General features: G+C 66.8%; 51 protein-coding genes and 1 tRNA gene (1 of these 52 running past the window's edge). 31 read left to right on the forward strand and 21 right to left on the reverse strand.

All coding sequences use genetic code 11. The features are described from left to right. From flhF to H5407_RS14960, 11 genes are all read right to left on the reverse strand, one after another. Window positions 1-1,283, reverse strand: partial view of a flagellar biosynthesis protein FlhF gene (flhF, locus tag H5407_RS14910; RefSeq protein ID WP_183105254.1) — the 5' portion only. Its footprint begins 355 nt before the window's first position; only the first 1,283 of its 1,638 coding nucleotides appear in the window; its start codon is at window positions 1,281-1,283; its stop codon lies off the left edge, out of view. A 46-nt stretch (window positions 1,284-1,329) separates the two neighbouring features. Beyond that, window positions 1,330-3,420: a flagellar biosynthesis protein FlhA gene (gene flhA, locus H5407_RS14915; RefSeq protein ID WP_183105255.1), complete on the reverse strand. Its 2,091-nt coding sequence runs from the start codon at window positions 3,418-3,420 to the stop codon at window positions 1,330-1,332. Then, on the reverse strand, window positions 3,417-4,595 hold the full coding sequence (gene flhB / locus H5407_RS14920) for a flagellar biosynthesis protein FlhB (RefSeq protein ID WP_183105256.1): 1,179 nt from the start codon (window positions 4,593-4,595) through the stop codon (window positions 3,417-3,419). The genes flhA and flhB overlap by 4 nt, the downstream gene beginning before the upstream one ends. Before the next feature lie 215 nt (window positions 4,596-4,810). Next, on the reverse strand, window positions 4,811-5,446 hold the full coding sequence (locus tag H5407_RS14925; RefSeq protein ID WP_183105257.1) for a protein phosphatase CheZ: 636 nt from the start codon (window positions 5,444-5,446) through the stop codon (window positions 4,811-4,813). Window positions 5,447-5,457: 11 nt separating this feature from the next. Next, complete coding sequence (cheY, locus tag H5407_RS14930) at window positions 5,458-5,850, reverse strand: chemotaxis response regulator CheY (protein WP_183105258.1); 393 nt, start codon at window positions 5,848-5,850, stop codon at window positions 5,458-5,460. Window positions 5,851-5,954: 104 nt separating this feature from the next. Further along, complete coding sequence (motB, locus tag H5407_RS14935) at window positions 5,955-6,881, reverse strand: flagellar motor protein MotB (RefSeq protein ID WP_183105259.1); 927 nt, start codon at window positions 6,879-6,881, stop codon at window positions 5,955-5,957. 45 nt (window positions 6,882-6,926) lie between these two features. After that, entirely contained in the window at window positions 6,927-7,787 is an 861-nt protein-coding gene (gene motA, locus H5407_RS14940; protein ID WP_183105260.1) for a flagellar motor stator protein MotA, read from the reverse strand. Window positions 7,788-7,911: 124 nt separating this feature from the next. Next, window positions 7,912-8,706: a trans-aconitate 2-methyltransferase gene (locus H5407_RS14945; protein WP_183105261.1), complete on the reverse strand. Its 795-nt coding sequence runs from the start codon at window positions 8,704-8,706 to the stop codon at window positions 7,912-7,914. A 17-nt stretch (window positions 8,707-8,723) separates the two neighbouring features. Beyond that, window positions 8,724-9,260, reverse strand: a complete 537-nt coding sequence (flhC, locus tag H5407_RS14950; RefSeq protein ID WP_183105262.1) for a flagellar transcriptional regulator FlhC — start codon at window positions 9,258-9,260, stop codon at window positions 8,724-8,726. A 207-nt stretch (window positions 9,261-9,467) separates the two neighbouring features. Further along, window positions 9,468-9,791, reverse strand: coding sequence for a flagellar transcriptional regulator FlhD (flhD, locus tag H5407_RS14955; protein ID WP_183105263.1), 324 nt, complete (start codon window positions 9,789-9,791; stop codon window positions 9,468-9,470). A gap of 237 nt (window positions 9,792-10,028) precedes the next feature. Continuing rightward, window positions 10,029-10,520, reverse strand: coding sequence for a hypothetical protein (locus H5407_RS14960; protein WP_183105264.1), 492 nt, complete (start codon window positions 10,518-10,520; stop codon window positions 10,029-10,031). 711 nt (window positions 10,521-11,231) lie between these two features. On the opposite strand from H5407_RS14960, the gene H5407_RS14965 reads away from it, so the two are divergent. The 7 genes from H5407_RS14965 (at window position 11,232) to H5407_RS14995 (ending at window position 17,990) form a co-directional block, all read left to right on the forward strand. Beyond that, window positions 11,232-12,140: a flagellin gene (locus H5407_RS14965; RefSeq protein ID WP_183105265.1), complete on the forward strand. Its 909-nt coding sequence runs from the start codon at window positions 11,232-11,234 to the stop codon at window positions 12,138-12,140. Between the two features lie 349 nt (window positions 12,141-12,489). Further along, entirely contained in the window at window positions 12,490-13,404 is a 915-nt protein-coding gene (locus H5407_RS14970; RefSeq protein WP_183105266.1) for a flagellin, read from the forward strand. A gap of 307 nt (window positions 13,405-13,711) precedes the next feature. Then, entirely contained in the window at window positions 13,712-14,626 is a 915-nt protein-coding gene (locus tag H5407_RS14975) for a flagellin (RefSeq protein ID WP_183105267.1), read from the forward strand. Between the two features lie 153 nt (window positions 14,627-14,779). After that, window positions 14,780-16,183 (forward strand): flagellar filament capping protein FliD, encoded by a 1,404-nt coding sequence (fliD, locus tag H5407_RS14980; RefSeq protein ID WP_183105268.1) that lies wholly within the window; start codon window positions 14,780-14,782, stop codon window positions 16,181-16,183. 183 nt (window positions 16,184-16,366) lie between these two features. Beyond that, window positions 16,367-16,798 carry a flagellar export chaperone FliS gene (gene fliS, locus H5407_RS14985; protein ID WP_183105269.1) on the forward strand — a complete coding sequence of 144 codons (432 nt, stop codon included), beginning with the start codon at window positions 16,367-16,369 and terminating at the stop codon, window positions 16,796-16,798. 54 nt (window positions 16,799-16,852) lie between these two features. After that, a complete protein-coding gene (locus tag H5407_RS14990; RefSeq protein ID WP_183105270.1) occupies window positions 16,853-17,152 on the forward strand; it encodes a flagellar protein FliT in 300 nt (99 codons plus the stop codon). Window positions 17,153-17,240: 88 nt separating this feature from the next. Continuing rightward, window positions 17,241-17,990, forward strand: coding sequence for a flagellar brake protein (locus H5407_RS14995; RefSeq protein ID WP_183105271.1), 750 nt, complete (start codon window positions 17,241-17,243; stop codon window positions 17,988-17,990). 39 nt (window positions 17,991-18,029) lie between these two features. Here the strand turns inward: H5407_RS14995 and fliE are convergent, their stop codons facing one another. Continuing rightward, window positions 18,030-18,353 (reverse strand): flagellar hook-basal body complex protein FliE, encoded by a 324-nt coding sequence (gene fliE, locus H5407_RS15000; protein WP_183105272.1) that lies wholly within the window; start codon window positions 18,351-18,353, stop codon window positions 18,030-18,032. Between the two features lie 224 nt (window positions 18,354-18,577). On the opposite strand from fliE, the gene fliF reads away from it, so the two are divergent. From fliF to fliR, 13 genes are all read left to right on the forward strand, one after another. After that, window positions 18,578-20,278 (forward strand): flagellar basal-body MS-ring/collar protein FliF, encoded by a 1,701-nt coding sequence (gene fliF, locus H5407_RS15005; protein ID WP_183105273.1) that lies wholly within the window; start codon window positions 18,578-18,580, stop codon window positions 20,276-20,278. A gap of 192 nt (window positions 20,279-20,470) precedes the next feature. After that, window positions 20,471-21,466, forward strand: a complete 996-nt coding sequence (fliG, locus tag H5407_RS15010; RefSeq protein ID WP_183105274.1) for a flagellar motor switch protein FliG — start codon at window positions 20,471-20,473, stop codon at window positions 21,464-21,466. Window positions 21,467-21,498: 32 nt separating this feature from the next. Next, on the forward strand, window positions 21,499-22,293 hold the full coding sequence (locus tag H5407_RS15015) for a FliH/SctL family protein (RefSeq protein ID WP_183105275.1): 795 nt from the start codon (window positions 21,499-21,501) through the stop codon (window positions 22,291-22,293). Then, window positions 22,290-23,726 carry a flagellar protein export ATPase FliI gene (fliI, locus tag H5407_RS15020; RefSeq protein ID WP_183105276.1) on the forward strand — a complete coding sequence of 479 codons (1,437 nt, stop codon included), beginning with the start codon at window positions 22,290-22,292 and terminating at the stop codon, window positions 23,724-23,726. The genes H5407_RS15015 and fliI overlap by 4 nt, the downstream gene beginning before the upstream one ends. A gap of 34 nt (window positions 23,727-23,760) precedes the next feature. Further along, complete coding sequence (fliJ, locus tag H5407_RS15025; RefSeq protein ID WP_183105277.1) at window positions 23,761-24,234, forward strand: flagellar export protein FliJ; 474 nt, start codon at window positions 23,761-23,763, stop codon at window positions 24,232-24,234. 46 nt (window positions 24,235-24,280) lie between these two features. After that, on the forward strand, window positions 24,281-25,777 hold the full coding sequence (locus H5407_RS15030; RefSeq protein ID WP_183105278.1) for a flagellar hook-length control protein FliK: 1,497 nt from the start codon (window positions 24,281-24,283) through the stop codon (window positions 25,775-25,777). 174 nt (window positions 25,778-25,951) lie between these two features. Then, window positions 25,952-26,548, forward strand: a complete 597-nt coding sequence (gene fliL, locus H5407_RS15035; protein WP_183105279.1) for a flagellar basal body-associated protein FliL — start codon at window positions 25,952-25,954, stop codon at window positions 26,546-26,548. A gap of 24 nt (window positions 26,549-26,572) precedes the next feature. Then, complete coding sequence (gene fliM, locus H5407_RS15040; protein WP_183105280.1) at window positions 26,573-27,577, forward strand: flagellar motor switch protein FliM; 1,005 nt, start codon at window positions 26,573-26,575, stop codon at window positions 27,575-27,577. Between the two features lie 10 nt (window positions 27,578-27,587). Beyond that, the gene (gene fliN / locus H5407_RS15045; RefSeq protein ID WP_183105281.1) at window positions 27,588-28,007 is read left to right on the forward strand and encodes a flagellar motor switch protein FliN; all 420 of its coding nucleotides are present in this window, start codon (window positions 27,588-27,590) and stop codon (window positions 28,005-28,007) included. 121 nt (window positions 28,008-28,128) lie between these two features. Next, the gene (locus H5407_RS15050; protein ID WP_183105282.1) at window positions 28,129-28,476 is read left to right on the forward strand and encodes a flagellar biosynthetic protein FliO; all 348 of its coding nucleotides are present in this window, start codon (window positions 28,129-28,131) and stop codon (window positions 28,474-28,476) included. Beyond that, window positions 28,466-29,227, forward strand: a complete 762-nt coding sequence (fliP, locus tag H5407_RS15055; protein ID WP_183105283.1) for a flagellar type III secretion system pore protein FliP — start codon at window positions 28,466-28,468, stop codon at window positions 29,225-29,227. Before H5407_RS15050 ends, fliP begins: the two co-directional genes overlap by 11 nt. Window positions 29,228-29,240: 13 nt before the next feature. Continuing rightward, window positions 29,241-29,510: a flagellar biosynthesis protein FliQ gene (fliQ, locus tag H5407_RS15060; protein WP_183105284.1), complete on the forward strand. Its 270-nt coding sequence runs from the start codon at window positions 29,241-29,243 to the stop codon at window positions 29,508-29,510. Window positions 29,511-29,528: 18 nt separating this feature from the next. Beyond that, the gene (fliR, locus tag H5407_RS15065; protein WP_183105285.1) at window positions 29,529-30,293 is read left to right on the forward strand and encodes a flagellar biosynthetic protein FliR; all 765 of its coding nucleotides are present in this window, start codon (window positions 29,529-29,531) and stop codon (window positions 30,291-30,293) included. A 48-nt stretch (window positions 30,294-30,341) separates the two neighbouring features. On the opposite strand, the gene H5407_RS15070 is transcribed toward fliR, so the two are convergent. The 5 genes from H5407_RS15070 to H5407_RS15090 are packed head-to-tail and all read right to left on the reverse strand — an operon-like array spanning window position 30,342 to window position 36,067. Next, entirely contained in the window at window positions 30,342-30,860 is a 519-nt protein-coding gene (locus H5407_RS15070) for a YfiR family protein (protein WP_183105286.1), read from the reverse strand. Then, window positions 30,857-32,890, reverse strand: a complete 2,034-nt coding sequence (locus tag H5407_RS15075; RefSeq protein ID WP_183105287.1) for a TonB-dependent siderophore receptor — start codon at window positions 32,888-32,890, stop codon at window positions 30,857-30,859. The genes H5407_RS15070 and H5407_RS15075 overlap by 4 nt, the downstream gene beginning before the upstream one ends. Next, window positions 32,880-34,220, reverse strand: a complete 1,341-nt coding sequence (locus H5407_RS15080; protein WP_255501258.1) for a sensor domain-containing diguanylate cyclase — start codon at window positions 34,218-34,220, stop codon at window positions 32,880-32,882. Before H5407_RS15080 ends, H5407_RS15075 begins: the two co-directional genes overlap by 11 nt. A gap of 48 nt (window positions 34,221-34,268) precedes the next feature. Continuing rightward, on the reverse strand, window positions 34,269-34,916 hold the full coding sequence (locus tag H5407_RS15085) for a response regulator transcription factor (RefSeq protein WP_183105288.1): 648 nt from the start codon (window positions 34,914-34,916) through the stop codon (window positions 34,269-34,271). Continuing rightward, a complete protein-coding gene (locus tag H5407_RS15090) occupies window positions 34,913-36,067 on the reverse strand; it encodes a response regulator (protein ID WP_183105289.1) in 1,155 nt (384 codons plus the stop codon). Before H5407_RS15090 ends, H5407_RS15085 begins: the two co-directional genes overlap by 4 nt. Before the next feature lie 377 nt (window positions 36,068-36,444). Here H5407_RS15090 and H5407_RS15095 point away from each other — a divergent pair, with 377 nt between their 5' ends. From H5407_RS15095 to H5407_RS24690, 7 genes are all read left to right on the forward strand, one after another. Beyond that, on the forward strand, window positions 36,445-36,828 hold the full coding sequence (locus H5407_RS15095; protein WP_255501259.1) for a hypothetical protein: 384 nt from the start codon (window positions 36,445-36,447) through the stop codon (window positions 36,826-36,828). A gap of 49 nt (window positions 36,829-36,877) precedes the next feature. Then, on the forward strand, window positions 36,878-37,240 hold the full coding sequence (locus tag H5407_RS15100) for a response regulator (RefSeq protein WP_183105291.1): 363 nt from the start codon (window positions 36,878-36,880) through the stop codon (window positions 37,238-37,240). A 26-nt stretch (window positions 37,241-37,266) separates the two neighbouring features. Beyond that, window positions 37,267-39,402, forward strand: a complete 2,136-nt coding sequence (locus tag H5407_RS15105) for a chemotaxis protein CheA (RefSeq protein ID WP_183105292.1) — start codon at window positions 37,267-37,269, stop codon at window positions 39,400-39,402. A 42-nt stretch (window positions 39,403-39,444) separates the two neighbouring features. Then, complete coding sequence (locus tag H5407_RS24685; RefSeq protein ID WP_183105293.1) at window positions 39,445-41,235, forward strand: methyl-accepting chemotaxis protein; 1,791 nt, start codon at window positions 39,445-39,447, stop codon at window positions 41,233-41,235. A gap of 47 nt (window positions 41,236-41,282) precedes the next feature. Continuing rightward, entirely contained in the window at window positions 41,283-41,813 is a 531-nt protein-coding gene (locus tag H5407_RS15115; RefSeq protein WP_183105294.1) for a chemotaxis protein CheW, read from the forward strand. 95 nt (window positions 41,814-41,908) lie between these two features. Beyond that, entirely contained in the window at window positions 41,909-44,029 is a 2,121-nt protein-coding gene (locus H5407_RS15120) for a methyl-accepting chemotaxis protein (RefSeq protein ID WP_183105295.1), read from the forward strand. Window positions 44,030-44,203: 174 nt separating this feature from the next. Further along, entirely contained in the window at window positions 44,204-46,207 is a 2,004-nt protein-coding gene (locus tag H5407_RS24690; RefSeq protein ID WP_183105296.1) for a methyl-accepting chemotaxis protein, read from the forward strand. Between the two features lie 105 nt (window positions 46,208-46,312). Here H5407_RS24690 and H5407_RS15130 read toward each other — a convergent pair whose 3' ends face one another. Next, window positions 46,313-48,877: an ABC transporter permease gene (locus tag H5407_RS15130; protein ID WP_183105297.1), complete on the reverse strand. Its 2,565-nt coding sequence runs from the start codon at window positions 48,875-48,877 to the stop codon at window positions 46,313-46,315. A 92-nt stretch (window positions 48,878-48,969) separates the two neighbouring features. Between H5407_RS15130 and H5407_RS15135 the strand changes: the two genes are divergently transcribed. Continuing rightward, window positions 48,970-49,824, forward strand: coding sequence for a dioxygenase (locus tag H5407_RS15135; RefSeq protein ID WP_183105298.1), 855 nt, complete (start codon window positions 48,970-48,972; stop codon window positions 49,822-49,824). Window positions 49,825-49,890: 66 nt separating this feature from the next. Continuing rightward, a tRNA-Gly gene (locus H5407_RS15140) sits at window positions 49,891-49,964 on the forward strand. A 68-nt stretch (window positions 49,965-50,032) separates the two neighbouring features. Here H5407_RS15140 and H5407_RS15145 read toward each other — a convergent pair. Beyond that, a complete protein-coding gene (locus tag H5407_RS15145; protein WP_183105299.1) occupies window positions 50,033-51,523 on the reverse strand; it encodes an NAD-dependent succinate-semialdehyde dehydrogenase in 1,491 nt (496 codons plus the stop codon). A 163-nt stretch (window positions 51,524-51,686) separates the two neighbouring features. On the opposite strand from H5407_RS15145, the gene alaS reads away from it, so the two are divergent. Together alaS and H5407_RS15155 are read left to right on the forward strand one after the other, a co-directional pair. Continuing rightward, the gene (gene alaS / locus H5407_RS15150; RefSeq protein WP_183105300.1) at window positions 51,687-54,314 is read left to right on the forward strand and encodes an alanine--tRNA ligase; all 2,628 of its coding nucleotides are present in this window, start codon (window positions 51,687-51,689) and stop codon (window positions 54,312-54,314) included. A gap of 130 nt (window positions 54,315-54,444) precedes the next feature. Beyond that, a complete protein-coding gene (locus H5407_RS15155; protein WP_183105301.1) occupies window positions 54,445-55,032 on the forward strand; it encodes a UPF0149 family protein in 588 nt (195 codons plus the stop codon). An 88-nt stretch (window positions 55,033-55,120) separates the two neighbouring features. Here H5407_RS15155 and H5407_RS15160 read toward each other — a convergent pair whose 3' ends face one another. Then, window positions 55,121-55,606 carry an SET domain-containing protein gene (locus H5407_RS15160; protein WP_183105302.1) on the reverse strand — a complete coding sequence of 162 codons (486 nt, stop codon included), beginning with the start codon at window positions 55,604-55,606 and terminating at the stop codon, window positions 55,121-55,123. Between the two features lie 115 nt (window positions 55,607-55,721). Next, a complete protein-coding gene (locus H5407_RS15165; RefSeq protein ID WP_183105303.1) occupies window positions 55,722-55,988 on the reverse strand; it encodes a hypothetical protein in 267 nt (88 codons plus the stop codon). Between the last annotated feature and the right edge of the window lie 435 nt (window positions 55,989-56,423).

The following is a 56,423-nucleotide window of genomic DNA, read 5'->3' on the forward strand; positions in this document are numbered from 1 at the left end:
ATGCTGGGGTGGGCCAGCATCTCCAGCAGCTCGTGAGTGCGGCTGTCGCGCTGGGCCATGCCGGCGGTGTCGATCAGCACCATCTTCTTGCCCGACAGCAGCTCCAGCAGGTCTTCCAGCGACGCGCGGTCATGGGCCGTGTGCACGGGCACGCCGAGGATGCGGCCATAGGCGCGCAGCTGCTCGTGGGCGCCGACGCGGTAGGCGTCGAGCGTGATCAGGCCCAGTTGCGAGGCGCCATGGCGGGTCGCGAAGGCGGCTGCGATCTTGGCCGTCGTGGTGGTCTTGCCCACGCCGGTGGATCCAATCAGGGCGAAGACGCCGCCCTGTTCCTCCAGGGGTGGGTTCATCTCATCGGTAACCAGGTTGCGTGCGAGCACCTGGGCGGCCCACTGGGTCTCGCCCGCACCGTCACTCGCCTCCTTGCCCTCCAGATGCGCCGGGCACCCCTCCACCAGCTTGCGCACCAGGGCGGGCGAGAAGCCCACGTCCAGCAGGCGCTGGGTCAGGCGGGCCTGCACGGGCTGGCGCTGCAGCTTCTCCATGAAGGCCAGGGCGCCGAAACGCTCCTCGATCAGGCCCTTCATGGAACGCAGCTCGTTCATCATGTCCTGCTGGTCGCGGCGGGCGCTGCCGGGCATGTCGGAGAGCTGGGGCACGGGGCGCTGCTCAGCGGAGATGCGGATCTCGTCGCGCAGCACGGGCGGGTTGCGGCGCGGCGGCTCGGCCACCTGCGCAGCAGGGGTGTCCAGGCGACGGGCGTTGAGGGTCTGCATGGCGGACTGCGCGCGCTGCTGGCGGGCGGCTGCCATGGTGGCCAGGCTCTCGGCAGGCGGCAGCTCGGGGGCCGCGGCGGGCATGTCCATGGGATCCGGCTGGCCGTTGAGCTCGGCCTGGCGGCGCTTGAGCATGCGCTCGCGCACATAGTCCTGGAAGCTCAGGGTGCTCATGGCCAAGGTCTGCACGTCATCGTCCACGGCCTGGCCGAAGCTGGGCTCATGGCGCTCGGCCACGCGCTGCGCCAGGCGGGCGCTGCCGGCCATGGTGGGCACAGGCGCGGCAGCCGGACGGGCCTGCACGCGGGCGGGCCCACGGGCCTCGACGCGCGGCGCGGTCGCGGCCACACGCTCGATCTGGTTCATGCCTTCGGGGGCCATGGCCAGCACCTCCACGCCTTCGGCGCAGGGCTTGTTGGACAGCACGACGGCGTCGTCGCCAAAGGCCTGGCGCACCAGCGCGAGGGCCTCGCGGGACGTACGGGCGGTGAAGCGTTTGACGTTCATGCGGCCTCCTGGCAATGCAGGGCATCAGGCATCAGGGCAGGGGCGCTCATGCGGCTGCTCCGATGATGGATCCGATGCGGATCGAGTGGGTCTCGGGAATCTCGCTGTGGCCCAGCACCTTGAGGCGCGGGGCGGCACGGCGCAGCAGTCGGGCCAGCGGTGCGCGGATCAGGTCCGGCACCAGCAGGCAGGCAGGCACGCCGCGGTCCTCCTGGGCCTGGCTCTGCTCGGCCGCACTGCGGGCGAGCGTGTCCGCCACGCCGGGGTCCAGGGCTGCGCCATGGGGGGAATTCAGGGCCTGCGTCACCAGGCGCTCCAGCTCGGGCTCCAGCGCGATCACGTCCAGTTCCTTCACGGGGCCATAGATCTGCTGGACGATGGCCGGTGCGATGTGCACGCGGACGCGCCGGCCTAGCTCGATGGGATCGTTAGTGGCACCCGCGTTCTCTGCGATGGACTCGACGATGGAGCGCATGTCGCGGATGTGCACGCCCTCCTCCAGCAGGAACTGGAGAACCTTTTGCAGTGTGGCGATGCCGACCATCTTGGGGATCACGTCTTCGATCAACTGGGGTTGCTGCTTGGTGAGGTGGTCCACAAGCTGCTGGGCCTCCACACGCCCCAGGAGACGGGCCGCGTGGACTTGCATCAAGTGTGAAAGATGGGTGGCAATGACAGTCGAACAATCAACGACGGTAAACCCGGCCATTTGGGCCATTTCCCGCTGGCGCTCCTCGATCCAGGTGGCGGGCAGGCCGAAGGCGGGGTCGGTGGTGGAAGTGCCGATGAGCTTTTGCGTGGCATGGCCGGGGTTGATGGCGAGCCACATGCCGGGGTAGGCCTCGGCCTCGCCGATGACGGCGCCGCGCAGGATCAGGCGGTACTGGCTGGGGCGCAGCTCGAGGTTGTCTCGGATGTGAACGGCCGGTGGCAGGAAGCCCACCTCCTGCGCGAACTTGCGGCGCACGCCCTTGATGCGGGAGAGCAGGTCGCCTTCCTTGGTCTTGTCCACCAGGGTGATCAGGCGGTAGCCGACCTCCAATCCGAGCACGTCCACCGGCTGCAGGTCGTCCCAGCTGGCCTCGGCATTGGCTTCGGGCGGCGGCGGCGGCATCTGCTCGGCCTTGGCCGCCTGGGCCAGTTGTTCCTTGCGCTTGAGCCACCAGGCCAGGTAGCCCAGGCCGGACGCGATCAACAGGAAGACCACATGCGGCATGCCCGGAATCAGACCCAGCATGCCAATGACGCCGGCGGTGATGGACAGGCTCTTGGCCGAGCCGAAGACCTGGCGGCCGATCATGGTGCCGATGTCCTTGTCCTTGCCGACTCGCGACACGACCATGGCGGCAGCAACGGAGATCAGCAGGGCTGGCACCTGAGCCACCAGCGCATCGCCGACGGCCAGCAGGATGTAGGAATCAGCCGCCTGACTGGCTGACAGGCCGTGCTGGGCCACGCCAATGATGAAGCCGCCGATGATGTTGATGAACAGGATCAGGATGCCCGCGACGGCATCGCCGCGCACGAACTTGCTCGCACCGTCCATGGAGCCGAAGAAGTCCGCTTCGTCACTGAGTTCGGCGCGGCGACGCTTGGCTTCCTTCTCGTCGATCAGGCCGGCGTTGAGGTCGGCATCGACGGCCATCTGCTTGCCGGGCATGGCATCCAGGGTGAAGCGGGCACCGACCTCAGCAATGCGCTCAGCGCCCTTGGTGACCACGATGAAATTGATCACCACGAGGATGGCGAACACGATCAGGCCGACGGCGAAGTTCCCGCCGATCAGGAAGTGGCCGAAGGACTCGATCACGCGGCCTGCGGCGCCCGTTCCGGTATGGCCCTGCAGCAGCACCACGCGAGTGGAGGCCACGTTCAGCGAAAGGCGCATCAGCGTGGTCAGCAGCAGCACCGTGGGAAAGGCGGCGAAGTCCAGCGGCTTCAGCATGTGGGCGGCCACCATCATCACCATGACGGCCATCGCGATGTTGAAGGTGAACAGCAGGTCCAGCATGAAGGGCGGCAGGGGCAGCACCATCATGGACAGGATCATGATGATGGCGATGGGCGCGCCCAGGGCACCGACGATCTGCGCGCGCGGGCCCAGCATGGCCTGCAGTTGAGCCATCAAGGCGTTCATGCCTCATCCTCCAGAAGATCGGCATCGGCGGGGCGATGCGGCTTGTTGTGCGGATCCAGCTCGGGCGGCACCTGCGGATCCGGCATCTGCGCGGGTGCCTGCCCCTGGCCGGCCATGGCGGCCTTGAGCTGGTACACATAGGCCAGCACCTGAGCCACGGCGGCGAACAGGGCGGCGGGGATCTCGCGGTCCACCTCGGCATGCGCGTAGAGGGCGCGGGCCAGCATGGGGGACTGCAGCACCGGCACCTTGGACTCCTTGGCCAGGTCGCGGATGCGAAAGGCCAGCAGATCGGTGCCCTTGGCCACGACCTTGGGCGCGGCCATGCGGCCCTCTTCGTATTTGAGCGCCACGGCATAGTGGGTGGGATTCATCACCACCAGGTCGGCGGTGGGCACGGCGGCCATCATGCGGCGCTTGGCCATCTCGCGCATGCGTGCCCGCATCTTGCCCTTCATCTCGAGGTTGCCCTCGATCTCCTTCATTTCCTGCTTGGCCTCTTCACGGCTCATGCGCAGGCGCTTGAGGTAGAGGTGGCGCTGCAGAGGAACGTCGATGACGGCGAACAGGGCCAGGGCCAGGCCCAGCAGGGCCAGACCTTGCATCAGCTGCTGGCCGGCATAGGCGATGGCGCCGGGCAGGGGCACGGACATGATGCCCACATAGGCCGAAATGCGGTCGCGCAGCACCATGGCCCCGACGCCGCCCAGCATCAGGGCCAGCAGCACAGCCTTGAGCGCCTGGCCCAGCTGCTGCCACTGGAACAGGCGTGCCAGGCCTTGCAGGGGGTTGAGGTGCTCGAAGCGCGGCGTGAGGGGCTTGAGCGTCCAGTTCCAGCCGCCGGCCGCCACATTGGCGGCCACGGCGACCAGCATCAGCAGGCCGCAAAAGGGCAGCAGGACCATCAGCGCCTGCAGGGTCAACTCGCCCAGGCGCTCCCCCATGAAGCCGGGGCGCTGCAGCAGCTGCGCGTCGAAGTGCAGCCCGTGCTGGATCATCTTCTGCAGCCAGTCCAGGGCCCGGGGCGCACTGGCGGACATCAGGACGCCACCGCTGACCAGCATCGCGAAATGCGGCAGGTCGCGTGAACGCGGCAGCTGACCCTCGGCCCGAGATCGTTGGATCTTCTTGGCCGATGCCGGTAAGTTGCGGTCCTGTGCGTCTTGGTCTGCCATGGCGTGATGCCACCGGACGGGACGGTCCGGGGGATGGCGACATTCTTGGCCGGGGGGCGGGGAAACTTAAGCCGGATAAGCGGGGGGAAATGGGCGGTCATTCCGACCGCGCCGGCCCAGAAACAAAAAGCCCGCCGGTGCATTGCACACAGCGGGCTGTGGAAGGCCCGGCAAACGTGCCCGGGCCGGAGGACAACAAAGGGTCAGTGCAAGGATCAGAAGCCCAGGCTGGCCAGCAGGTCATCGACCTCGCTCTGGTTGGCCACGACATCGGTGCGGCCTTCCGGATTGACCACCGGGCCTTGCAGGATGTTGGGATCGACCTTCTCGCGCTGCTCGGGCGGCACCACCTGCACAAGCAGCTTGACCAGGCTGTCTTCCAGGTCGTTGGCCAGCGTCACCACTTTGGCGACCACCTGGCCGGTCAGATCGTGGAAGTCCTGGGACAGCATGATGTCCGTCAGGTGCTGATCGATGTGGGCCGTGGAGTCCTCGACCTGCTTGACGAAGTTGAAGACTGCGCCCGAGGCCACGGCCTTGACCGGATCCGCCGTGATGGCCTTGGCCATCTCCGCTGTCGCGGCCGAGATCTTGGCGTGCTCGCTCTTGGCCTGGTCCACCGAGTTCAGCACCTTGTTGGCGGCCTCGGCGGTCTTGTTGGCGATATAGGTGAGGCGGCTGCGCGCGTCGGGCAGGCCGTCGGTGGCGGTCTGGAGCTTGGGCATCACGCCCAGCTGCTGCATGGTGTCATGCAGCACCCGGGTGATGGTCCCCAGCTGCTGGAACACCTCCGGCGAGACCATCAGGGGGTCGGTACCTGCGCCCAGCTTGGTGAAATCTTCGGCTTTCATGGCCTTCTCCCTCAAGCGGCCGCGGCCAGCTTCTGCATGATCTTCTGCACCTTCTCTTCCAGCGTCGCCTTGGTGAAGGGCTTGACGATGTAGCCGGCAGCGCCGCTCTGGGCGGCCAGCACGATGTCTTCCTTGCGCGCTTCGGCGGTCACCATCAGCACCGGCAGGTGCTTCAGCGAGGCGTCTTCCTTGATGGCCTTGAGCAGTTCGAAGCCCGTCATGTTGGGCATGTTGATGTCGCTCACCACAAAGTCGAACTTGCCGTTCTTCAGCATGTTCAGGGCCTCGACGCCATCCTCCGCCTCTTCGGCATTGTTGTAGCCGATCTCCTTCAGCAGACCGCGCACGATGCGGCGCATGGTCGAGAAGTCATCGACGATCAAAAATTTCATGTCAGTGCTCATGGCGTTCCTCGCAAGGGGCTTGAGGGCTGGTCGAACCTGGTTCCTGCAGCTGGCCTGGCCTGCGTGGGGGCGGGCCTGCTGCGACGGGACGTTTCAACGCTTCTTTACGGTTTCTCGGCCGCTGATGCTGGATTGTCGGCCGGTTCGTCCTCGTTGTCCGGCAGATTTTTCAGCACAGCGTCTTCCGCATCACGGTTCATCACGATGATGCTGATCCGGCGGTTGATCGGGCTTCGGGGATCGTCGGGCTCCAGCAGCTTGCTGGCCGCCAGGCCCTGCACACGCAGCACCCGCGACTCCGGCAATCCCCCGGACAGCAACTCCCGCCGGGAAGCATTGGCGCGGTCCGCCGACAGTTCCCAGTTGCTGTATCCCCGCTCGCCCCCCGAGAAGGGCTGTGCGTCAGTATGCCCCTCCAGCGTCAGGCGGTTGGGCACCTCCGCGAGGACGGCGCCAAGTTCGCGAAGTAGTTCTCGCATATAGGGTTTGACCACGGCGCTGCCGCTGTCAAACATGGGACGGTTGTTCTCATCGACGATCTGGATGCGCAGGCCCTCCCGTGTCATTTCGAGACGGATCTGCCCCCCCAGTGATGCCAGCGAGGGGTTGTTGGCCAGCACTTCCTTGATCTTGTCCTTGAGCTCCTGCAGGCGGGTGCGCTCGGCACGGCGCTGCTCCTCCTTCAGGGCGCGCAGGTTGATGGTGTGGCGCGGGGCATCGACGTCACCGGCCTTGACCTGGCCGGTCTGTCGGGTCAGGTCTTGCCCCCCGCCCTTGATCACGTGCGAGGAATCGCCCGAACCAGAGCCGCCGCTCAGGGCCACCTTCAGCGGCGAGGAGAAGTAGTCGGCGATGCCTTTCTTGTCGCCCTCAGTCGTGGAGCCCAGCAGCCACATCAGCAGGAAGAAGGCCATCATGGCCGTCACGAAGTCGGCGTAGGCGATCTTCCAGGCGCCACCATGGGCGCCATGGCCGCCTTTCTTGATCTTCTTGATGATGATGGGCTGAAGTTTCTTGGCGTCACCGGCCATGGTGCTGCCCTCCCCTGGCGTTGGCAGGCATCGAGGAACTCAGCCTCATTTCTTGCCCTTCACGTGGCTCTCGAGCTCGGTGAAGCTGGGGCGGTCCCCCGAATACAGCACCTTGCGGCCGAACTCGATGGCCACCTGCGGCGCATAACCCTGCATGCTGGCCAGCAGGGTGGTCTTGATGCACTGCAACTCCTTGCCGGCGTCCTCCACCTTCTGCTCCAGCAGGCCGGCCAGCGGCTCCGCGAAACCGTAGGCCAGCAGAATGCCCAGGAAGGTACCGACCAGGGCCGAGCCGATCATGCCGCCCAGCACCGCCGGGGGCTGGCCCACCGAGCCCATGGTGTTCACCACACCCAGCACAGCGGCCACGATGCCGAAGGCCGGCAGGCCGCCCGCCAAGCGAGTCAGGGCCGCGACGGCGGCATGCTCTTCCTGGTGGTGAGTCTCGATCTCGGCATCCATCAGGGACTCGATCTCATGGGCATTGAGATTGCCCGAGACCATCATGCGCAGATAGTCGGTGATGAACTCGGTCACGTGGTGGTCGTTGCCCACGGTGGGGTACTTCTGGAACAGCGGCGAGTTGTGAGGGTCCTCGACGTCCTTCTCGATGGACATCAGGCCCTCCTTGCGGGCCTTCTGGAGGATGTCGTACATGAGGGCCAACAGCTCCATATAGCGGGCCTTGCTGAACTTGCTTCCCTTGAAGCACATGCCCAGGCCCTTCATGGCGCCCTTGACCACCTTCATCTGGTTGTTGGCCAGGAAGGCGCCGAAGGCGGCCCCGAAGATGGTGATGAACTCGAAGGGCAGTGCATGCAGCACGACGCCGATATTGCCCCCGTGCGCGATGAATACGCCGAAGATGCAACCCATGGCGATGAGCCAGCCGACGATGACGAACATGGTGTGTGAATGCTGCTGTGTCTGAAGCCCTTATCGGCCATGCGCCCGGGCTCTTGAGCGAGGCCGGTGCACCATCTCCCCGGCGAACCGCCAACAGGAGACGGCCTCGGCTGATGACAGGGGCTCAGAAACGATAGACATGAATGGAATGGCGCCCCGTGAGGGGCTGGGTCAGTATGGCAGGCGTGCCCGGCAGCGGAAAGTCCAGACTGATCAGCCAGGCACCGGACTCAAGTTCTGAACGCGCCTTGGCCTGCGCATGCGCCATGCTTTCCGGCCGCTGGAAAAGGTAGACCAACTGGTAGCCCACCCAGGGATGGGCCCACATATCGCCGCGCGAAACCCTGGCCCAGGGATGGCGCAGCCGGCAGGCCCAGGCCAGCAGGGGGCTCCACTCCACGCCATGGATCTCTGCGGCGGGGAAACAACGGTGCAGCTCACGCAAGCCCGCGCCCAGGCCGCAGCCGGCATCGAGGATGCGAGCCTGGGGCGGCAGTTCGACATGGGCTGCCAGGGACGCCAGCGCGCCGGCAGGCGTCGGGAACAGAGGGGCATCACGCCAGGTGCTGCGCGGGTACATCAGGACCAGCAAGCCCATGGGCAGCAGCCAGCACCAGGCCGGCAGGCCGGCCAGCCCCTGGTGCAGCAGCAAGGAGGCGGCAAAGCCACCCAGCACCATGAAGCGGCGCCAGCGACGCTCGTGCAGCCAGGCCAGGCCCGCGACCGGCAGCAGCGCGCCCACCAGGGCCCACAGCGGCCCCAGCGGCTGAAGCACCGCCAACAGCAGCCAGCCCAGCAGCCAGCACAGAAACGCCGACGCCGGCCACAGCCGGCGGGCCCAGTGGCAAGCCGCCGGCAGCGCCTGCTCGGCGCCCGGCGGCGTGTTCAGGGCAGATTCCGCAGCCGATGGTTCCTGCATCACTACCCTGCCCTGGCTCAGTGCATTTGGATCGCGCCCTGCGCGCGGCCCTTGCCGGCGCGGGCTGGCGGATTGCACAGGCCGCAGACGTAATGGCGCGAGATCTCGTGCGGATGCGTGACGAAGTGACCGCCGCACTTGCAGCACTTGGTCATGGTCAGCATGCCGTTGTCCACAAACTTCACCAGGCGCCAGGCACGCGTCACCGACAGCAGCGGCTCCAGGCCCTGTGCCTGCACCTGCTCCAGGTAGAGCTGGTAGGCCTTGATGACCGTGTCGATCTCGTCGATCTCGGCCACCTTGTTCAGATACTCATGCACATTGAGGAACAGCGAGGCATGGATATTGGGCTGCCAAGTCATGAACCAGTCTGTCGAGAAAGGCAATTGGCCCTTGGACGGCGACTTGCCGGAGACTTCCTTGTACAGGCGCAGCAGTCGTTCATAGGACAGGTCCGTTTCCGATTCGAGCACCTGCAGGCGGGCCCCCAACTGGATCAGGGTAACGGCACGCTCGATCTGGCGGGCTTCGGTCAGGATGGACTTGCTGCGCATGGTAGGTCTCCAGTCTATTCAAACTACTCGGTTCATCTAGGCTGCAGTTCGATCCCGCCCACGGCGGGCTCGAACTGCGTATTGAATGGGCCGGCGCCGGGCCGCCCCAAGCCGGCCCCCTTGCAGTTCATATCCGCCCCAAGGCGGCTATGAACTGCACCCCCTCGGGGGGTGGTCGCCCGTACCCGGGCGACCGGGGGCCCCATGTCATGCGGCTTCCTGGTGACGGCCGGCCAGCAGGATGGACGCATGCAGGCGGGACACATGGTCATTGGCAGCGGGCTTGCCATGACTGGTCAGCAGGCCCCACACCAGGTCGTCGTCCATGCGGAAGCGGCACAGCAGGGTGTTGCCAGAGGAGATCTTCATGATCTGGGCCGGGGTCAGGGTGGCGATCAGCGTCGCGGTCTCTTCCGAGATGCCCAGGCGGAACAGCGCCTGCTCGCGGTCGGTACGGATCAGGCTCTGGGCCAGCATCAGGTACGACAGATTGGCTTCACGGATCTCGGTGAGGATTTGATCGGCGTTCATGTCGGGCTCCTGTATGTCGCTTCAATTGCGTGTCAACGTGAGACGAATTGTGAAGAGCACAACAGGAACGAAACATCAGCCCATTTCCGTCGATGAAGTCCCGGAAATTCGCAAGCTCTTGTCAGGCAAATTCCTACAAGGCTGTCCGCCGCCCCAAAGAGAAAAGGCCTGCTGCGGGGGGCAGAAGGCCTCTTGGGAGGGCTTGCCGGCCCCTAGGGCCGGCGCGAGGGCAGGCTGTCAGCCTTGGGATGATGCGGCGGACGCCTCGTTGGCGCGAGTCTGAAGCCGCGCCAGCTCGGCGCGCACCAGGCCCACCAGCTCGGGCGCCTCGCGCTCCAGGCTGATCAGGCCCTGCCCGGTCAGCAGTTGGGTGAGCACCTCCAGGGCCGCAGCCTCCTCGCCCAGACCCGCCAGGGCGAAGCCCAGGGTATAGAGGCTGGCGCCATGGTGTGGCGTGATGACCAGGGCCTCGCGGGCATAGCGCACCGCGTGGAGCAGCTCGCCAGCACTCAGCAGCAGGGCGGCCATGTCGCTCAGCAGCTCGTGGCTCAGTGGTTCCTGCTCCAGCGCGCCGGCCAGCAGGGCCAGGCCCTGGCCCAGGCGGCCGCGGGAGGCTTCGGCGAAGGCTGCGTTGCGGGCCTGAGCCAGCAACCACTGGGCTTCCGGATTGGGATTGATCAGCGCGGCGGGCAAGGCCTCGCGTGCGCCTTCAGTAGGGGTCGAACGCATGTGCATCTCCTGCAGGTAGGCCGTGCGGGCCGTTGAAAGGGACGCAAACAATGCATGGCCTGCCATCGCAAACGGGCAGGGGCAGGCTTATCGTCCGCGTTGGCGCCCACTTTAGGCAGGCGCCTCCGATCCATTGACCGGAAAAGCGGGGTGGGAATCCTTCATCTCGGCGCCTGCCCTGCCCCACCCGGGCCGAAAAACAGAGCAGGGCCCCGCCTCCAGTGGCATGAGGGCGCGGCCCGCAGCAGCGTGCTCCTGACGCTCACCTCTTGCCTTCTTCCACCTGTGCCGCGGACATGACGCGGCGCCCCTTTCAGCAAAGGACCCTCACCGCTCCAGCCCCGACCGACGCCGGACCGGCATTCCTTCACAGTCCAGGCCCGCTCCCGCCCGAATCTGAAACGAAGAAAAGCACGGCAAGTCCCCCGGCTATTCAAAAGATCACAGGTCTTGACAAAAAGCCCTCAAGTTCCGACTAGGGGGCTCCGATAGCCATTCCAACGGGTCTGGAAACAGGTTCGTGGTCCGGTTAGGAGGCCGAGAACGGGCACCTCGATGGCAAGACGAGGTTCCGGCTTCAACGGTTGACTAGCGCCGGGCGGTGCAGAGCGGCAGGTTCGCCTGTCGGGCTGCAAGCACGGGTGTCAGTACCCGGGCACCCGAGTCACGTCGGCGCTAAGCCGGGGTTCTTCAAGCTGAAAGGAGCACATCATGCCCGCCGTCATCAATACCAATCTGCTGTCGCTGAACGCACAGCGCAACGCCAACACCGCGCAGTCCGCGCTGGCGGTGTCCATGCAGCGCCTGTCCTCGGGCCTGCGAGTCAACTCCGCCCGTGACGATGCCGCCGGCCTGGCCATCGCGGAACGCATGAATTCCCAGGTCAAGGGGATGAATGTGGCCATCCGCAATGCCAACGACGGCATCTCCCTGGCGCAGACGGCTGAAGGCGCACTGGGCAAGGTCAACGACATGCTGCAGCGCATGCGTGAACTGGCCGTGCAGTCGGCCAACGGCACCAACAACACGGATGACCGCACCGCGCTGAACAACGAGTTCTCGCAGCTGCAGAGCGAAATCACCCGCCTGACCAACAACACCACCTTCAACGGCCAGGCCACCCTGACCACCACCACCGCCTTCGACTTCCAGGTCGGTGCCAACGCGACCAGCAATGACATCATCTCGATCACCGGGCTGAACATGCTGGGCACGACCACCGCCGCCGGCAAGAACGACGGTGCGCTGGCCGAGGTGACCAACGCCACCAACACCGACATCCTGGCCGTCGGCGCCGCCGGCACCGGCACGACCTTCGACGCCTATGCCGGCGCCACCAAGGGTGCCCTGGACTCGGTGGCGAAGATCGACCTGGCCATCGCCCAGGTGAACGTGGCCCGTTCGACCTTCGGTGCTGCGCAGAACCGCATCGACGCGGCCATCTCCAGCCTGCAGGTCTCGGTGGAGAACCAGTCGGCTGCACGCAGCCGCATCATGGACGCTGACTACGCCATGGAAACCGCCAACCTGAGCCGAGCGCAGATCCTGCAGCAGGCCGGCACGGCGATGATCGCCCAGGCGAATCAGACGCCGCAGCAAGTGCTGTCGCTTCTTCGATGACCCTGGGCCAGCCCCGCTGGCCCTGAGCTCCAACGCTGCGACGACCGTCGAGGTCAAAGGGCAAAGCCCGCCAGCGCAAACACCCTAACAGGCCGCCAATCACCCCGCTTTTCAGGTGATTGAGCGGCCCCTCTTTTCAAGGTCTGACCTCAAGCGCATCCCCTCCAGTCCGATAACCCTCTCAACGGGTCCCAGCTCGTTAGCGACAAGCGACAGCGGCCACCGCCTCTCCCCCGAGAGCGCACCAGGCCGGCAGCGCAGGCACACCGCCCGCACTGTCACTGAAGCGGCCGCAACGCTGGTCTGCTTGGGCTCGGTTTCCATTCATCGGTACTGAAAGGATCGCGTCATGCCTCAAATCATCAACACCAATCTGCAATCGCTGAATGCCCAGCGCAATCTGTCGATGTCGCAGAACTCGCTGTCTGTCAGCATGCAGCGCCTGTCGTCAGGCCTGCGGGTCAATTCGGCCAAGGACGACGCCGCCGGCCTCGCCATCGCCGAACGCATGAACACCCAGGTGCGCGGCATGACCGTGGCCATCCGCAATGCCAACGATGGCATCTCGATGGCGCAGACGGCTGAAGGCGCACTCGGCAAAATCGGCGACATGCTTCAGCGCATGCGTGAGCTGGCCGTGCAGTCGGCCAACGGCACCAACAACCAGACCGACCGCGAAGCGCTGAACAACGAGTTCACCCAGTTGCAGAGCGAAATCACCCGCCTGGCCGCCAACACCTCCTTCAACGGACAGCCTGTGCTGACCGGCACGACCGGCTTCACCTTCCAGGTGGGCGCCAACGCCACGACCAACGACCAGATCACCATCACCGGGGTCGACATCACCGGCACCACCACCAGCGCGGGCACCAATGCCGCAGCCCTGGCCGAAGTGATCAACACGACCAACACGGACATCCTGAACGTCGGCGCCGCCGGCACGGGCACGACCTTCGACGTCTACACGGGCGCCACCATCGGCGCGCTGGACGCCATGGCCAAGATCGACCTGGCGCTGTCGCAGGTCAACACGGCACGTTCGACCTTCGGCGCGGCACAGAACCGCTTCGATGCGGTGATCTCCAGCCTCAATGTGTCCGTGGAAAGCCAGACCGCCGCCCGCAGCCGCATCATGGATGCCGACTACGCCTCGGAAACCGCCAACCTGAGCCGCGCGCAAATCCTGCAGCAGGCCGGCAACGCGATGGTCTCCCAGGCCAACCAGCTGCCGCAGCAGGTGCTTTCGCTGCTGCGCGGCGGCTGATACCGGGCCGCGGGGCCGCGCCGACGGAAGGAGGCAGCGTTTCGCCAAAGGCGGGGCGCTGCTTTTTGTTTGGGGGTGGTTTCACCCCTTTATCGAGACTTTGGAGACGCACGGGCACTTTCAGAATTCGTCCAACACGTCAGGAATTCCCGGCGTGGATTCCGGAGCCCTCCGGAGCGCAGTCAGGTTCAGTTCCGGCCTGCTGCCTTTCGCGGGGCGACTCCGAAGACCTCGGTCATGAGCGCACAGAGCGCCGGACCGCAGTCGTCGGGGTCCGAACCCTCCGGCAATTTGCAGGAGTGCTCAAATGCCCCAGACCATCAATACCAACATCGCCTCGTTGAATGCGCAACGCAACCTGAACATGTCTCAGGGGATGCTGAGCGTCGCGATGCAACGACTGTCCTCCGGCCTGCGAGTCAACTCGGCCAAGGACGACGCCGCCGGCCTCGCGATTGCGGAACGCATGAACACGCAGGTGCGGGGCATGACGGTGGCCGTGCGCAATGCCAATGACGGCATTTCGTTGGCGCAGACGGCGGAAGGCTCGCTCGGCAAGATCGGGGACATGCTGCAGCGCATGCGTGAGCTGGCGGTGCAGGGTGCCAACGGCACCAACAACGTCGATGACCGCTCCGCGCTGAACAACGAATTCCTGCAGCTGCAGACCGAAATCGGACGGCTGGTGCGCAACACCACCTTCAACGGCTCGCAGATCCTCACCGGCGCGGCGACGACCTACACTTTCCAGGTGGGCGCCAACGCCACCACGGACGACCAGATCCAGGTGGCGGTGAGCGACATGCTGACCACCACCACGGCCGCCGGCAAGAACGACGGTGCGTTGGCGTCGGTGATCGACACCACCGCCACGGACATCCTGAACCTGGGCGCGGCCGGCACCGGCACGACCTTCGATGTCTACGCCGGCGGCACGCAGGGCGCCTTGGACTCGCTGGCCAAGATCGACCTGGCCCTGGCCCAGGTCAACCTGGCCCGCTCCACCTTCGGCGCCACGCAGAACCGATTCGACGCCGTGATCGCCAATCTGCAGGTCGCGGTGGAGAACCAGGCGGCGGCTCGCAGCCGCATCATGGATGCCGACTACGCGCAGGAAACGTCCAGCCTCTCCCGGGCGCAGATCCTGCAGCAGGCCGGCAATGCCATGGTGGCCCAGGCCAACCAGCTCCCGCAGCAAGTGCTGCAGCTGCTGAAGGGCTGAGCCACCAGGCGGCAGCCTGCAGGCCGAGGCGGTTTCCCGATGCGCGCGGGAGACGGTCTCGGCCTGTGGGCGCTGAAAAAACGCAAAAAGTCCTAAAGTTCACTCCGGCCCTGCCGAAGAGGGCTTGGGGCAGTGTCTTTTTGAGAGGATGCCATGGCGAGCATTACTTCACTGGGTATCGGTAGCGGGCTGGACGTCGAGTCCCTGGTCAGCAAGCTGATGTCCGTCGAACAGACACCCATCAACAACATCAAGAAGGCCTCGGCCGGCCTGCAGACCAAGATCTCGGCCTATGGGCAGATGCAGGCCGCGATGTCGGCCATGCAGACCGCCGCCCAGAAGCTGAGCGATCCAGCCACCTGGTCCGCCTCCAGCACCAGCAGTTCGGACAACACCGTTGTCACCGTGAGCGGCCCTAACGCCGGCACGCAAAGCCACGTGATCACCGTCAGCCAGCTCGCCACCGCGCAGAGCGTAGCCAGCGGCGTGTTCACCAACGCCAACAGCACCGTCGGCGAAGGCACCCTGACCATCGCGCTGGGCAGTTGGGAAGGCGACCCGCCCGTGTTCACCGGCAAGGCGGGCAGCAGCTCCATCAGCGTCAACATCACGGCCACGGACACGCTCAACAGCATCCGTGACAAGCTCAACGCTGCCAATGCCGGCGTCGTGGCCAGCGTGGTCAGCGATGCCGCGGGCACGCGCCTGGTCATCCGCTCGCGCGACAGCGGGCAGACCAATGGCTTCCAGATCAGTGCCTCGGACCCCAGCCTGGCCGCCCTGAGCTACGAGGGCCCCGACGCTGGCGGCATGAGCCTCAAGCAGGCCGCGGGCAACGCGTCCTTCAACATGGATGGCCTGGACCTCAGCTCGGAGTCCAACACGCTCAGCACCGTCGCCGACGGACTCACGCTGACCTTGCTGAAAACCAGCACCACAGCCGTCAACGTCGGCAGCAGCACGGACAACACGGCCATCAAGAAGACCATCCAGGACTTCGTCACCGCCTACAACGGCCTGATGAACCTGATGCGCGACCAGACCAAGTACGACTCCGCCACCAAGACCGCCGGCACGCTGCAGGGCGACGCCAAGGCCATCTCGCTGCAGCAGATGCTGCGCAACGTCAGCGGAGGCTCGACCACGCTGGGCGGGGCCTTTGCGCGTCTGGCCGACATCGGGCTGGACCCGGGCCAGAACGGCACCCTCACCATCAACAGCAGCAAGCTGGACAAGGCCCTGGGCAACCTCGGCGACCTCAAGCGCTTCTTCAGTTCGGTGGATGTGACGGACGCCTCCCACAATGGCTTTGCCAAGAAGTGGATTGATTTCGCCAGCAAGACGCTGGGCACGGATGGAACCATCTCCGTGGGCCAGACCGGCCTGCAAAAGCGCATCAAGGACAACGACAAACAGATCTCCGCGCTGCAGGACCATCTGGACCTGATGGAAAAACGCCTGCGCGCCCAATACACGGCGCTGGACACCAAGATGGGCCAGCTCAACGGCCTGTCGGCCTATGTCACGAAGCAGTTCTCCAACAAGTCGTCCGGCTGACGCCACCGCCGGGCCCGGTCAGGTCTGACAGCCAGAGGCGCCCCGCGGGGCGCCTTTTTCATTCACACTGTCCACTCGCAAACCCACTGCTTTCCCCGTGCAATTCGTCGCGTCGCGGAGGCTCAAGTTTCCCGGCGGCAGGTCGAAAAATGTCTCAACACGGCCCAACAGAGAACTGAGCATATGTACGGCAACTCTTCCCCCTTCGCATCGCGCACGCATCGGGCCAGCGCCATGTACAGCAAGGTCGGCCTGGAAACCGACGTGCTGAACGCCAGCCCGCACCGCCTGGTGACCCTGCTGTTCGACGGCGTGCACGACGGCATGACTCAGGCCATCGGCCACATCCAGGCCGGCAACCAGGAGATGAAGAACCGCAGCCTCGGCCGCTGTGTCCGTATCCTGGACGAAGGGCTGAAGGCTGCCCTGAACCTGGAGTCCGGTGCCCTGGCCCGCGACCTGCGCGACCTCTACGCCTATCTGTGCATGCGCCTGACGCATGCCAACCTGCACAGCGACATCGCCACCATCCAGGAATGCCAGCGGCTGCTCCAGCCCGTCCGCGAAGCCTGGCATGCCATCGGCGAACGCGGCGACACCAAACGAGTGGCCTGAAGCATGCGCGCCGACCCCACGACAGCCCGCCCACCCAGCATTCCGGACAGCCCCATGAACACCCACCTCATCAGCTACTACGAAGCGATCGAACAGGCCAGCGCTGACATGCTCTCCGCGGCCCGCTCGGGCAACTGGGACGAAGTTGTCAAGCTGGAAGGAGCCTGCGTGCTGCTGATCTCGCAGCTCAAGCATGCCGCCCAGCGCGAGCAGCTGGCGCCCGAGGAAAGCCAGCTCAAGACCCGCATCATGCAGCGCATCCTGCTCAACGACGCGGAAATCCGCCACTTGGCCGAGCCCTGGCTGGATGACCTGGATCAGGTGCTCAGCGGCAAGTTCAAGACCGTACACTGAAGACTTCGAAGCGCACCCCGGTGCGCTTCTTCACATCGCAGCCCGCCCCCCGAACCGGCTGGCTGCCCGCCGCAACTGGTCCGCCCCGATGAACCTGCCCGACACCGCCGCCCCCACCGACCTCGATGACCCGCAGCGGGAGAACTACCGGATCAGCACCCCCGTCGAGATCGCCGCCTACCTGCGCGAGCTGATGAGCGAGCAGGCGCGGGTCTACCTGCGCAACCCCGAGGGCGTGGACCTGCACACCACCCTGTGCGTGCTGGACGCCCGAACCGGGCTCCTGGGATTCGATCTCCCCAGCAGCAGCAGCCAGGCGGAATCCCTGCTCGAGAGCGACGAGATCACCGCCACGGCCTACCTGGCCTCGATCCGCCTGGAGTTCGAGCTGGAGCAGCCGGTGATCGTGCGCGATGGCGGCGGCAGCGTGCTGCGCGCCGCCCTGCCCCGAAGCCTGTACCGCTTCCAGCGCCGCCAGACCTTCCGGGTCCAGCCCACGGGCGTCAACTACCCGCTGCTGCAGCTGCGCCATCCCCTAGACGGCGAGTTGCTGCGCCTGCGCGTGCTGGACGTGAGCATGGGCGGCCTGGGCCTGCTGCTGCCGGGCGACCAGCCCGAGCTGCCGCCCAACCTGGACCTCGGCGGCTGCGTGCTGGAGCTGGATCGAGACACCCGCCTGGAGGTGAGCCTGCGACTGCTGCATGTGACCCAGCATGCCGAGATCCAGAGCGGCCGCCATCTGGGCTGTGCCTTCCAGACGCTGCCGCCCGAGACTGCGCGGGCCCTGCAGCTCTACATCGACCAGACCCAGAAGAGACGCCGCCAGATGCGACTCTGAGGCCGTCGGCGGCGCTTCCTGCGGCAGGCAGTGCAGGCGCTAGACCTGCATGTTCATGATTTCGGCATAGGCCGAGACCAGGCGGTTGCGCACCTGCAGCGTGGCCTGGAAACCGATCTGCGCCTTCTGCATGGCCACCATGGTCTCTTCGAGGCTGACCGTGGGGTTGTCCAGCTGGACCTCGCGCTGCAGGCGGCGGGCCTCGTTCTGCTGGGTGCTGACCGACTGCATGGCCTTCACCATGGCATCGCCGAAGCTGGTGCCACCCGTGGCGCGCGTCTGGGCCACCGGCTGGCCGTTGCTGCTCATGCCGGCTCGGGCGACGGCAGCGGCGAAATCGAAGGGGCGAAGCTTGAGGTCCATGGCATCTCCCGGAGCTGACGGTGCCATCCAGGCCGAAGCGGACCGGGATGCAGGACACGGTCCCGCTCTTCAGGTAGGGGAATGCTACGGGTCAGGCCAAAGGACAAAGGCGTGAACTGAGCGCGCTTTGTCGGCCTCATTTCGCCTTTCTTAAGGGGGAAATGACAAAAAAATCCTGGTCATTGGTGCGGGAACCCTGCACCCTTGCACAGCCGCCACCCGCCATGGACAACGCCCTCACCGCCCCTACCGCCGTCACCCTGGAGCCCGTCCCGGCCCAGCCCGCAGGCCAGCCGGGCTTGGCCGGGCGACTGGTGGCTCTGCCCGCGCGCAGCAAGCTGGGCCTGGGCCTGGGGCTGGCCTCGCTGGTGGGCGTGGTGCTTGCCATGAGCCTGTGGTCCTCGCAGGGGGACTTCCGCCCCGTCTTCACCGGCCTCTCCGACAAGGACGGTGGCGCTGTCATCGCCCAACTGGCGCAGATGCAGGTGCCCTACAGGAACGAGCCCGGCGGCACCATCCTCGTCCCGGCCAACCAGGTCTACGACGTGCGCATGAAGCTGGCCTCGGCCGGCCTGCCCAAGGGCTCCGTGGTGGGCTTCGAGCTGATGGACAAGCAGTCCATCGGCCAGACCCAGTTCAACGAGCGCCTGAATTTCCAGCGCGCCCTCGAGGGCGAGCTGACCCGCACCATCACAGCCATGGCTGACGTGGCCGATGCCCGCGTGCACCTGGCCATGCCCCAGCAGAACGGCTTCTTCCGCGAGCAGCAGAAGCCCAGCGCCTCGGTGATGCTGACGCTGCGTGGCGGCCGCAGCCTGGACCGCGCCCAGGTCGCCGGCATCGTGCACCTGGTGTCGGCCTCGGTGCCCGAGCTCAATCCCAAGGCCGTCAGCGTGCTGGACAGCACCGGCGCCCTGCTCTCCAGCCCTGGCGACAACGGCTCCGGCCTGGACAGCCAGCAGCTGCAGTACAAGCAGCAGGTCGAGGCCAACCTCCACAAGCGCATCTACGAGCTGCTGGAGCCCGTGGTGGGCCGGGAGAACCTGCGTGCCACCGTCACCGCGGATGTCGATTTCTCCCAGGTCGAGTCCACCGCCGAGGAATACAAGCCCAACCAGGGCGCCAATGCCAGCAGCGCCATCCGCAGCCAGCAGACCCAGGAATCGACCAACGCCACGCCGGCCCAGCCCTCCGGCGTGCCCGGCGCGGCGACCAACCAGCCGCCGGTGCCGGCCACAGCCCCCATCAACGGCGCCTCGGCCCCGCTGCAGACGGCAGGTGGCGCCGGCAGCGGCCAGCAGAGCAGCCGCCGCGAGGCCGTCACCAACTACGAGCTGGACAAGACCGTCCGCGTGACCCGCAACGCCACTGGCGTGGTGCGCCGCCTCAATGCCGCGGTGGTGGTCAACCATCGCAGCATCACCGATCCCAAGGGCAAGGTCACCACGGTACCCGTGTCCCAGGAAGAGCTCGACAAACTCACCGCGCTCGTCAAGGAGAGCATGGGCTTCAGCCAGGACCGCGGCGACTCCGTGCGCGTGGTCTCCGCGCCCTTCGTGGTCGAGAAGATCGACAGCACCGAGCTGCCCCTGTGGAAGCAACCCTGGCTGCTGGACGTGGTGCGCGCCGCCGCCGTGCCCGCGGCCCTGGTGCTGGTGGCCCTCATCGCCGTCTTCGGCATGGTCAAGCCGGCCATTCGCGCCGCCTATCCGCCAGCGCCCGAGGAGAAGACTGAGGAAGCCGGCGGCCAGCTCAATGCCGTGGCCGACGAGACCGAACTGCTGCCGGGCGGCGAGGGCCTGCCCGCCCTGGAGGCACCGGCCAACAACCAGAAGCTCGAACGGGCCCGCCAGCTGGCTCGCGAGAATCCTGCGGCCGTCGCCAACATCGTTCGCGCCTGGGTGAACGGCGAGGAGCCAGCGTGAACTGCTTGCCCCTCGCCCAGGCTCGCCGCGCTGGACGCGGGCCTGCCCGGTCGGTCCCCCGGGGGGACGACGATGCGCTCGGCATTGAGCCGCTCGCCTCGTCACAGCGAGCCGGCTTGGGAGCGGCCCGGCGCTCGGCCCGCAATACCATGCCCATCGCCCGATCGGGCGAACTGACAGGAACGCACCATCATGGATGACGAAGGCGTCGAACAAGCGGCCATCCTGCTGATGTCCCTAGGCGAAGAGGAAGCCTCCGAGGTCTTCAAGCATCTCGCGCCCAAGGAAGTGCAGAAGCTGGGCGAGACCATTGCCAAGCTGAAGGTGGTCAAGCGCGAACAGGTCGAAAAGGTGCTGGACAAGTTCGACGCCGTGGCCGAGACCCAAAGCATGCTGGTCAACGATACCGACGAGTACGTGCGCACCGTGCTGCGCCGCGCCCTGGGTGAGGACAAGGCCAATCTGCTGCTGGACCGCATCCTGCAGGGCAGCGACGTCTCCTCCATCGAGAGCCTGAAGTGGATGGACGCCGGCTCGGTGGCCGAACTGCTGCGCAACGAGCACCCGCAGATCATCGCGGCCATCCTGGCCCACCTGGATTTCGACCAGACCAGCTCCGTCCTCAAGCTCTTCACCGAGCGCCAACGCAATGAGGTGCTGATCCGCATCGCCACGCTGGACGGCATCCAGCCCATGGCCCTGAAGGACCTCAACGAGGTGATGAGCCAGATCCTGGCCGGCGGCGATCGCATGCGCAAGAGCTCGCTGGGCGGCGTGAAGACGGCGGCCGAGATCATCAACATGATGGGCTCCAGCGTCGAAGCCTCGGTGCTGGACTACATCCGCGAGGCCGACAGCGACCTGGCCCAGAAGATCATGGACAACATGTTCACCTTCGACGATCTCGAGAAGATCGACGACAAGGGCATCCAGGCCACGCTCAAGGAAGTGCAAAGCGAATCGCTGGTGGTGGCGCTCAAGGGCGCCGGCCCCGAGCTGCGCGAGAAAATCTTCCGCAACATGTCCACCCGCGCAGCCGAGACGCTGCGCGAAGACCTGGAGTCCCGCGGACCCGTGCGTCTCTCCGAGGTGGAGAGCGAGCAGAAGGAGATCCTCAAGATCGTGCGCCGTCTGGTGGACGAAGGCCAGATCGTGCTTGCCGTCGGCGGCGACGACCAGTTCCTCTGAGCCCCGGACACCGCCTTCACCGAATGCCCTGAATGTTCACCATGCCGCCTCGCCCGCCTCGCCAAGTTCCACCGCCGGTGCGCCCCGAAGGCAGCCCGGCGCGCACCAGCCACTACAGCCGCTTCATCCCCCGGGAGGAACTGCAGGGCTTCTCCAGCTGGAACCCGGATGCCTTCCACGGTGCGCCGGAGAGCAAGCCCACCTACACCGCCACCGCCGCCCCCGAACCCGCTGCGGCCGAAGCGCCGCTGGAACCGGAGGCGCCCAACATCGAGGAACTGCTCAGCGCCGCACGCCAGGGCGGCTACCAGGACGGCTACCGCGACGGCATGGAGGCCCTGGACGCCTTCAAGAAGAGCTTTGCTCAGCAGATGAGCGCCCAGATCGGCGAGCTGGTAAGAAACTTCAGTGCTGACTTCGAGGACATGGAAGCCCGCATGGCAGAGACCCTGGCGCGCTGCGCTGTCGAGCTGGCCCGCCAGGTCGTGCGCACCGAGCTGCAGCAGCAGCCCGAGGCCATCGCCCGCGTGGCCCATGACGCCGTCGAAGCCCTGCTGATCTCGGCCCGCCACATCCGCGTTCGCGTCCACCCCGAGGACCTGCCCCTCGTCGAGCAGGGCGCGGGCGAGGAGCTGAAGGCCCGCGAGGCCCAGCTGATCCCCGACCCCGCCGTCGCCCGCGGCGGCTGCAAGGTGGACTCCGACATCTCCAGCGTTGATGCCTCCCTGCCCGCCCGCTGGCAGCAGGTGATGGCCGCCATGGGCCAGCACTCGCTGTGGGAAGACCGCCGTGGCGGCGCCGAGCTGCAAGAGGACGGTGCCACATGAGGAACGACAGCATCGAGCGCCTCTCGCGCTGGGACCAGTACCTCGACGACATGCAGGCCTTCGCCGCTGCCCCCGTGGCCCTGGAGCCTCAGGGCAAGCTGGTGCGCGTCGCCGGCCTGGTGCTGGAGGCGACCGGCGTGCGCGTGCCCGTGGGCTCGGTGTGCCAGATCCACATGCCCAGCTCGGCGGCCAATCCGCGCCGTGGTCAGGCCCCTGTCAATGCCGAGGTCGTGGGCTTCTCCGGCGACCGTGCCTACCTGATGCCCACCGACGAGGTCCATGGCCTCTCCAGCGGGGCCATGGTCGTGCCCCGCCCCGCGGCCCTGCACGGGCCCCTGCTGGGCCAGCAGCGCCATCCCTGGCGCCGCGACGAGGACCGCGGCCTGCACCTGCCCATGGGCGACGGTCTGCTGGGCCGCGTGGTCGATTCCCACGGCCACCCGCTGGACCGGCGCGGCCCGCTGGAAGACGTGCACCCGGAGCCCATGGTGCGCCGACCCATCAATGCCATGGACCGCGACCCTGTGCGCACCCCGTTGGACACCGGCGTGCGTTCCATCAACGCCATGCTCACCGTGGGCCGCGGCCAGCGCCTGGGCCTCTTCGCCGGCACCGGCGTCGGCAAGTCCGTGCTGCTGGGCATGATGGCCCGCTACACGCAGGCCGATGTCATCGTGGTGGGCCTGATCGGCGAGCGCGGCCGCGAGGTGAAGGAATTCATCGAGGACATCCTGGGCGATGACGGCCTGGCCCGCTCGGTGGTTGTCGCCGCGCCGGCCGACGCTCCGCCGCTGCTGCGCATGCAGGGCGCCACCTATGCCACCGCCATCGCCGAGCACTTCCGTGACCGCGGCCTGCATGTGCTGCTGCTGATGGATTCGCTCACCCGCTATGCCATGGCCCAGCGCGAGATCGCCCTGGCCATCGGCGAACCACCGGCGACCAAGGGCTATCCGCCCAGCTGCTTCGCCAAGCTGCCGCAACTGGTGGAGCGCAGCGGCAACGGTATGGCCGGTGGTGGATCCATCACGGCCTTTTACACCGTGCTCTCGGAGGGCGATGACCAGCAGGACCCCATCGCCGATGCGGCCCGCGGCATCCTGGACGGCCACATCGTGCTCTCGCGCGAGCTGGCCGAGGCCGGCCACTATCCGGCCATCGACATCGAACGCTCGATCTCGCGGGTGATGAGCAACGTGGCCAAGCCCGCTCACGTGGTCTGTGCTCGTCGCTTCCGCCAGCTCTGGACCAAGCACAACAAGGCCCGCGACTTGCTGCAGCTGGGCGCCTATGTGCCGGGCCATGACCACGAACTCGACCTGGCCGTGCGCCTGCACCCAGAGATGGTCCAGCTGCTGCAGCAGGACATGCACCAACCAGCCGGACTCGTGAGCAGCATCGACCAGCTCGAAAAACTGGTCAATGTTTCCTGAAATCGGCCGATAGTCCCAAGACGGAGAAACTTTCATGAGCGCTCAATCCCTGCAAGCCCTGGATGTGCTGCTGGAACGTGCCGAAGCCGAACGCGACGAGGCCCTGGGCCTGCTGCGCGACGCCGAGGCGCGGGCCGGTGCCCTGCGCCAGCAGCATGAGCAGCTCGCGCAATACCGCACGGAATACCGCACGCGCTGGACCCAGAGCTTCGCCCGCAGCACAACGGTGGAGATCCTGAGCTGCTACCAGAGCTTTGGCGGGCGCCTGGACCAGGCCATCAGCCAGCAGGACCTGCTCAGCTGCCAGGCCGAGCAGCGGCTGGCCCTGATCCGTGAACAACTGCGTGAACGTGAGCTGCGCGTGGCCTCGGTGCGCAAGCTGCTGGAACGCCGCCGCCAGGAGGCGCGCCGCAGCCAGGAACGCCAGGAGCAGAAGGCCACCGACGAGCAGGCCGCCCGCGCCCTGCGCCACGCCGCCTTCGGTGCCGCCCTGCGCCTCGGACATTGACCCCGTGCCGCCGGCCCCCACGGCGGCCGGCCCGAAAGGATCTCCCATGAACAAGATGATGTTGACGCCCTCGGCCGGCAGCGCACGGTCGGCCACTGCAGACCTGCTGAGCCAACTGGGCTCGGCCCGCGGCGGCCAGGACGGCGAGGCTTCGGCGGCATTTGCACAGCTGCTGCAGGCCAAGGGGGGCACGGTGTCAGTAGCCCCTGTCACGCTTAGCCCGCGCCAGCCCGCCTCGCCTGGCAACCCACCCCCAACACCGCTGCCGGGCAGCAGCCAGGTGGCCGCACCTGCGCCGCGCGCAGCGGCGCCGGCCCCCTCGCCTGCCAAGCTGGAGGGTGAGACGTCGCGCAGCGCTGCCAGCGATCAGGCCCGACGCCTGGAAGCCCGAGCGGCCGGACGGCGCACGGCCGAGGCCCAGACCAGGGACAGGCAAGGACAGGCCGCGAACGGCACCAAGGCCACGGCCGAGACGAGCGAAGCGGACGCGCAAGATCCGGTGCTGGCCCAGGTGCTGCGACACCTGCGCAAGGATGACAGCCCGGCCGACGCCGAACTCGACCCCGCCGCAGCCCAGGACAGCGCCACCGAGGCACAGGACAAGCCCGCGGACGCCAGCCTGACTGCGGCCGTGCCCCAGGCCCAAATCCCTGCCCAAATCCCTGCCCAAGACGCTCAGAAGCCTCTGCCCGCCGGGGATGCCGCCCTGGCACCAGCCGCCCCCCTGGGCCGTCATGCCGCGCTGAACGCCGATGGCGACGGCGGCCAGGGCGGACAGGCGGAGGGCGCGCGAATTCCGGCCGCCGGTGACGGCAAGGCCTCCGAGCTCCCTGCCGGGACGCTCGGCGCTGCTGCGGCACAGGCACAGCCCCAGGGCCCGGCCGGTGCACGCTCGGCGCAAGAGCTGTCAGCCCGTCCGGACGAGAACGCGCGGGCCCTGGATGCCACGGCGCAGGCCGCCAAGGCCGGTGACGGCCCCGCACACGACACGGCTGCGCTGCCTGCCGGCTTCGCGGGGATGCTGCACCAGGCGCAGGCCGGTGCCTTGCAGGAACGCGGCACGGCTGCCGCCGCGGCGGCCGGCGCGCGCTACGAACTGCAGTCGCCGCTGCACAGTCCGGGCTTTGCACCGGAGATGGCCGCGCGCCTGAGCCTGGCCGCTGCCGAAGGCGTGCAGCAGGCCCAGCTGCACCTGAACCCGTCCGAAATGGGGCCGGTGCAGGTGCAGATCGTGCTGGACGGCCAGCAGGCCCAGATCAGCTTCGTGGCCGAGCAGGCCGACACCCGTGCCGTGCTTGAGAAGCGCCTGCCGGAGCTGGCCGGCGCGCTGCGTGATCAGGGCCTCACGCTCAGCGGTGGCGGTGTGTTCAGCCAGCAGCAGCAGGCGCAGTCCGGTCAGGCGGACCGCGACGGCAGCGCTTCAGGGGGGCGCTGGACGGCGGCCGCTGCAGACCGCATGCCTGGGGACGACAGTGTCCCGACGCAGCAGCACAGCGCAACCCAAGCCCGCCGCAGCCGCGGTGTCCTGGACCTCTTCGCCTGAGGGCCTGAACGCTGGCTGGAGCTTGCCAGGCGGATCCTGAGGAGTCATGACGGGTCTTTTGCACGCTTTTCCACCGCTTATTGCCATATGCCAATCCGCCATTCGTCCGAATAATTGATCCTGATGGCCCCATGGCGCGCGCAGCGCAGGGGCCCGTAGATCCAAGGAGTCTTCATGGCCACACCAGCCGGTGCCGAGGCCGCTGCCGCAGTGGGTGGCGGCGGTGGCAAGAAAAAGCTGATCATCATCGTTGCCGCAGTGCTGCTGCTGGTCATCATCGGCGGTGGTGCGGCGCTGATGCTGATGAAGAAGAAGCAGCATGCCGAGGACGAGGATGGCGCCGAGGCGCCCGCCGCGGCCGAGACCAGCCATGCCAAGGCCAAGCCGGGCACGCCGCCGACCTTCGTTCCGCTGGATCCCTTCACGGTCAACCTGGCCGACAAGGAAGTGGACCGCTTCGCCCAGATCGGCGTGACCCTGGAGGTGGGCGACCCCAAGACGGCGGACCAGCTCAAGGCCTATATGCCCGCCATCCGCAGCAATGTGCTGATGGTGCTGTCGCACAAGACCTCGGCCGAGTTGCTGACCCGCGAGGGCAAGGAGAAGCTGGCTCGGGAGATCCTGCGCGAGTCGGTGCGCCCCATGGGCATCGAGCTCGACGAGGAGGACGACGAGGACGCCGCCGCGACGGGCAAGAAAAAGAAGAAAAAGAAGAAGGCCGTCGAGAGCCCTGTGACGCAGGTGCTGTTCTCCACCTTCATCGTGCAGTGATGCTGCGCGAGCCGTGAGTCCGCCATGAACCAGCAGATCCTCTCCCAAGACGAAGTCGATGCACTCCTGCAGGGCATCACCGGCGAGAGCCAGAAGCTCGAGGCCGAGGAGGTCCAGCAGGGTGGCATCCGAGACTACAACCTGGCCAGCCAGGAACGCATCGTGCGTGGGCGCATGCCCACGATGGAGATCATCAACGAGCGTTTCGCCCGCAACATCCGCATCGGCCTGTTCAACTTCATCCGCAAGAGCCCCGAAGTCGCCATCGGCGGCATCAAGGTGCAGAAGTACAGCGCCTTCCTGCGCGAGATCGTGGTGCCCACGAACTTCAACATCGTCTCGGTCAAGCCCCTGCGCGGATCCGGACTGATCGTCTGCGACCCGACCCTGGTGTTCGCGGTGATTGACTCCCTCTTCGGCGGCATCGGCAAGTTCCATGCACGCATCGAGGGCCGGGACTTCTCACCCACCGAGCAGCGCGTGATCTTCCGCCTCGTGGAGGTGATCACCGCCGAGTACCACAAGGCCTGGAAGGGCATCTATCCGCTGGAGCTGGAATACCAGCGCTCAGAGATGCAGCCCCAGTTCGCCAACATCGCGACGCCCAGTGAGATCGTGGTCTCGACCTCCTTCACGCTGGAGATCGGCGAGACCAGCGGCACCGTCTATTTCTGCATCCCCTATTCCACGCTGGAGCCCATCCGCGACGTGCTGTACTCCAGCACGCAGGGCGACTCCACCGAACCCGACCGCCGCTGGGTCAATCTGCTCAAGCACCAGCTGCAATCGGCCGAGGTGGAGCTGGTGGCCGAGCTGGCCGAGGCGCCGGCCACGGTGGAGCAGCTGCTGGCCTTCAAGCCCGGCGACTTCATCGAGCTGGACCTGGAGCCAGTCATCAAGACCAAGATCGATGGCGTGCCCGTCTTCGAGGCCCACTACGGGACCTCCAACGGCAAGTACGCTCTCAAGGTAGACCAGATGCTGACTGGCCATGACCAGGGCTGGCTGGGCTCCCGCAACACAAGCTGAAGGCAGCGCCATGGACGAACAAGACGCAATGGCGGCCGAATGGGCGGCCGCACTCGCAGAAGCCAAGGGCTCCGAAGTCGCTGAGGAGGTGCAAGCCCCCACCGAGCAGGTCGCCCCCGCAAGCTTCGCCAATTTCACGCCCACCCCAGGCAACATGCCGGGCCAGGACATCAACATGATCCTGGACATCCCCGTGCAGCTGACGGTGGAGCTGGGCCGCACCCGCATCCCCATCAAGAACATCCTGCAGCTGGCGCAGGGCTCGGTGGTGGAACTGGACGCCCTGGCTGGCGAGCCTATGGATGTGCTGGTCAACGGCTACCTGATCGCGCAAGGCGAGGTGGTGGTGGTGAACGACAAGTTCGGCATCCGCCTAACCGACATCGTCACGCCCTCCGAGCGCATGCGCCGTCTCTCCAAGGGCGGCTGAGCCCGTTCGCCTGCGCAGCCCCCGCAGACACACCGGGCTGCGCCCCTTCGGCCCCTGTCGCGGGGGTTTTCCGGCGCTTTTCCAGGGACTCTGCGCCTCAAGTCCTGCCCAGAATCGGCACATGAACTCCCAAGTGCTGCCGGTCCTGTGGTTCCTGGCCATCCTCGCGCTGATCCCGCTGGCGCTGTGGCTGCTCAAGCGCAGCCCGCTGGGGCCAGGTCTTGCCAACGCTCAGATGCGCCTGGTCGCCATCCTGCCGCTGTCTCCCAGCCAGAAGCTGGTGACCGTCGAGGTGGGCGAGGGCGAGGACCGGCGCTGGCTGGTGCTGGGCGTGACCGCGCAGCAGATCCAGACCCTGCACGTGATGCCGCCCCAGGCCAGCCTGCCCGCCGCCGCGGACACCGGCAGCTTCGCGGCCCAACTGCGCCAGCGCCTGACGCGCGGCCAGGGGAGCGACCATGCGCAATGACACCCTCCTGCGCGGCGCGACGCTTCTTGCGCTGCTGCTGGCCACGGGCAGCGCCTTCGCCCAGCAAGGCAATCCGCCCCCGGCCACGCTGCCCCTGCTGATCGGCCAGGGCTCGGGCGGCAGCTATTCGGTCCCCATCCAGACACTGCTCTTCTTCACCGCCCTGGGCTTCCTGCCCGCGGTGCTGCTGATGATGACGGGCTTTACCCGCATCGTGATCGTGCTCTCGCTGATGCGCCAGGCCCTGGGCACCCAGGCGGCACCGCCCAACCAGGTCATCATCGGGCTCTCGCTGTTCCTCACCTTCTTCGTGATGAGCCCCACGCTGGACAAGGTCTACAGCGAGGCCTGGCAGCCCTACTCCGCGGGCCAGATCGGCTTCGACGAAGCCCTCAAGCGCGCCGAGGTGCCCATGCGCGGCTTCATGCTCAAGCAGACCCGCCAGGCCGACGTGGCCCTGTTCAGCCGCCTGGCCAAGCTGGAGGGCGAGGTCAAGCCCGAGGCCGTGCCCTTCCGGGTGCTGGTGCCAGCCTTCGTGACCAGCGAGCTGAAGTCGGCCTTCCAGATCGCCTTCCTGATCTTCATCCCCTTCCTGGTCATCGACATGATCGTCAGCAGTGTGCTGATGAGCCTGGGCATGATGATGCTGTCGCCGGTACTCGTCTCCCTGCCCTTCAAGCTGATGCTCTTCGTGCTGGCGGACGGCTGGAACCTGCTGCTGGGCTCGCTCGCCGCCTCCTTCGCAACATGAACTGAGTGCACCCATGGACGCCCAACAAGTCTTCACCTTCGGCCAGCAGGGCCTCTACATGCTGATGCTGGTAGCCGCGCCCGTGCTGCTGACCGTGCTGGCGGTAGGCGTGCTGGTGAGCGTGTTCCAGGCCGCCACGCAGATCAATGAGGCGACGCTGAGCTTCGTGCCCAAGGTCGTCGCGGCAGTGCTGGTGCTGGCCATCACCGGGCCCTGGATGATGACCACCCTGGTGGAGTACATCCAGCGCACCCTGCAGACCATCCCCCAGGTCGTGGGCTGAGCGCGAGACGCGGCGTCCATGGTCAGCTTCACCGAAGCACAGCTGCTGGAGTGGCTCACGCCCCTGTTGTGGCCCTTCTTCCGCACGCTGGCCCTGTTCGCCGGCATGCCGGTATTCAGCCAGCGCGCCATGCCTATGCGCTTGCGCATCGGCCTGGCCCTGCTGATCTCGGTGGCGGCGCAGCCCTCGCTGCCGCCCATGCCAGCGACGCCCCTGGACTCCGTGCCCCTGCTGCTGCTCCTGCTGGCACAGCAGCTGCTGATCGGCCTGTCCATGGGCTTCGCGGTGCGCCTGGTGTTCGCTGTACTGGAGTTCGCCGGCGAGGTCATCGGTCTGCAGATGGGCCTGAACTTCGCGGGCTTCTTCGACCCTTCCACCGGTAGCCAGGGCACATCGACCTCGCGCTTCTTCGGCTCCATGGTCGCCTTTCTCTTCATCGCGGTGAACGGCCATCTGCTGCTGATCCAAGCCCTGGTGCAGAGCTTCCAGGCCTTTCCCGTCGGACAGGCGCCCTTCGAGTTCCTGCGCGTGGCAAGGCCCCATGTCTGGGGTGCGGAAATCTTCCGCATGGGCTTCTGGATCGCCCTGCCCCTGATCACCATGCTGATGTTCGTCAACCTGGTGCTGGGCGTGATCTCGCGCGTGGCGCCGCAGATCGGCGTGTTCTCGGTGGGTTTTCCACTGACGGTAAGCATCGGCCTCATCGGCATGGTGGCCACGCTGCCGCTGATGCAGGGCCCCTTCCAGATCGTGCTGGACCGCATGCTGGCGGCCTTCTCCTGAGGCGTCAGGCAAGACCTGACCCTCTCTGGTCTTCGCCGCGTCTGCGGCTCAGCGCACCTCGCGCGCCAGCTTCAGCACCTGCGAGCTCAACGTCAGCCCGCGACGCTTGGCCTCGGTATTGTTGATGCGGAAGGTCAGCCCGTTGGGTTCCTGGGCCAGGGCGATGACGGCACCGCTGCGCAGGGCCTCGGGCGAGTCCGCGACGATCAGCACCGGGGCGTCCGTCAGGGCCTGCTGCCAGCGCAGCATCTCCTGGCGGTCCAGCATGCTCAGCACCAGCAACTGGCAGCCAGCGGCCTGCCCGACCTGGGTCAGCGTCATGACCCGCACCTGGCTGACCTCATGCTGTCGCGCTGCCAGGCTGCGCAGGGCCTCCCCCATGTCGGAGGATCCCGCCAGGCAGTAGGTGAAGTCCTTCAACGGCGGCGGGGGCCATTGGGTGAACTGCGCAAAGCGGTAGACAAAGGCCGCCTTGAGCGCCGCTTCGTCCGAGGCCTGCGCGGCTCCCGCCAGCGCGGACAGGGCGCAGGCGGGCGCAGCCAATGCCAGGCGTAGCCAGTGCCTCATCGTGAGCCCCACGCCGAGGACAGCTGCACGAACAGGGTCCGTCCGGGCGCATGCACCAGGCCGCTTCCGGGCTCGGCGATGTCGCCGTATCGCTTTTGGCCGATATTGCGCACACCCAGGCCCAGGTTCCATCCCTGATCCCAGCGCGCACTCAGGTGCAGGTGGTTCACCAGGCTGGGGCCCAGCCGTTCCGCGCCCACATGACGGGCGCCCATGGCCAGCGTCTGCCAGCCCAGGGTCCAGCGCGCATTCAGCGGCCGCTGGTACTGCAGCTTGAGCAGGTAGCGCGGCGAGTTGTCGGGGACCTGGTCCGCCGCGTCGCGCAGGCGCTGGGCCGTCAGCGCAGCCTGCAGGCGGCTGCCATCGATCCAGCGGTGCTCCAGCCCGGCATCGATGCCCACGGACTTCATCGGCCCCTCGTTTACATAGGTCAGGCCCTCATTGAGGCTGATGAGCCCCCGGAAGGTGGAACGGAACACCGACAGGCGCAGCTGCGTGCGGCGCGAGAAGGCGTGCTCGTAGACCATCTCCTGCGAGCGGACCCGCTCCTCGGAAGGCAGCCACTCCGGTGCCTCGACGAAGTAGTTCTGCGCGAACTCCATCAGGTTGGCCACACGGTAGGCGCTGCCATGCACCAGGCGCAGCCGGCGGTCGGCGTCGATCTGCCAGGTCCAGGCCAGCCGGGGGTTGAGCTGCGCACCGTCCACTCGATCGTCCCGATCGCGGCGCAGGCCCAGGGACAGGTGATGCCCCTGGCCGAGGGCCCAGTCGTCCTGGACGAACAAGCCGTTGCCGCGGCCTCCGGCCAGGAGAGTCAGCCAGGGCTCCTCACCCCAGGGTCCCAGGTAGATCTGCTGGACCTGGTCCTGCTGGGTGTCCCAGCCGACCATGAGGCGATGCCCGGCCCATTGCGAGAGCCCCAGGCGTACGCTGGCGTTGACCCAGCGGCCATCATTGACGGTGCGCCAGACGCTGCGGCGGCCCTTCTCGTCGAGATAGGGCTGGCGGCCTTCGACGCGGGTCCGCTTGCCGGAGATGTCCAGCGAAAGGTCGGTGCTCGGCCCCAGGGCGAATTCCTGGCTGAGCGCCAGCATGCTGTTGCGGTAGTAGGACTCGCGCTTGACCAGCCCCAGCTCGGGCTTGCGCCTGTCCAGCCAGACAGCGCTGCCCAGCGTGCGCTCGGAATGCCCGCCGCGGATGGACAGCCCCTTGTGGGTGTAGCCCCCGAACAGGCGCTGCACGCGCTCGGAGTTCAGCGACTGGATGGCGTCGAAGAGCGCCGGCGGCACGTCAAAGGCCAGGGGCAGGCGCGCCTGCTCCACCAGCGACAGTCCCAGCATGGCCTCCTGCCCTTCGATGCCCCTCGCCGCCCAGCTCAGCTGCGCCTCCCTGCGGTCGGTGCTGTCCACCGTCAGGCCGGCGCGCCAGCCCAGCAGCTTGTCCGCCCGCTTGGGAATCACGTTGATCACACCCAGGAAGGCATTGTTCCCATACACGGCGGAGCCAGGCCCAGGCGTGAACTCCACGCGCTCGATCCACTGGACATCGAGGTAGAACTCGGGGCCGATCAGGGCCGCGTCCGTGGTGTTCTCGTTGACCCGCACGCCATCGATCATCAGCAGCACGCGGGAGTTGAAATCGCCCGGCCGCCCCAGACCGCGGGCACCGACGAAGCTGAAGTTGGCATTGCTGGTGATGTAGAGGCCTGGCATGGCATCCAGCACCTCGCGCAGGCTGCGCAGGCCCAGCTTGGAGATGTCCTGCTCGGTCAGTACATAGGTCAGCGCCGAGGTCTCGGCCGTCTGCGCAAAGCGAGAGGCCGTCGAAACCTGGACGGCCTTGGGCAGCACGGTCAGGCCCTGCTTGAGCAGGTCTTCAAGGCTCGGCGGCTCCGCTTGAGCCGGCTTGCCTTCCTCGGCGCCGGCGATCCCCGCGATACCGAGCCAGCACAACAGGCCCAGGCGGCACAGCAAGGCGCCGCAGCGCGAGCCGCTCGCCGCCCTGCGGGTTTGGGATTGATCATGCATCATGGCTGTTGACCTTGCCGGCCTGGCGATAGGTGTTCTTGCCCGCCCGCTTGGCGGCGTACATGGCGGCATCGGCCTGCCCCAGCAGGCCGGCGGCGTCGTCGGCGTCGTCGGGGAAGCTGGCCACACCCACCGTGGCCCCCACCTGCACGGGCTGGCCGTTGATCAGGATGGGGTCGCGGACCACGGCAATGAGCCGCTGGGCCAGGGTCGTCACCACGCCCTCCGGGCCCAGGCCCGGCAGGATCAGGGCAAACTCGTCGCCGCCCAAGCGGCAAAGCACGTCACTGCTGCGCAGCACGGCGCTCATGCGACGCGACACTTCGACCAGCACCTGGTCTCCGGCCTCATGACCATGGCTGTCGTTGACGAGCTTGAAGTTGTCCAGGTCGATGAACATCAGGGACAGGTGATCCTTTTGATCACGGCCGTGGGCCAGCAGGCGCTGCAGTGCAGACTGGAAGTACAGGCGATTGGGCAGCCGGGTCAGGCTGTCCTCATGGGCCAGGCGCTGGTACTGCTGACCGGCCTCCTGCTCCTCGCGCAACTGGCGGTTCAACTCGGTCTGCCAGGCCTCGGCCCGGCGCAGCAGCTGGTTGAAGCGTTCCGTGAGGCGCCCGACTTCGTCCGGGTGGTGCACGCGGGCCCGCCGGCTGTAGTTCTGGTCCGCCGCGACCTGCTCCGCCAGACGGGACAACTCCACCAGTGGCCACAGTGCGCGGCGCTGCACATAGCCCAGGGCGCGCGAGGCCACCAGGATTCCCGCCGCCATCAGAAGTGCGGCCATGATGATGGCCTGCTGCAACTGCTGCCGCAGGGCGTGCAGACTCTCGCGCATGTACAGCACGCCAACCCGCTCGCCCCGCAGCTGGACGGGGATCCAGACGCGCAGCTGCTGTGCGTCGGCCTCGTGGCGAGCGCCCGCCAGCTTCACCGCTTCGCTGACCAGCAGGTCCGAGCGCTGGCCTGGCGCCTCCCAATGGGCGAAGAGCTGGCCGTCCGTCAGCAGGACCTGCAGCTCCAATACGTCGTCTCTGCGGATGAAGGACTGCAGCTCCGCACGCGCGGCATCGCGGTCCTCGAACACCAGCATGGGAGCCAGGCTGTTGGCCAGCACCTGTGCGCTGGCCTGCGCCAAACGGGCCTGGCGCTCCTGCGCCGAGAACCAGGCGGCCGTCGCGATCAGGAGGAAGCACAGCAGCAAGGTGGACACCAGCACTGCCAGGTTCCACCGCGTCAGGCGAGCCACCAGCGACGCCGAATGCAACGACGCCGGCGCATCGCGCAAGGCATCGCCCGCAGGCATCGTGGAAGGGTTGTTCTTGGCTTGCATGCAGGTGGACAGGCACGGGCGCCTCAACGCCCGGCAGCAGCCCCTGCGTCAGTTGGCGACCAGGCCGTTGCGGATGGCGTAGACGGTCAGTTCCGAATTGTTGCTGAGGCCGAGCTTCTCCAGCACGCGGGCGCGATAAACGCTCACCGTCTTGGGGCTCAATGTCAATTCCTCCGCAATATCGGAGAGGCGCTTTCCCGACGCGATCATCACGAGAGTCTGCAGTTCGCGATCGGAAAGCTTCTGGTGGGCCTGCTCGGTGACGGGCGCGGTCAGGCTTTCCACCAGCATCTGCGCGATCTCGGGCGTGACATATTTCCGCCCCTGGGCCACGGTACGCACCGCCTGCACCAGCTGCTGCGGATCGCCGCCCTTGTTGACGTAGCCGAAGGCGCCGGCCCTCAGGGCACGGATGGCGTACTGGTCTTCCGGGTACATGGAGACGATCAGCACCCGCAAGGCGCTACCCTCGTCCTTCAGCACATGCAGCACGTCCAGGCCACTGCGGCCAGGCATGTTGATGTCCAGGACCAGCACGTCGCAGGCTGGCGGATCGCCCAGACCTCGCAGCAGGGTGCGCAACTCGCCGTAATCCCCGGCCTCGCCGATGACATCGATGTCGGAAGCGTCCGCCAACGTGTCCCGGATGCCCCGACGGATCAGGGCGTGGTCGTCACAGAGAATCACTTTGATCATAGGTTGCCCCACACCGAGGGGTCGTGCGCGCTGGTGTCACCCGCGTCCTCGCCGTCGTCCTGGACCTGCGCGATCGCGTCCGGCTCGAGCGGGATGGTCAGGATCAGACTGGTGCCCTTGGCGCTGCTGCTGAGGTCCACCCAGCCGCCCACGGTCGCGGCCCGCTCGTGCAGGCCCCGGATTCCGAAGCTGCGCGTCTTGGCCAGATCCTGGGGCGCCATGCCGCGTCCATTGTCACGCAGCTCCAGTGTCAGCACGCCGGCATCAAGGCTGAGCTCGATGTCCACCCGGCTCGCCTGTGCGTGCTTGGAGACATTGGTCAGCGCCTCCTGAGCGCAGCGGTAGGCGACCAGGGGCACGCCGGCCGGCAACTGCAGCTGCTCCTGCGGCGTCCGCAGGCTGACCTGGATGCCAGTGCGGCGCTCGAAGCGCGCCGCCATCCACTGCAGGGCGGCCACCAGGCCCTGTTCCAGGATGGCGGGGCGCAGGTTGTGCATGATGCGCTGGCTGGCTTCGATCGCCTGGCTGACCGTCTCGAGAGCTGAGGCCACCCGCAGCTGGACCGCCGGCTCGCTCACATGGCGAGCCAGCCAGGCCAGGTCGAACTTCAGCGCGGTCAGGGAGCCGCCGACGTCATCGTGGATCTCGCGGGCGATCGCGGCCCGCTCCATCTCGATGCTGGTCTGCAGATGCCCAGCCAGCTCGTGTAGGCGCTGCTTGCTGCGCCGCAAGGCCCGGTCGGCCTCCATGCGCGCACGCTCGGATTCGCTGGCCTCGATGGCATGCAGCAGCGCCGGTGCCAGGCGAGTGAGATTGTTCTTGAGCAGGTAGTCGGAGGCGCCTGTCTTCATCGCGGCGACGGCGGTGTCCTCGCCGATCTCGCCGGAAACCAGGATGAAGGGCAGCAGCTGGTGACGCTCCTTGAGCAGGGCCAGCACCTGCAGGCCCGAGAAGCCGGGCAGGTTGAAGTCCGAGATGATGGCGTCCCAGCGCTCGTCCAGGGCCGCATTGACGGCAGCCAGGCTGTCAAGGCGGCACAGCTCCACCTGCAGGCCGGCGCGGGCCAGCTCGACGGCGATCAGATGATGATCCAGCTCGGAATCCTCGACATGGAGGACTCTCAGCTGACGCTCGGGACTCGGCTTGGACATGGGCGGGAGTATGCCAATGGCTGGTCCCCCTCCCAGGAGCATTGCCTGCTGGAAAACGACAGTCAGCGGGTGACAAAACAGCAAACAAAGGGTTAACCCTAGGCTCAATATGAGAACTATTGGCCGAAGGATGGAAATAGCCCAAGTTTGAACAACAAGTCCTGTCGACATCGCCACAAGAAATGCCGAAGATCGCGTCATGAACACATGGCTCGGAAAGGTCGGACGGGGACTCCTCGCTCGATGCAAACGGCAGCTGCTGCAGAGACAAAACCCGTGGAGCCAAGATGCTGATGAATGACACCTCCGCCCCGGACTCGGGAATGGAATCGGGAATGCTTCCCCTCCTGGCCGCGGCAGAACTTCAGGATCACCTGATGACGGTGACCAACGATCTGGAGCGCCTGCAGCGCCTGCTGGACGACGCCGGAGAGTCGCTCTCCACCCATTTCTTCAGTGCTTCCAGCATCCTGCATGGCTTGCTTCGGCGCGCGGCCGAGCAGGCTGACGAGAGCGGCAGCGGCGAGCTGCACCGGGTCATGGAAGACATTGCCGGTGCCATCACCGCCCTGCAGTTCCAGGACATGGCCACCCAACTGATCGCCCACACAAGCCAGCGCCTGCGCAACTGCGCGGATCAGCTGGCGCGCGACACTTTTGGCGACGACGAGGACGGCACGACCGTCGTCGAGATCGCCCCCCTGCGCCCCAACCCCGTGACGCAGGACGAGATGGACGCGGGGTCCATTGAATTGTTTTAAGGATCGACTCGATCCAGTCGATATCAGCTAGTTACCCGGAGAGAAAGCGATGCACTCAATTCTTGCTGTGGACGATTCGGCCTCGATGCGCCAGATGGTCTCCTTCACGCTGAAGAACGCAGGATTCAACGTGGTGGAGGCGGTGGACGGGCAGGACGCCTGGGAGAAGTCCAGTACGCGCGATTTCGATCTGGTGCTCACCGATCAGAACATGCCTCGCATGGACGGCATCAGCCTGACCAAGAAGCTGCGCGACAACCCCAAGTTCAAGACCACGCCCATCCTGATCCTGACCACCGAGTCCAGCGACCAGATGAAGCAGGCCGGCCGCGCCGCGGGCGCCACCGGCTGGCTGGTCAAGCCGTTTGATCCGGCGAAGTTGATCGAAGTGATCGGCAAGGTGATCCGCTAAGGCCCGAGCAACGCCAGGAGTAAAGCATGGGAGAAATGACCTCCGAAGGCGCCAGCCTCAGTGCGGGCATCGACCTGAGCCAGTTCTATCAAGTCTTCTTTGAAGAGGCGAGTGAGAACCTCGACAACATGGAACAGCTGCTGCTGAACCTGAACATCGAGACGGCCGACGACGAGGAACTGAACGCCATTTTCCGCTGCGCCCACTCCATCAAGGGTGGCGCTGCGACGTTTGGCTTCAGCGATGTGGCAGAGCTGACGCATCAGATGGAGACGCTGCTGGACAAGCTGCGCCGCCACGAATTGCAGCCCACCTCTCAGATGGTGGACGTACTGCTGCAGTCCGGCGACGCCCTGCGCGAGCAGCTGGGCCGCCACCAGGGCTCCGGCGCCGCGCCCGTGGATACCAGCGAGCTGCTGCTGAGCATCAAGACCCTGGTCGATGGCGGCACTCTGGACGGCACCCAGGCCCCCAAGGCTGCGCCGGCAGCAACTGCCTCCGCGCCGGCGGCCGCAGCGCCCGCGCCGGCCAAGCCGGCGGGCCCGGTGGCGCGCCAGCTGGAGTTGAGGGTCGGCCCGCTGAACAACCCCGCACAGGCCGACAACCTGGTCGAGCTCTTCAAGGAGATCACCGATCTCGGCACCATCGAACCCCTGGACGGCGGCATTGCTGCCGATGGCATCCGTCGCTTCAAGGTGCTGACCACCAGCACCGACAACGACCTGCTGGACCTCTTCACCTTCCACGTGGCCCGTGAGCAGGTGCAGCTTTCGCCCCTTGGCGAAGGCTACGGTTTCCACGAGGGTGCGCCCGGCGCGCCGCTGGAAACCAAGAAGGAGGAAGACCCGGGCTACGGCTTCTTCGACGATGCGCCCGGCATGCCGGCCGCAGCGAGCACGGGCACCGAGGTCAAGGCGGTGGCCGAGGCCCCCAAGCCCGTGGCGACGGCAGCCCGCCCGGCGGCCAAGGTCGAGCCGCGAGCCGGTGGCGGCGGCATGGACCAGTCCACGCTTCGCGTCTCGGTCGAGAAGGTCGATCAGCTGATCAACCTGGTCGGCGAACTGGTCATCACCCAGGCCATGCTGGCGCAGAACTCGCGCAATGTGGACCCGGGCCTCTACCAGCAGCTGTCCTCGGGGCTGGCGGACCTGGAGCGCAACACCCGCGATCTGCAAGAGTCGGTGATGTCCATCCGCATGATTCCCATGTCGGTGGTCTTCAACCGCTTTCCCCGCATGCTGCGCGACCTGGCTGCCAAGCTGGGCAAGCGCGTCGAGCTGGTCACTCAGGGCGAGGCCACCGAACTGGACAAGGGCCTGGTGGAAAAGATCACCGATCCCCTCACCCACCTGGTCCGCAACAGCTGCGACCATGGCATCGAACTGCCGGCGGAGCGCCTGGCCAAGGGCAAGCCCGAGCACGGCACCATCACCCTGGTGGCCTCTCACCAGGGCGGCTCCATCGTGATCGAGGTCCGCGACGACGGCCGTGGGCTGAACCGCGAGAAGCTGATCAAGAAGGCCCGGGAGAAAGGCATCGATGCGCCCGATTCCCTCACCGACCAGGAAGTCTGGGGCCTGATCTTCGCGCCGGGCTTCTCCACGGCCGAGCAGGTGACAGACGTCTCCGGCCGCGGCGTGGGCATGGACGTGGTCAAGAAGAACATCACCCAGTTGGGCGGCACAGTGGAGATCGACTCCGCCGAAGGCTATGGCATGAAGGTCTCGGTGCGCCTGCCCCTGACCCTGGCCATCATGGACGGCATGAGCGTGGGCGTGGGCGAAGAGGTCTACATCCTGCCCCTGTCCTCCGTGGTCGAGTCCTTCCAGGTCCAGGCCGACACCATCAAGACGGTGGGCGGCTCCGGCCGGGTCGTGGAGGTGCGTGACGAATTCATGCCCGTGGTTGAGCTGGAGCAAGTCTTCAACGTGCCGCGCTTCGACTTCGAGCACGTCAGCTCCATCATGGTCGTCGTCGAGGCGGAGGGCGGCCGCGTCGCCCTGCTGGTCGATGAGCTGCTTGGCCAACAGCAGGTGGTGGTGAAGAACCTCGAAGCCAACTATCGCAAGGTCACCGATGTCTCCGGCGCCACCATCATGGGCGACGGGCGGGTGGCCCTGATCCTGGACGTGGGCAGCCTCGTCCGTCGTTCGCGTCATTGATTTTGAATGGGCCCCCACGCGGGGCCCCTGGGAGCATTTCTAATGAGCATGAGCTCGCTGCTGCGGCAGTTCAGCATCCGCCTGCGCATGATCGGCGCCATCGTGATGGTGCTGACCCTACTGCTGACCCTGGGCAGCGTGGGTCTGTATGGCATGAATTCCATGCGCAAGCAGTCCGACGACATCCTCCAGCGATCGGTCAACGATTCCACTGAGCTGACCAGTTTGGTCCATGCCCTGGGCGACATGCGTCGCCTCGAGAAGGACATGATCGTCAACTACGAGAAGCCGGACAACGTGAAGGCCCTGCGCCAGCGCTGGGAGCAGGCCCGCGACGAAGTGCTCAAGTTTGGCAAGGCGCTGCAGCGCGGCGCCGACACCGGGCCGCTGAGCCGCTTGCCCGCCGTGCTCGCAGACTACGACGCCAAGGCCAAGCCCGTGCTTCAGCAGCTGGAGGCCGGTGCCTATGACAACGCCGCCGTGGCCGACCGCATGCTGACCGGCGCCAAGGACCTGGCCACCGAGGCCGACAAGCTGGTGATGGACTACCAGGCCATCCTGCTCAGGGACTCGCACCAACTGCAGGAGACGGCCGCCAAGACCCAAGGCAATGTGCTGACGGTCTTCGTGATCGTGCTGATCGCCAGCGCCGTGGTGGTGGTGCCGCTGACCCTGCTGAACATGTACAGCATCTGCAAGCCCCTGGCCGAGGCCGAGGAGCTGGCCAGCGCCATCGCCAAGGGCGACCTGACCAACGACGACCGCCCCATCGAAGGCAAGGACGAGGCCTCCCACCTGCTGCACTCCCTGCAGCTGATGCAGAAGGCCCTGCAGGACTTGGTGGGTCAGCTGAGGACCTCGGCTGACCACATCCGCACCGCCTCGGTGGAGATCGCCAGCGGCAACCAGGATCTCTCCGGCCGCACCGAACAGACCGCCAGCAACCTGCAGCAGGCCGCCTCCTCCATGGTGCAGCTGACCGGCACGGTCAAGCAGACCGCGGACTCCGCCCGCACGGCCAACCAGTTGGCCAGCTCTGCATCCTCGGCCGCGGCCAAGGGCGGCGAGGTGGTGAGCCAGGTCGTCGCCACCATGGACGAGATCAACGTCAGCTCCAAGCGCATCGGCGACATCATCGGTGTCATCGATGGCATCGCCTTCCAGACCAACATCCTGGCGCTGAACGCGGCGGTCGAGGCCGCCCGGGCCGGCGAGCAAGGCCGAGGCTTCGCGGTGGTCGCCGGCGAGGTCCGCTCGCTCGCCCAGCGCAGCGCCGGCGCCGCCCGCGAGATCAAGACCCTGATCGGCGCCAGCGTCGAACGGGTGGAGACCGGCTCCAAGCTGGTCCAGGAAGCCGGCGAATCGATGACGGACATCGTCTCCAGCGTGCAACGCGTGACAGACATCATCGGCGAGATCACCGCCGCCGCCAGCGAGCAGAGCGACGGCATCGGCCAAGTGAACCAGTCCGTGGTAGAGCTGGACCAGATGACGCAGCAGAATGCGGCCCTGGTCGAGGAATCCGCCGCAGCCGCAGAAAGCCTTCGGGACCAGGCCGAGCAGTTGGCCCAGGCCGTGGGGCGCTTCAAGGTTACCGGTGGCGTCGATCTGTCCGCCTCGATCAGCAAGCCCCGTCGCAACACGAGTCCCACGGCCAGCGGCATCGCCGCCAAGCCGCGCACGAACGGCACGACCGCCCTGGCCAGCAGCGGCCCGGTCAAGCCCGCCGCAGCCGCCATGGCCCGCCCCGTCGGTGCAGCCCCTGCTGCGGCCAGGCCCGCAGCCGGCAAGCCCGTCGCCTCGCCCAGCGAAGGCGACTGGGAAACCTTCTGAGCCCTTGAGAACCCGTCAACACTCAATCAACCCCTGCTGAGGTCAACATGGAAATCGTCCAGCAATCGAATCAGGTCGTTCGCCATGAAGGCGGCGCCGTCGCAGTGAAGAACCATGGCCCGGCCAGCGGTGAGTACCTGACCTTCCGTCTGGGTGCTGAGGAATACGGCATCGACATCCTGAAGGTCCAGGAGATCCGCTCCTACGAGCCGCCCACCCGCATTGCCAATTCGCCGGACTTCATCAAAGGCGTGGTCAATCTGCGGGGCGTGATCGTGCCCATCGTTGACCTGCGCCTGAAACTGGGCTGCCCCACGGCCGAATACAACAGCTTCACCGTGGTCATCGTGCTGAACGTGAAGAGTCGCGTGGTCGGCGCCGTGGTGGACTCCGTGTCCGACGTGCTGGAGCTCTCGCGCGACGCCATCCGCCCAGCGCCCGAGCTCAATGCCAGTGCCGTCGATACCAGCTTCATCACAGGCATCGGCGCCGTCAGCGACCGCATGCTGATCCTGATGGACATCGAAGGCCTCATGAGCAGTGCAGACATGGGCCTGATGGACAGCCTGACCAGCTGAAGCCGGGCCTGTCGGGCAGCGGGAGAACACCCACCCCGCTGCCGGGATTCAGAGGTGGGAGGTGCACCTCGTTTTGAGAGTTGGGAGTTTCCGGAATGTCTAGCTCATCCACCTCCATCGCGCGCCGCGTGTCCATGGTGGGCGTCACGGCCATCGCTGCCATCCTGCTGGGCACCAGCGCCATCCTCAGCGTGCTGCTGACGCGGGTCGCCAACGACCGCACGATCGCGTGGGTCGGCGACAAGACCCAGACCCTCATTGATGCCCTTGATGCCATGGATGAGGTCGCCAAGACCATGGTGAAGCAGTCCTATGGCGCCTTCCGCCAGGAGTTCGGCCCGGTGTTCCAACTGGACGAGGCCACGGGCGACTTGCGCGACTGGGGCCCCAAGCTGAACGGCAACACCACGCAGGTCGATAAGTTCGCCGGCACCACCGGCGGCGCCGCCAGCGTATTTGCGGCCAAGGACGGCGACTTCGTCCGCATCACCAGCTCGCTCAAGACGGCCAGTGGCGAACGTTCCATCGGCCAGATGCTGGGCAAGGACCATCCTGCTTTCGCCTCCATGATGCAGGGCCAGCCCTTCGCCGGCCGCTCCGTGCTCAATGGCAAAGCCTTCATGGCCTACTACGACCCGATCAAGAACGAGGCCGGCAAGGTCATCGGCATCCTGGCCATTGCACTGGACATGGAAGGCTTCCAGAAGGCCATGGAGAAGATGGCCAAGGACTCCCACTTCTTCGAGACCGGCGGCACCTATGTGGTGGCCGTGGGCAAGGACGGCAAGGGGGGGCGCTTCCTGGCCCACCCAACGGCCAAGGGCAAGCCCGTGAGCGAGCTGTCGCCCGACATCGAGCCTTTCCTCGTCGAACTGGGCCAGACCAGCGACGGCTACATGTCCCGCACGCCCAATGTGCTGGGCGCCAGCGGCAGCTCCTACGTCGCGGTGCTCCGCAAGAATGACGCCGCCGGCTACTGGGTCGTGTCCCAGGTGTCCAGCAGCGAAGCGCTGGCCAGCCATTGGCGCACCATGGTGCCCTTCTGGATCATGCTGGGCGGCGCCACGGCAGCGCTCGGTTACGGCCTGTTCTGGATGATGCGCAACTGGGTCGCCCGGCCCCTCAGGGACCTGCGCGACGCCGTGCAGGCCATCGCCAGCGGCGACCTGACCAAGAGCGTTGACAACGCCCGCAATGACGAGATCGGCGACCTGATCCGCGACACCGAGTCCATGCGCCAGCGCCTGGCCGACACCATCGGCACGGTGCGCCATTCGGTGGACTCCATCGGCACGGCCAGTACCGAAATCGCCACGGGCAACCAGGACCTGAGCCACCGCACCGAGCAGACCGCGTCCAATCTACAAATCGCAGCCTCGTCGATGGAGGAGCTCACCTCCACCGTTCGCCAGACCGCCGACTCGGCCCGCACCGCCAACCAGTTGGTGGCGTCCGCCAACAGCGCAGCGGCCCGTGGCGGCCAGGTGGTGGGCCAGGTCGTGACGACCATGGACGAGATCAACAACAGCTCGCGCAAGATCAACGACATCATCGGCGTGATCGATGGCATTGCCTTCCAGACCAACATCCTGGCGCTGAATGCGGCCGTGGAAGCGGCTCGCGCGGGCGAGCAGGGCCGCGGCTTCGCCGTGGTGGCCGGAGAAGTGCGCAGTCTTGCACAGCGCAGCGCCGAGGCCGCCAAGGAGATCAAGGCCCTGATCGGCGCCTCGGTGGACCGGGTCGAGGCGGGCTCCCGCCTGGTGCAGGATGCCGGCCACTCCATGGAAGACATCGTCAACAGCGTCCAGCGGGTCTCGGACATCATTGCCGAGATCAGCGCCGCAGCCACCGAGCAAAGCGATGGCATTGGCCAGGTCAACCAGTCCGTGGTCCAGCTGGACCAGATGACGCAGCAGAACGCGGCCCTGGTCGAGGAGTCCGCTGCAGCCGCAGAGAGCCTCAAGGAACAGGCCCAGCGCCTGGTGGAGGCCGTGAGCGTGTTCCGGGTCAACGCCCACCACACGTCGGCGCCCAGCCCGGCGCCCCGGGCCGCTCAGCGCTCGCCGGCGGCACCGGCACCGATCAAGTCCACCCCGGTGAAGGCGGCCGCCAGCACCCCTCGCAAGCCCACCACTGCCAGCGCCGCTGACAGCCCCGCCCCCCGCCCCGCTCCCGCAGCCAAACCTGCGCACGACGGCGACTGGGAGACGTTCTGAACCGCGCCGGCCACATGGACCGGCGCTAGCAGCCTGGACCCCCCTGGTCCCGCCTGTTGACTCAAGCGGCAGGCCCCAAAGAAGGGCCGCCACGATCCGATCCCCTGTGGGAACGGATGACCAAGACGACGGAGCGGCCACCGCTTCGCGACGCAGAGCCAAGAAGGAGCGACGATGTTTGACTCAATCAAGACCCGGCTCATTGCCCTGGGTATTGCGGTGGTGGTGCTGTCCCTGACAGCCGCCACCGTTGCCAACTACATGACCGTCAAGTCGCACACCAATGCGCAGCAGCTCGCCGGTCTCGACCAGCTTGCGGCGGCCCGTGCCTCGGTGATCGCCCAATGGGTCCGCAGCCAGCGCGACATCGTAACGGCCATGCAGCCCGTCGCTGATCAGGCCGAGCCCGTGCCCTTCCTGGTGCAGGCCGCCAAATCCGGGCGCCTGGATGCAGCCTATGTGGGATTTGCCGACAAGCGCATCTCGTTCAACTCGCCCCAGAACCTGCCCGCGGGCTATGACCCGACCGGGCGCCCCTGGTATACGCAGGCCGCGGCTGCCAGCGGCCCGATTCTTACCGAACCCTATATGGACGCGGCCCGACAGCAGTTGGTGGTGACCTTCGCCAGCGCCGTCAAGGATGGCAGCGGCACCAAGGCCGTCGTGGCCTCGGACGTGTTCCTGGAAGATGTGGTGTCCACGGTGAAGGCCATCAAGCCCACGCCCAATGGCTTCGCCTTCCTGGTCGACAAGGACGGCAAGATCATCGCCCACCCCGACGGCAAGCTCTCGCTGAAGCCGTCCAGCACGCTGTCCCCCGCCCTGGATGGCAATGCGCTGAAGGCCGCGCAGGCAGCCGGTGGAGCCTGGGTGGAAGCCAGTGTCGGCGAGGGCACCTACCTGCTGCGTGGTGTGCCCATTGCAGAGACCAACTGGTCCCTGATCCTGGCAGCGGACAAGTCCGAAGCCCTGGCCTCCCTGAGTTCGCTGCTGCGGGCGGCCGCTGTGATCCTGATCATCATGGTGGCCCTGTCCGGCGCCGTCATCGCCGCGACCATCACCCGCGCCATGGGCGGCCTGGACCGCGTGCGTGCCGCGCTGGACGAGATCAGCGCCGGCGGCGGCGACCTCACCCAGCGCCTGCCCGAGCATGGCAATGACGAGATCGCCCGAATCGCGTCCTCATTCAACCTGTTCGCGAAAAAAATCCAGGACATCCTCATCGACGTCCGCTCGGCCAGCAACTCCATCTCCACGGCCTCCAGTGAGATTGCCGTCGGTGCCCAGGACCTCTCCCAGCGCACCGAGCAGACGGCCTCCAACCTGCAGCAGGCGGCCTCATCCATGGAGCAGCTGACCGGCACTGTGCGCCAGACGGCGGACGCCGCCACCACGGCCAACCAGTTGGCCTCCTCCGCCAGCGATGCGGCGGCCAAGGGCGGCGACGTGGTGTCCCAGGTGGTCTCCACGATGGAGGAGATCAACACCAGCTCCAAGAAGATCAACGACATCATCGGCGTGATCGATGGCATCGCCTTCCAGACCAACATCCTGGCGCTGAATGCGGCCGTGGAAGCGGCTCGCGCGGGTGAGCAGGGCCGCGGCTTCGCCGTCGTGGCCTCGGAAGTGCGCAGCCTGGCCCAGCGCAGTGCCGAGGCGGCCAAGGAGATCAAGGCCCTGATCGGCGCCTCCGTGGACCGCGTGGAAGCCGGCTCGCGCCTGGTTCAGGCAGCCGGGTCCTCCATGACCGACATCGTCTCCAGCGTCCAGCGCGTGACCGACATCATCGGCGAGATCACCGCGGCAGCAGCCGAGCAGAGCCAGGGCATCGGCCAGGTCAATGGCGCGGTGGTCCAGCTCGACCAGATGACGCAGCAGAACGCCGCGCTGGTGGAGGAATCCGCCGCAGCGGCCGAGAGCCTCAAGGACCAGGCCCTGCGCCTGACCGAGGTGGTGTCCGTGTTCCGCCTGGGCGAGGAGGAACGCCAGCTCAAGGCCTACACCGCCAAGCCGCGCAAGAGCACGAGCCCGGCCCCCAGCGCCCCCAGCCCGGTCGCCGCTCGCCCGGCTCCGCGCCCCATGGCAACACCGGCCCCCACGCCCGTGGCCAGCCCCGCACCCAAGGCCGCCAGCCCCGCACCCAAGGCGGACGGCGACGACGATTGGCAGTCCTTCTGATCTCCGCCTGAATCCTGCGCCAGTCTCCTGGCAAGGCTAATTGCAGAAAGCCCCCGTTGCCTCGCGGCGCGGGGGCTTTTTACTTCAGCGCCGCGGTTCGGCGCCTCAGGTGATGTCCTGCAAGCGCAGGCTCTGCATGACCGGCTTCTGCAGCACGCCGCGCAGGCCCCACCAGCCAGCCAGCCAGGCAAGAAGCGCACCTGCCAGGCCGCTGGCGGGAATCAGCCAGGGATTGAGCGTCCAGCTGAACTCGAAGACCCGGGCCGCCAGCACTGCGCCGATCAACAGGGCCGCGCCGCCCGCCAGCACGCCGGCCAGCAGCCCCAGGCCCAGCAGCTCGGCGCTCTGGACCCGGCCCAGCAGACGCGAGCCCGCGCCCATGGCCCGCATCAGCGCGAACTCGCGCATGCGGGCCTCGCGGGTGCTGCTCACTGCCGTCAGCAGCACGATCAGGCCAACAGCCAGCGTGAAGGCGAACAGCACCTGCACCGCGGAGGCAACCTGATCCAGCACCTGCTGGACCTGGTCGAGCTGCGCGCGAACATCCACCGCCGTGATGTTGGGGAAGTCACGGGCCAGCTGCTTGTCCAGGGCTTTGGCATTGGCGGGCGCGCGGAAAGCCGTGATGTAGCTGCGGGGCAGGTCCGCCATCTCCCGCCGCGGGAAGAGAACAAAGAAATTCACCCGCATGGAGGACCAATCCAGCTTGCGTATCGTGGTGATGCGGGCCTCGACGACCTGCCCGGCCACATCGAAACGCAGGCGGTCGCCCAGCTTCAGGCCCAGGTCACGCGCGATGCCCTGCTCCACACTCAGACCGTCCTGCTCATCGGCCACCCAACGGCCCTCGGCCAGTTGGTTGTGCACGGGCAGGGTTTCGCTGTGGCTCAGGTTGAATTCGCGCTCCACCAGGCGTTGCGTGCGCTCCACCTTGAACTGCTCGGGCTTGATCTCGGCTCCGTTGATGGCGACTAGGCGGCCTCGGATCATGGGGTACCAGTCGAAGCCCTTCACGCCAGCGCTGTCCAGGCTGCGCCTGAAGGCCTCGCCCTGCTCGGGCTGGATGTTGATCACGAAGCGGTCCGGCGCCTCCTTGGGCGTAGCGGCGCGCCAGCTGTTGATCAGGTCGGTGCGCAAGAGCAGCAGCAGGGCCAGGGCGAGCAGGCCGATGCCCAGGGCGGAGACCTGCACCACGGCGAACACCGGTCGCGCGCTGAGCTGCCGCGTGGCCAGCGCCAGCCAGCGTGGCGCGCCGGCCTGGGGTACCGCGCGCCGCAGGATCCGCAGCACCAGCCACGCGCCCAGTGCAAAGACGGCCAGGGCCAGCGCAAATCCGCCGGCCGTGCCCAGGCCCAGTTTCCAGTCGCCGGCCACCAGGGCCAGCAGCCCCGCGAAGCCCAGCAGGCCTGCCAGCAAGACCAGGCCCGAGGCCATGCGCACGCCGCCCAGGTCCCGCCGGATCACACGCAGGGGCGGCACCGAGGCCAGTTGCAGCACCGGCCCCAGGCCGAAGCCCATCATCAGGCTCAGGCCCAGACCGAGCCCGCCTACCGCCGTGGCCCCGCCCGGCGGCGGCAGGCTCACGGACATCAGCCCGGCCAGCAGGCGCACGAAGACCTCGTGCAGCAGCAGCCCGCCCAGCACGCCCACCGCGCTGGCCAGCAGCCCCGCGAAGCCGAACTCCAGCACATGGATGCGCGCGATCCTCGATTGGGACTGGCCCAGCACGCGCAGCATGGCGCAGTCGTCCAGATGGCGCAGCGCGAAATCGCGCGAGGCCAGGCTGATGGCGACTGCTGCGAGCAGCGCAGCCAGCATGGCCACCAGGCGAAGGAAGAGGCTGGCACGGTCCAGGGTCTGGCGCATCTCGGGGCGTCCGGTCTCCAGGTTCTCCAGGCGCAGGCCGCGCCAGCCCTGGCGCTCGACCAGGGCGCTCGCCTCCTTCATGAAACGCGCCGCAGCCTGGGGGTCGGCAGATGGGCTTAGCACAGCCATCCGGTAGGTGACGCGGCTGCTGGGCTGGACCAGGCCGGTGGCTGCCAGGTCGGCCTCGTTGAGCATCAGCCGTGGCGCGAAGCTGAGGAAACCCGCGCCACGGTCTGGTTCGTTGAGGATCACCCCTGCCACCTTCAGCCGACAGTCCCCCAGCAACAGGCTGGCGCCCAAGCTCAGGTCCAGCGCGTCGAGCACCGGGGCGTCCACCCACACCTCGCCGGGTGCCGGTGCGCCCACGCGGCGGCCGTCCATGAGCAAGACCTGACCCCGAAGCGGATAGCTGGCGGACACCGCCTTGACCGTCACCAGGCGCGTGCTCCCGCCCTCGGCCCGCGCCATGCTGGGGAAGGTGACGCTGTGCATGCGCTGCAACTGCATCTGCTGGGCCAGCGCCTGGAGCTCGGGCGCCATGGGATGGTCCGAGGCCACCAGCGCATCGCCGCCCAGCAGCTGCGCGGCATCGCGCCGCAGCCCGGCCTCCATGCGTTCGGAAAGAAAGCCGACGGCCGTCACCGCGGCCACTGCAAGCACCAGGGCAAGGCTCAGCATGCGCAGCTCGCCGGCCCGCCAGTCCCGCAGCAGCTGGCGCCAGGCCAGCACGAGGACCGAGGGTGGGCGGGGTCGTTCTACAGGCGCAGCAGACGGGCGGCGCTCCGAGGCGGAGGAGGTATCCATGCCGCACTGTAAGGGCGGATGTCCAATGCTTTTGAACCCTGCGTGCAAGTCCCCGCAGCCCTGTGCGGCGAACGCTCTGCTGCAATGCATCCATGACCACCGCCACTGCCATCGCCCCGCTCTTCCTGTCACACGGTTCACCGATGACGGCCCTGGAGCCCGGCGCTGCGGGCCTGTTCATGCAGGCCCTGGGGCGCCTGCTCCTGAAGACCGCCGAGGCCCGCCCCCAAGCCATCCTGGCCCTGTCTGCGCACAGCCTGGCGCAGCACCCCACCTTGTTCGTGGCGCAGCGCCAGCATGCCGTCCATGACTTCGCCGGTTTCGACCCGGCGCTGTATCAGCTGCACTACGACGCCCCTGGTGCACCAGGCCTGGCCGCTGAGCTGCAGGCCAGCCTGCCTGCGCTGCTTCAGGCGCAGGCCATGGCCGGTCTGGACCACGGCATCTGGGCGCCGCTGCGCTACATGGTCCCCCAGGCGGACGTCCCCGTGCTGCCGCTGGGCTTCTCACCCCGGGCCAGCCCGGCCCATCTGTGGGCGCTTGGGCGTGCCCTGGCCCCCTGGGCTGAGCGGGGCGTGCAGATCCTGGCCAGTGGCAGCATCACCCACAACCTGCGCCGCGTCTTCCAGGGCGGCAGCGCCGTCGATGCGCCGGAAATCGCAGAATCCAAGGCCTTTCGCCACTGGTGGGCGATGCAGGCCGCGGCCTCGAACTGGCCCGCGCTGCTGGACTACCGCCGCCAAGCGCCGCATGCCATCGACATGCACCCGACCGACGAGCACCTGCTCCCCTGGTTCGTTGCAGCCGGCGCGGGCGGCCCGGCGGCGCCAGCGCTGCGCATCCATGAGAGTGTGACCTATGGCTGCCTGGGCATGGACGCCTATGCCTTTGGCCCGCAGGCCCCGGCGCTGGCAGAGGCCTTGTCCATTACACGCCAGGTCCGCTGAGCAATGCCGAACCTGCCTATAATCCGCGCCAGCCCCACGCCCCCTGCGCGCTGGCGCCACACCTCAGCGGGTGTAGTTCAATGGTAGAACGCTAGCTTCCCAAGCTCGATACGTGGGTTCGATTCCCATCACCCGCTCCACCCCCTGTCCTTGGCCCTCAGGCGCAATTCGACAAGGGTCCGCGAGCGAGCCTGTGGATTCAGCGAACTCAGCGCTGGATGTCACCCAGGCAGAGGTACTTCACTTCCACGTAGTCATCGATGCCCTGGTGGGCGCCTTCACGACCTAGGCCAGACTGCTTGACTCCGCCGAAGGGCACCTCGGCCGTCGAGATCAGGCCGGCGTTGACGCCGACCATGCCGTACTCCAGCGCCTCGCCCACTCGAAATACGCGCCCGATGTCACGGCTGTAGAAGTAGCTCGCGAGCCCGAACTCAGTGGCATTGGCCGCCTCGATGACCTCGGCCTCGGTGTCGAAGCAGAACACGGGGGCCACGGGGCCGAAGGTCTCCTCGCGGGCGCAGAGCATGTCGGCCCGCACATCGGCCAGCAAGGTGGGGGCGTAGAACTGGCCGGACCCCAGGCCCTCGGCACGGTAGCCGCCGGCGAGCAATCGGGCGCCCTTGGCCAGGGCATCCGCGACATGACTCTCCACCTTGGCGACCGCATCCGCATCGATCAGCGGGCCCACGTTGACGCCGGCTTCGAAGCCATTGCCGACCTTCAACTCGGCCACCTTGGCAGCCAGCTTCTCCACGAAGGCGTCATAGACGCCGCGCTGCACATAAAGCCGGTTGGCGCAGACGCAGGTCTGGCCGGCATTGCGGTACTTGCTGGCCATGGCGCCTTCCACGGCGGCATCGAGGTCGGCATCATCGAAGACGATGAAGGGCGCATTGCCACCCAGCTCCAACGACAGCTTCTTGACCGTGGCCGCACACTGGCGCATCAGGACGCGGCCCACCTCGGTGGAGCCGGTGAAAGACAGATGGCGCACCACGTCGCTCTGGCACAGCACCTGGCCGATCTCGATGGAGCCCTGGGCATCGGATGTCAGCACATTGAGCACGCCGGCAGGCAGGCCGGCACGCTGAGCCAACTCGGCCACGGCCAGGGCCGACAGGGGCGTGGCCTCGGCCGGCTTGATCACGACGGTGCAGCCAGCAGCCAGCGCGGGGGCCACCTTGCGGGTGATCATCGCGATAGGGAAGTTCCAGGGTGTGATGGCCGCGCATACGCCCATGGCTTGCTTGATGACGAGATAGCGCTTGTTGTTGTCCGTTGTGGGAATGGTCTCGCCGTAGATGCGCTTGCCCTCCTCGGCGAACCACTCCAGGAAGCTGGCGCCATACACCACCTCGCCCCGCGCCTCGGCCAGGGGCTTGCCCTGCTCGGCCGTCATGATGCGGGCCAGGTCATCCGCATGGCGCAGCATCAACTGGTGCCAGCGCATGAGGATGGCGGCGCGCTCCTTGGCCGTCTTGCTGCGCCAAGCCGGCCAGGCGGCGCTGGCCGCCGCGATGGCGGACTCAGCCTCGGCCGCGCCCAGGCGGGACACCTCGGCCAGCAACTGACCGGTAGCCGGGTCGTTCACTGGAAACCGTGCCTCGCCGCCAACCCACTCGCCGTTGATCAGGCCCTGTTGGCGCAACAGGCTCGCGTCGTCCAGGGCGGCCAGGGCGGAGGTCTTGTTGTCCATTGAAAACTCCGGGAATGGGGGGTGTGGAGACAGCACTCTACCCCGGCCGCAAAGCCACCTCGGGCAATGCCGGCCCCTATAATCAAAAATCCCCAAAAATCAAGTATTTACCGCGTCGCCGACGCCCTTGCCCCGGGCTCACGCCCGCAATGAAAGTGGCCGCATGAAAGCAGCAGACATTCGCCAGACCTTTCTGAAGTTCTTCGAATCCAAGGGACACCAGATCGTCGCCTCCAGCCCCGTGGTGCCGGGGGACGACCCCACCCTGCTGTTCACCAACGCGGGCATGAACCAGTTCAAGGACGTGTTCCTTGGCTTCGACAAGCGCCCCTACAGCCGCGCCACCACGGCCCAGAAGTGCATCCGCGCTGGCGGCAAGCACAATGACCTCGACAACGTCGGCTACACCGCCCGCCATCACACCTTCTTCGAGATGCTGGGCAACTTCAGCTTTGGCGACTACTTCAAGAAGGACGCCATCAGCTATGCCTGGGAACTGCTGACCCAGCACTACAGGCTGCCGGCCGAGAAGCTGTGGGTGACCGTCTACTCCGAAGACGACGAGGCCTACGAGATCTGGAACAAGGTGGTGGGCGTGCCCGCCGAGCGCATCGTGCGCATCGGCGACAACAAGGGCGGCCGCTACATGTCCGATAACTTCTGGATGATGGGCGACACCGGCCCCTGCGGCCCCTGCACCGAAATCTTCTTCGACCATGGCCCGGACGTGGCCGGCGGTCCTCCGGGCAGCCCCGACGAAGACGGCGACCGCTACATCGAGATCTGGAACAACGTGTTCATGCAGTTCAACCGGACCGAGGACGGCGTGATGCACCCGCTGCCCAAGCCCTCGGTGGACACGGGCATGGGCCTGGAGCGCATCGCCGCCGTGCTGCAGCATGTGCACTCGAACTACGAGATCGACACCTTCGCGGCCCTGCTGGCCGCGGCCAAGGCAGCCGTCGATGGTGCTGGCGCCGGCGACTGCGACAAGGGCAGCGCCTCGCTCAAGGTGATTGCCGACCACATCCGCGCCTGCAGCTTCACCGTTGTGGACGGCGTGATCCCTGGCAACGAAGGTCGCGGCTACGTGCTGCGCCGCATCGCCCGCCGTGCCATCCGCCACGGCTACAAGCTGGGCGCCCGCACCCCTTTCTTCCACAAGATCGTGGTCGAGTTGGTGAAGCAGATGGGTGAGGCCTATCCTGAGCTGCGCCAGGCCGAGGCTCGCGTGACCGATGTGCTGCGCCAGGAGGAGGAGCGCTTCTTCCAGACCATCGCCAACGGCATGGAGATCCTGGAAAGCGCCCTGGCCAAGGGCGACAAGCAGCTGGATGGCGAGACCGCCTTCAAGCTGCATGACACCTATGGTTTCCCGGTGGACCTGACCGCCGACGTCTGCCGCGAGCGCGGCGTGACCGTGGACCAGGCCGGCTTCGACGCCGCCATGAACAAGCAGCGCGAGCAAGCCCGTGCTGCCGGCAAGTTCAAGATGGCCCAGGGACTGGAATACACCGGGCCGGCCACCACCTTCCACGGTTATGAGCATCTGGTCTGCGAGACCAGCAAGGTCACTGCCGTGTATGTGGACGGCGTCTCTGTGCAGGAGGCCAAGGCAGGCGACGACGCCGTGATCGTGCTGGACCACACCCCCTTCTATGCCGAAAGCGGCGGCCAGGTGGGTGACAGCGGAGAGCTGCGCAACGCCGGCACCCGCGTGCTCGTGGAAGACACGATCAAGATCCAGGCCGATGTGTTCGGCCACCACGGCCGTGTCATGGAAGGCTCGGTCAAGGTCGGTGACGGCTTCAAGGCCCAAGTCAACGCAGAGGCTCGTGGCAAGACCGTGCGCAACCACAGCGCCACCCACCTGATGCACAAGGCCTTGCGCGAAGTGCTGGGCGCCCATGTGCAGCAGAAGGGCTCGCTGGTCAATGCCGAACGCACCCGCTTTGACTTTGCCCACAACGCCCCAATGACGGCCGAGGAGATCCGCAAGGTCGAGGCCATCGTCAATGCCGAGATCCTGGCCAATGCCGGAGCCAAGGCCGAGGTGATGGCCCTGGACGATGCACAAAAGAGCGGCGCCATGATGCTGTTCGGCGAGAAGTACGGCGAGACCGTGCGCGTACTGAGCATCGGCAGCTCCAAGGAACTGTGCGGAGGCACCCATGTGAAGGCCACCGGTGATATCGGCCTGTTCAAGATCGTGGCCGAAGGCGGGGTCGCCGCCGGCGTGCGTCGCGTCGAGGCTGTGACGGGCGACAACGCCCTCGCCTACCTGCAGTCCTTGGAAGACACCGTGAACAGCTTGGCCGGCAGCCTGAAGGCCGCACCGGCCGAGCTGGAGCATCGCGTGGCTGGCGTCCTGGACCAGGTGCGTGCGCTGGAAAAGGAACTGGCTGCCGCCAAGAGCAAGCTGGCCTCCGCTCAGGGCGACGAACTGCTGAGCCAGGCCGTGGCCGTCAAGGGGCTCAAGGTGCTGGCAGCCACGCTGGTTGGCGCCGATGCCAAGACCCTGCGCGAAACCATGGACAAGCTCAAGGACAAGCTCAGAACTGCCGCCATCGTGTTGGCTGCCGTCGATGGGGACAAGGTGCAGCTGGCCGCGGGCGTGACCAGCGACAGCACCGGCAAGGTGAAGGCCGGTGAACTGGTCAACTACGTGGCCCAGCAGGTCGGCGGCAAGGGCGGCGGCAAGCCCGACATGGCGATGGCCGGCGGCACCGATGCCCGCGCCCTGCCCGCGGCCCTGGCCAGCGTGCACGCCTGGGTGGCCGAGCGCCTCTGAGCACCGGACTGATGCATCATGGGGCCTCCATCGAGGCCCCTTTTTCTTTTCCGGCAGGCGGGTGGCGACGCCAGCCTGCCGGGCTAAGGGCTGGAGCCATACCCGCCCCGCCGACGAGGAGTCCTTTCCCGTGCAAGAACGTCTGATGCAGCTTCTCGCCCAGCTTCCGCCCCGTGCCCGTCGCACCGCGACGCCGCTGTCGCCCGATCATCTGGACGGCCACCTCTGCGCGGGCCTCTGCCTGCACACCGCGGAGGAGCCGGTCGCCGTACTGGACGCCTACTGGGGCCAGGAATGGGCCGACGCACTGGTGGAGCAGGAGCTCCTGGACGAGTTCATGGCATGGGTGGACGAACGGTGGCAGGCCCTGCTGGAAGCCTTGGACACGGTGCAGTTGCAGCGAGACCCAGATGCGCTGCCATTGGCCGAGGCCCTACCCTGGGCAAGGGAGCGGCCGGACTCACGCCAAGCGCCCGGGGGAATGCCCGCGGCCGCACGCGCTTGGGCGGAAGGATTCCTCAGCCAGAGCCATGCTGGGGCGGGCCCTGAAGCCGATTCTGAATTGCTGAGCGTGATCGCCGCCCTGACCATGGGGGACGGACCAAGCCTGCAGGCCTATCTGCAGGAGGCCTATGACAGGCCACAAGAGATCTGCCCAGCAGCCCTCATCGACGACGCCTTGTTCGCTGCACAGGACTTGCGCCGGGCCACTCGCTAAAGTTGCATCACAGGCGCCAGGCACAAGCCAGGCCCGAGCGGAGCCCCCTCTGGGTCAGTCTGCCGAGCTGACGACGGAGAGCCTCCTTTTAGAGGCGACCCTTGCAGTTAGGCGCCCCGCAGGCGCAGCGCAGGCGGCCCTCATGGTGGCTCTCGCCATAGTCGGCGGTAAGCTCCTCACCGGGCTCGATATCCCGAATGGCATAGAACTCAGCGCGCCCTTGGCGAATGCGCAGCACCGCATTCGGCAGGCAGGAGTGATTGATGTAGCGTAGCGGGCCATCGGACTCCGTAGCGTCGATGGCACGACGCTCGCTCACCTCCACCATATGGATGCGTGCCCGGCCCTTAATCCGTCGCCGGGCCTCCGCCACTGAAATCAGCTCTCCACGCATCTCGCCAATTTTTCGACGAGCGGGGATGGGCTCTGCGGCAAAGACGCCGTGCCCATCAATACGCGAGGGCTGCACGCTCACCAGGTATTTTTCGGCCGCTTGAGGACCAGCAGGCGCCTTGCTGCCGGGGGCGATCGATTTGGCAGGTTCCGGCGCGGCAATGGAGACAAGCTTGGGCATCAAGACAGGGCAGGCAAAGACAATGCTCCGCACTGTAACGCGGTCCTGGATGGCTGATCAGGACCTTTCAGCTGCAGCTGGCAATTCCATCTGCAGGGCTGACGATGGGGTCGAGTCAGCTAGGGCGGCTACCGCTGCGCAGTTGTCCAGCGACCTGGGTGGGGGTCTCGTCCATGCGCAAGCCATCGACACTGACCTTGGGCAGACGCTCGATCGGGCCCTGAGCCGGCCCGGCCTTGCCGCCATTGTCCACGGAACGCTTGCCGGTGAGGACCAGGCGCGTCAGCTTGACGACCTCGCTGGCATCCGCCCGCTCAGCGGGAATGAACAGGCTCACAGCCAGCATGCATGCAGCGGCCATCACCGCACCTTTGCGGCTCACGCGTTCAGCTTGCTGCACTTGCTTCATGATCCCACCAGCCCTGTCAGATTGTGTAGACACAGTATCTGAAGTCATGGCCCCTGCCGCCAGCCCTAAGCGACGAAGCGCCGTCCTTGCAGAGTGACCTGCGGCCTTGTCGGATGAAACGCTTGGAAGGCCGATGAAATGCGAGTCACTCATGCCTGGGACAAGCCTGGCACGAGGGTGAGATGCAGCAGGACGCATCAGCCTGCGCTCCAGGGGCACGCCCACCTGCATGCGACGGAAACCGCCAGCGCAGCACCGGCTGCCAGTCCATTTTGACCAGACAAGCTCAGACGTAGCGGAACGCCTGACCGTGCGTTAGCTCATCCCCGCGTGAGCTAGGCAGACGCATCGCTCGGGTGGCAGCGCGATGGCGCGCGACTCCGGATCTCGCAGGATGCCCTTGGGGCA

It is taken from the genome of Mitsuaria sp. WAJ17 (assembly GCF_014174515.1).
GTDB lineage: Bacteria > Pseudomonadota > Gammaproteobacteria > Burkholderiales > Burkholderiaceae_C > Roseateles_B.

Excerpts from the sequence above, each read along its gene's own strand:
- flhA (WP_183105255.1), bottom strand. The coding sequence starts at position 3,420 with ATGAACGCCTTGATGGCTCAACTGCAGGCCATGCTGGGCCCGCGCGCG.
- flhB (WP_183105256.1), bottom strand. The coding sequence starts at position 4,595 with ATGGCAGACCAAGACGCACAGGACCGCAACTTACCGGCATCGGCCAAG.
- H5407_RS14925 (WP_183105257.1), bottom strand. The coding sequence starts at position 5,446 with ATGAAAGCCGAAGATTTCACCAAGCTGGGCGCAGGTACCGACCCCCTG.
- cheY (WP_183105258.1), bottom strand. The coding sequence starts at position 5,850 with ATGAGCACTGACATGAAATTTTTGATCGTCGATGACTTCTCGACCATG.
- motB (WP_183105259.1), bottom strand. The coding sequence starts at position 6,881 with ATGGCCGGTGACGCCAAGAAACTTCAGCCCATCATCATCAAGAAGATC.
- motA (WP_183105260.1), bottom strand. The coding sequence starts at position 7,787 with ATGTTCGTCATCGTCGGCTGGCTCATCGCCATGGGTTGCATCTTCGGC.
- H5407_RS14945 (WP_183105261.1), bottom strand. The coding sequence starts at position 8,706 with ATGCAGGAACCATCGGCTGCGGAATCTGCCCTGAACACGCCGCCGGGC.
- flhC (WP_183105262.1), bottom strand. The coding sequence starts at position 9,260 with ATGCGCAGCAAGTCCATCCTGACCGAAGCCCGCCAGATCGAGCGTGCC.
- flhD (WP_183105263.1), bottom strand. The coding sequence starts at position 9,791 with ATGAACGCCGATCAAATCCTCACCGAGATCCGTGAAGCCAATCTGTCG.
- H5407_RS14960 (WP_183105264.1), bottom strand. The coding sequence starts at position 10,520 with ATGCGTTCGACCCCTACTGAAGGCGCACGCGAGGCCTTGCCCGCCGCG.
- H5407_RS14965 (WP_183105265.1), top strand. The coding sequence starts at position 11,232 with ATGCCCGCCGTCATCAATACCAATCTGCTGTCGCTGAACGCACAGCGC.
- H5407_RS14970 (WP_183105266.1), top strand. The coding sequence starts at position 12,490 with ATGCCTCAAATCATCAACACCAATCTGCAATCGCTGAATGCCCAGCGC.
- H5407_RS14975 (WP_183105267.1), top strand. The coding sequence starts at position 13,712 with ATGCCCCAGACCATCAATACCAACATCGCCTCGTTGAATGCGCAACGC.
- fliD (WP_183105268.1), top strand. The coding sequence starts at position 14,780 with ATGGCGAGCATTACTTCACTGGGTATCGGTAGCGGGCTGGACGTCGAG.
- fliS (WP_183105269.1), top strand. The coding sequence starts at position 16,367 with ATGTACGGCAACTCTTCCCCCTTCGCATCGCGCACGCATCGGGCCAGC.
- H5407_RS14990 (WP_183105270.1), top strand. The coding sequence starts at position 16,853 with ATGAACACCCACCTCATCAGCTACTACGAAGCGATCGAACAGGCCAGC.
- H5407_RS14995 (WP_183105271.1), top strand. The coding sequence starts at position 17,241 with ATGAACCTGCCCGACACCGCCGCCCCCACCGACCTCGATGACCCGCAG.
- fliE (WP_183105272.1), bottom strand. The coding sequence starts at position 18,353 with ATGGACCTCAAGCTTCGCCCCTTCGATTTCGCCGCTGCCGTCGCCCGA.
- fliF (WP_183105273.1), top strand. The coding sequence starts at position 18,578 with ATGGACAACGCCCTCACCGCCCCTACCGCCGTCACCCTGGAGCCCGTC.
- fliG (WP_183105274.1), top strand. The coding sequence starts at position 20,471 with ATGGATGACGAAGGCGTCGAACAAGCGGCCATCCTGCTGATGTCCCTA.
- H5407_RS15015 (WP_183105275.1), top strand. The coding sequence starts at position 21,499 with ATGTTCACCATGCCGCCTCGCCCGCCTCGCCAAGTTCCACCGCCGGTG.
- fliI (WP_183105276.1), top strand. The coding sequence starts at position 22,290 with ATGAGGAACGACAGCATCGAGCGCCTCTCGCGCTGGGACCAGTACCTC.
- fliJ (WP_183105277.1), top strand. The coding sequence starts at position 23,761 with ATGAGCGCTCAATCCCTGCAAGCCCTGGATGTGCTGCTGGAACGTGCC.
- H5407_RS15030 (WP_183105278.1), top strand. The coding sequence starts at position 24,281 with ATGAACAAGATGATGTTGACGCCCTCGGCCGGCAGCGCACGGTCGGCC.
- fliL (WP_183105279.1), top strand. The coding sequence starts at position 25,952 with ATGGCCACACCAGCCGGTGCCGAGGCCGCTGCCGCAGTGGGTGGCGGC.
- fliM (WP_183105280.1), top strand. The coding sequence starts at position 26,573 with ATGAACCAGCAGATCCTCTCCCAAGACGAAGTCGATGCACTCCTGCAG.
- fliN (WP_183105281.1), top strand. The coding sequence starts at position 27,588 with ATGGACGAACAAGACGCAATGGCGGCCGAATGGGCGGCCGCACTCGCA.
- H5407_RS15050 (WP_183105282.1), top strand. The coding sequence starts at position 28,129 with ATGAACTCCCAAGTGCTGCCGGTCCTGTGGTTCCTGGCCATCCTCGCG.
- fliP (WP_183105283.1), top strand. The coding sequence starts at position 28,466 with ATGCGCAATGACACCCTCCTGCGCGGCGCGACGCTTCTTGCGCTGCTG.
- fliQ (WP_183105284.1), top strand. The coding sequence starts at position 29,241 with ATGGACGCCCAACAAGTCTTCACCTTCGGCCAGCAGGGCCTCTACATG.
- fliR (WP_183105285.1), top strand. The coding sequence starts at position 29,529 with ATGGTCAGCTTCACCGAAGCACAGCTGCTGGAGTGGCTCACGCCCCTG.
- H5407_RS15070 (WP_183105286.1), bottom strand. The coding sequence starts at position 30,860 with ATGAGGCACTGGCTACGCCTGGCATTGGCTGCGCCCGCCTGCGCCCTG.
- H5407_RS15075 (WP_183105287.1), bottom strand. The coding sequence starts at position 32,890 with ATGATGCATGATCAATCCCAAACCCGCAGGGCGGCGAGCGGCTCGCGC.
- H5407_RS15080 (WP_255501258.1), bottom strand. The coding sequence starts at position 34,220 with ATGCAAGCCAAGAACAACCCTTCCACGATGCCTGCGGGCGATGCCTTG.
- H5407_RS15085 (WP_183105288.1), bottom strand. The coding sequence starts at position 34,916 with ATGATCAAAGTGATTCTCTGTGACGACCACGCCCTGATCCGTCGGGGC.
- H5407_RS15090 (WP_183105289.1), bottom strand. The coding sequence starts at position 36,067 with ATGTCCAAGCCGAGTCCCGAGCGTCAGCTGAGAGTCCTCCATGTCGAG.
- H5407_RS15095 (WP_255501259.1), top strand. The coding sequence starts at position 36,445 with ATGACGGTGACCAACGATCTGGAGCGCCTGCAGCGCCTGCTGGACGAC.
- H5407_RS15100 (WP_183105291.1), top strand. The coding sequence starts at position 36,878 with ATGCACTCAATTCTTGCTGTGGACGATTCGGCCTCGATGCGCCAGATG.
- H5407_RS15105 (WP_183105292.1), top strand. The coding sequence starts at position 37,267 with ATGGGAGAAATGACCTCCGAAGGCGCCAGCCTCAGTGCGGGCATCGAC.
- H5407_RS24685 (WP_183105293.1), top strand. The coding sequence starts at position 39,445 with ATGAGCATGAGCTCGCTGCTGCGGCAGTTCAGCATCCGCCTGCGCATG.
- H5407_RS15115 (WP_183105294.1), top strand. The coding sequence starts at position 41,283 with ATGGAAATCGTCCAGCAATCGAATCAGGTCGTTCGCCATGAAGGCGGC.
- H5407_RS15120 (WP_183105295.1), top strand. The coding sequence starts at position 41,909 with ATGTCTAGCTCATCCACCTCCATCGCGCGCCGCGTGTCCATGGTGGGC.
- H5407_RS24690 (WP_183105296.1), top strand. The coding sequence starts at position 44,204 with ATGTTTGACTCAATCAAGACCCGGCTCATTGCCCTGGGTATTGCGGTG.
- H5407_RS15130 (WP_183105297.1), bottom strand. The coding sequence starts at position 48,877 with ATGGATACCTCCTCCGCCTCGGAGCGCCGCCCGTCTGCTGCGCCTGTA.
- H5407_RS15135 (WP_183105298.1), top strand. The coding sequence starts at position 48,970 with ATGACCACCGCCACTGCCATCGCCCCGCTCTTCCTGTCACACGGTTCA.
- H5407_RS15145 (WP_183105299.1), bottom strand. The coding sequence starts at position 51,523 with ATGGACAACAAGACCTCCGCCCTGGCCGCCCTGGACGACGCGAGCCTG.
- alaS (WP_183105300.1), top strand. The coding sequence starts at position 51,687 with ATGAAAGCAGCAGACATTCGCCAGACCTTTCTGAAGTTCTTCGAATCC.
- H5407_RS15160 (WP_183105302.1), bottom strand. The coding sequence starts at position 55,606 with ATGCCCAAGCTTGTCTCCATTGCCGCGCCGGAACCTGCCAAATCGATC.